The organism is Ancalomicrobiaceae bacterium S20, from assembly GCA_040269895.1.
In the GTDB taxonomy this organism is placed as follows: domain Bacteria; phylum Pseudomonadota; class Alphaproteobacteria; order Rhizobiales; family Ancalomicrobiaceae; genus Methyloraptor; species Methyloraptor flagellatus.
On the sequence record CP158568.1, the window covers coordinates 3,547,250 to 3,604,269 of the forward strand.

The 57,020-nt window shown below is 69.1% G+C and carries 51 protein-coding genes, 2 pseudogenes and 1 riboswitch (2 of these 54 running past the window's edge); of the genes and pseudogenes, 17 read left to right on the plus strand and 36 right to left on the minus strand.

Going from position 1 to position 57,020, the window contains the following annotated elements:
- On the minus strand, positions 1 to 1,388 hold the 5' portion of the coding sequence (gene betC / locus ABS361_16100; GenBank protein ID XBY43591.1) for a choline-sulfatase. Its footprint begins 121 nt before the window's first position; 1,388 of the gene's 1,509 nt are visible here — the first part of the coding sequence; the start codon lies at positions 1,386 to 1,388; the stop codon falls past the left edge of the window.
- Between the two features lie 120 nt (positions 1,389 to 1,508).
- On the opposite strand from betC, the gene ABS361_16105 reads away from it, so the two are divergent.
- Both ABS361_16105 and uxuA read left to right on the plus strand, forming a co-directional pair.
- Positions 1,509 to 2,387, plus strand: coding sequence for a GntR family transcriptional regulator (locus tag ABS361_16105; protein XBY43592.1), 879 nt, complete (start codon positions 1,509 to 1,511; stop codon positions 2,385 to 2,387).
- A 49-nt stretch (positions 2,388 to 2,436) separates the two neighbouring features.
- Positions 2,437 to 3,633 carry a mannonate dehydratase gene (gene uxuA, locus ABS361_16110; GenBank protein ID XBY43593.1) on the plus strand — a complete coding sequence of 399 codons (1,197 nt, stop codon included), beginning with the start codon at positions 2,437 to 2,439 and terminating at the stop codon, positions 3,631 to 3,633.
- A gap of 28 nt (positions 3,634 to 3,661) precedes the next feature.
- On the opposite strand, the gene ABS361_16115 is transcribed toward uxuA, so the two are convergent.
- The 8 genes from ABS361_16115 to ABS361_16150 all read right to left on the minus strand — a co-directional run bounded on the left by ABS361_16115 (position 3,662) and on the right by ABS361_16150 (position 9,863).
- Positions 3,662 to 4,582 carry a DMT family transporter gene (locus ABS361_16115; GenBank protein XBY43594.1) on the minus strand — a complete coding sequence of 307 codons (921 nt, stop codon included), beginning with the start codon at positions 4,580 to 4,582 and terminating at the stop codon, positions 3,662 to 3,664.
- A gap of 217 nt (positions 4,583 to 4,799) precedes the next feature.
- Complete coding sequence (locus ABS361_16120) at positions 4,800 to 5,894, minus strand: Gfo/Idh/MocA family oxidoreductase (protein ID XBY43595.1); 1,095 nt, start codon at positions 5,892 to 5,894, stop codon at positions 4,800 to 4,802.
- A gap of 22 nt (positions 5,895 to 5,916) precedes the next feature.
- A complete protein-coding gene (gene nagA / locus ABS361_16125; protein XBY43596.1) occupies positions 5,917 to 7,083 on the minus strand; it encodes an N-acetylglucosamine-6-phosphate deacetylase in 1,167 nt (388 codons plus the stop codon).
- Complete coding sequence (locus ABS361_16130; protein ID XBY46915.1) at positions 7,083 to 7,514, minus strand: SIS domain-containing protein; 432 nt, start codon at positions 7,512 to 7,514, stop codon at positions 7,083 to 7,085. The genes nagA and ABS361_16130 overlap by 1 nt, the downstream gene beginning before the upstream one ends.
- Positions 7,442 to 7,924, minus strand: a complete 483-nt coding sequence (locus ABS361_16135) for an SIS domain-containing protein (GenBank protein ID XBY46916.1) — start codon at positions 7,922 to 7,924, stop codon at positions 7,442 to 7,444. The genes ABS361_16130 and ABS361_16135 overlap by 73 nt, the downstream gene beginning before the upstream one ends.
- A 228-nt stretch (positions 7,925 to 8,152) precedes the next feature.
- The gene (locus tag ABS361_16140) at positions 8,153 to 8,965 is read right to left on the minus strand and encodes a GntR family transcriptional regulator (protein ID XBY43597.1); all 813 of its coding nucleotides are present in this window, start codon (positions 8,963 to 8,965) and stop codon (positions 8,153 to 8,155) included.
- The gene (locus ABS361_16145) at positions 8,962 to 9,573 is read right to left on the minus strand and encodes a BadF/BadG/BcrA/BcrD ATPase family protein (GenBank protein ID XBY43598.1); all 612 of its coding nucleotides are present in this window, start codon (positions 9,571 to 9,573) and stop codon (positions 8,962 to 8,964) included. Before ABS361_16145 ends, ABS361_16140 begins: the two co-directional genes overlap by 4 nt.
- Positions 9,474 to 9,863, minus strand: coding sequence for a BadF/BadG/BcrA/BcrD ATPase family protein (locus ABS361_16150; GenBank protein XBY43599.1), 390 nt, complete (start codon positions 9,861 to 9,863; stop codon positions 9,474 to 9,476). Before ABS361_16150 ends, ABS361_16145 begins: the two co-directional genes overlap by 100 nt.
- A gap of 129 nt (positions 9,864 to 9,992) precedes the next feature.
- Here ABS361_16150 and ABS361_16155 point away from each other — a divergent pair, with 129 nt between their 5' ends.
- From ABS361_16155 to ugpC, 5 genes are all read left to right on the plus strand, one after another.
- Positions 9,993 to 11,015: an N-acetylmuramic acid 6-phosphate etherase gene (locus ABS361_16155; protein ID XBY43600.1), complete on the plus strand. Its 1,023-nt coding sequence runs from the start codon at positions 9,993 to 9,995 to the stop codon at positions 11,013 to 11,015.
- Positions 11,016 to 11,085: 70 nt separating this feature from the next.
- Entirely contained in the window at positions 11,086 to 12,342 is a 1,257-nt protein-coding gene (locus ABS361_16160; protein XBY43601.1) for an ABC transporter substrate-binding protein, read from the plus strand.
- 94 nt (positions 12,343 to 12,436) lie between these two features.
- Entirely contained in the window at positions 12,437 to 13,393 is a 957-nt protein-coding gene (locus ABS361_16165; GenBank protein XBY43602.1) for a sugar ABC transporter permease, read from the plus strand.
- 11 nt (positions 13,394 to 13,404) lie between these two features.
- Entirely contained in the window at positions 13,405 to 14,247 is an 843-nt protein-coding gene (locus ABS361_16170; GenBank protein XBY43603.1) for a carbohydrate ABC transporter permease, read from the plus strand.
- Positions 14,248 to 14,270: 23 nt separating this feature from the next.
- A complete protein-coding gene (ugpC, locus tag ABS361_16175) occupies positions 14,271 to 15,377 on the plus strand; it encodes a sn-glycerol-3-phosphate ABC transporter ATP-binding protein UgpC (protein ID XBY43604.1) in 1,107 nt (368 codons plus the stop codon).
- A 20-nt stretch (positions 15,378 to 15,397) separates the two neighbouring features.
- On the opposite strand, the gene ABS361_16180 is transcribed toward ugpC, so the two are convergent.
- The 8 genes and pseudogenes from ABS361_16180 to ABS361_16215 form a co-directional block, all read right to left on the minus strand.
- Complete coding sequence (locus ABS361_16180; protein ID XBY43605.1) at positions 15,398 to 15,979, minus strand: NAD(P)H-dependent oxidoreductase; 582 nt, start codon at positions 15,977 to 15,979, stop codon at positions 15,398 to 15,400.
- Position 15,980: 1 nt separating this feature from the next.
- Positions 15,981 to 16,238, minus strand: a complete 258-nt coding sequence (locus ABS361_16185; protein ID XBY43606.1) for a hypothetical protein — start codon at positions 16,236 to 16,238, stop codon at positions 15,981 to 15,983.
- Positions 16,238 to 17,650, minus strand: coding sequence for an FAD-binding oxidoreductase (locus ABS361_16190; protein XBY43607.1), 1,413 nt, complete (start codon positions 17,648 to 17,650; stop codon positions 16,238 to 16,240). Before ABS361_16190 ends, ABS361_16185 begins: the two co-directional genes overlap by 1 nt.
- A gap of 43 nt (positions 17,651 to 17,693) precedes the next feature.
- Complete coding sequence (locus tag ABS361_16195; GenBank protein XBY43608.1) at positions 17,694 to 19,052, minus strand: cytosine deaminase; 1,359 nt, start codon at positions 19,050 to 19,052, stop codon at positions 17,694 to 17,696.
- 238 nt (positions 19,053 to 19,290) lie between these two features.
- Positions 19,291 to 20,643: an amidase gene (locus ABS361_16200; GenBank protein XBY43609.1), complete on the minus strand. Its 1,353-nt coding sequence runs from the start codon at positions 20,641 to 20,643 to the stop codon at positions 19,291 to 19,293.
- Between the two features lie 99 nt (positions 20,644 to 20,742).
- Positions 20,743 to 21,426, minus strand: coding sequence for a ferredoxin (locus tag ABS361_16205; protein XBY43610.1), 684 nt, complete (start codon positions 21,424 to 21,426; stop codon positions 20,743 to 20,745).
- A gap of 66 nt (positions 21,427 to 21,492) precedes the next feature.
- Complete coding sequence (locus tag ABS361_16210) at positions 21,493 to 23,961, minus strand: EAL domain-containing protein (protein ID XBY43611.1); 2,469 nt, start codon at positions 23,959 to 23,961, stop codon at positions 21,493 to 21,495.
- A gap of 284 nt (positions 23,962 to 24,245) precedes the next feature.
- Positions 24,246 to 25,133: pseudogene (locus tag ABS361_16215) on the minus strand (histidine kinase dimerization/phospho-acceptor domain-containing protein).
- Positions 25,134 to 25,372: 239 nt separating this feature from the next.
- Here ABS361_16215 and ABS361_16220 point away from each other — a divergent pair.
- The 7 genes and pseudogenes from ABS361_16220 to ABS361_16250 all read left to right on the plus strand — a co-directional run bounded on the left by ABS361_16220 (position 25,373) and on the right by ABS361_16250 (position 33,091).
- Positions 25,373 to 26,563, plus strand: coding sequence for a hybrid sensor histidine kinase/response regulator (locus ABS361_16220; GenBank protein ID XBY43612.1), 1,191 nt, complete (start codon positions 25,373 to 25,375; stop codon positions 26,561 to 26,563).
- 10 nt (positions 26,564 to 26,573) lie between these two features.
- The gene (locus tag ABS361_16225) at positions 26,574 to 27,815 is read left to right on the plus strand and encodes a TadE/TadG family type IV pilus assembly protein (GenBank protein XBY43613.1); all 1,242 of its coding nucleotides are present in this window, start codon (positions 26,574 to 26,576) and stop codon (positions 27,813 to 27,815) included.
- Positions 27,816 to 27,890: 75 nt separating this feature from the next.
- Positions 27,891 to 29,369, plus strand: coding sequence for an amidohydrolase family protein (locus ABS361_16230; GenBank protein XBY43614.1), 1,479 nt, complete (start codon positions 27,891 to 27,893; stop codon positions 29,367 to 29,369).
- A 94-nt stretch (positions 29,370 to 29,463) separates the two neighbouring features.
- Positions 29,464 to 29,567: riboswitch (TPP riboswitch) on the plus strand.
- Between the two features lie 71 nt (positions 29,568 to 29,638).
- Positions 29,639 to 30,453: pseudogene (gene thiM / locus ABS361_16235) on the plus strand (hydroxyethylthiazole kinase).
- Positions 30,454 to 30,456: 3 nt separating this feature from the next.
- Positions 30,457 to 31,116 carry a thiamine phosphate synthase gene (thiE, locus tag ABS361_16240; protein XBY43615.1) on the plus strand — a complete coding sequence of 220 codons (660 nt, stop codon included), beginning with the start codon at positions 30,457 to 30,459 and terminating at the stop codon, positions 31,114 to 31,116.
- Positions 31,117 to 31,437: 321 nt separating this feature from the next.
- Positions 31,438 to 32,616 (plus strand): aminotransferase, encoded by a 1,179-nt coding sequence (locus ABS361_16245; GenBank protein ID XBY43616.1) that lies wholly within the window; start codon positions 31,438 to 31,440, stop codon positions 32,614 to 32,616.
- Between the two features lie 169 nt (positions 32,617 to 32,785).
- Positions 32,786 to 33,091: a hypothetical protein gene (locus tag ABS361_16250; protein XBY43617.1), complete on the plus strand. Its 306-nt coding sequence runs from the start codon at positions 32,786 to 32,788 to the stop codon at positions 33,089 to 33,091.
- 94 nt (positions 33,092 to 33,185) lie between these two features.
- Here the strand turns inward: ABS361_16250 and ABS361_16255 are convergent, their stop codons facing one another.
- From ABS361_16255 to ABS361_16310, 12 genes are all read right to left on the minus strand, one after another.
- On the minus strand, positions 33,186 to 34,424 hold the full coding sequence (locus tag ABS361_16255; GenBank protein XBY43618.1) for a M20 family metallo-hydrolase: 1,239 nt from the start codon (positions 34,422 to 34,424) through the stop codon (positions 33,186 to 33,188).
- Positions 34,425 to 34,455: 31 nt separating this feature from the next.
- The gene (locus ABS361_16260) at positions 34,456 to 34,902 is read right to left on the minus strand and encodes a PIN domain-containing protein (protein XBY43619.1); all 447 of its coding nucleotides are present in this window, start codon (positions 34,900 to 34,902) and stop codon (positions 34,456 to 34,458) included.
- Positions 34,899 to 35,171, minus strand: coding sequence for a type II toxin-antitoxin system prevent-host-death family antitoxin (locus ABS361_16265; protein XBY43620.1), 273 nt, complete (start codon positions 35,169 to 35,171; stop codon positions 34,899 to 34,901). The genes ABS361_16260 and ABS361_16265 overlap by 4 nt, the downstream gene beginning before the upstream one ends.
- 89 nt (positions 35,172 to 35,260) lie before the next feature.
- The gene (gene hydA / locus ABS361_16270) at positions 35,261 to 36,715 is read right to left on the minus strand and encodes a dihydropyrimidinase (protein ID XBY43621.1); all 1,455 of its coding nucleotides are present in this window, start codon (positions 36,713 to 36,715) and stop codon (positions 35,261 to 35,263) included.
- Positions 36,716 to 36,923: 208 nt separating this feature from the next.
- Positions 36,924 to 37,919 (minus strand): ABC transporter substrate-binding protein, encoded by a 996-nt coding sequence (locus ABS361_16275; GenBank protein XBY43622.1) that lies wholly within the window; start codon positions 37,917 to 37,919, stop codon positions 36,924 to 36,926.
- Between the two features lie 42 nt (positions 37,920 to 37,961).
- The gene (locus ABS361_16280; protein XBY43623.1) at positions 37,962 to 38,954 is read right to left on the minus strand and encodes an ABC transporter permease; all 993 of its coding nucleotides are present in this window, start codon (positions 38,952 to 38,954) and stop codon (positions 37,962 to 37,964) included.
- Entirely contained in the window at positions 38,951 to 39,913 is a 963-nt protein-coding gene (locus ABS361_16285) for an ABC transporter permease (GenBank protein XBY43624.1), read from the minus strand. Before ABS361_16285 ends, ABS361_16280 begins: the two co-directional genes overlap by 4 nt.
- Entirely contained in the window at positions 39,903 to 40,691 is a 789-nt protein-coding gene (locus ABS361_16290; protein XBY46917.1) for an ABC transporter ATP-binding protein, read from the minus strand. Before ABS361_16290 ends, ABS361_16285 begins: the two co-directional genes overlap by 11 nt.
- 425 nt (positions 40,692 to 41,116) lie before the next feature.
- A complete protein-coding gene (locus tag ABS361_16295; GenBank protein ID XBY43625.1) occupies positions 41,117 to 42,613 on the minus strand; it encodes a CoA-acylating methylmalonate-semialdehyde dehydrogenase in 1,497 nt (498 codons plus the stop codon).
- Positions 42,614 to 42,766: 153 nt separating this feature from the next.
- Entirely contained in the window at positions 42,767 to 43,888 is a 1,122-nt protein-coding gene (locus ABS361_16300) for an acyltransferase (protein XBY43626.1), read from the minus strand.
- Between the two features lie 172 nt (positions 43,889 to 44,060).
- Positions 44,061 to 44,360, minus strand: a complete 300-nt coding sequence (locus tag ABS361_16305; protein ID XBY43627.1) for a cupin domain-containing protein — start codon at positions 44,358 to 44,360, stop codon at positions 44,061 to 44,063.
- A gap of 17 nt (positions 44,361 to 44,377) precedes the next feature.
- Positions 44,378 to 45,700 (minus strand): aspartate aminotransferase family protein, encoded by a 1,323-nt coding sequence (locus ABS361_16310; protein ID XBY43628.1) that lies wholly within the window; start codon positions 45,698 to 45,700, stop codon positions 44,378 to 44,380.
- 195 nt (positions 45,701 to 45,895) lie between these two features.
- On the opposite strand from ABS361_16310, the gene ABS361_16315 reads away from it, so the two are divergent.
- Positions 45,896 to 46,456, plus strand: coding sequence for a cupin domain-containing protein (locus ABS361_16315; GenBank protein ID XBY43629.1), 561 nt, complete (start codon positions 45,896 to 45,898; stop codon positions 46,454 to 46,456).
- 296 nt (positions 46,457 to 46,752) lie between these two features.
- A complete protein-coding gene (locus ABS361_16320) occupies positions 46,753 to 48,444 on the plus strand; it encodes a methyl-accepting chemotaxis protein (protein ID XBY43630.1) in 1,692 nt (563 codons plus the stop codon).
- A 107-nt stretch (positions 48,445 to 48,551) separates the two neighbouring features.
- On the opposite strand, the gene ABS361_16325 is transcribed toward ABS361_16320, so the two are convergent.
- The 7 genes from ABS361_16325 to ABS361_16355 all read right to left on the minus strand — a co-directional run bounded on the left by ABS361_16325 (position 48,552) and on the right by ABS361_16355 (position 55,896).
- Positions 48,552 to 49,418, minus strand: a complete 867-nt coding sequence (locus ABS361_16325; GenBank protein ID XBY43631.1) for a hypothetical protein — start codon at positions 49,416 to 49,418, stop codon at positions 48,552 to 48,554.
- A 120-nt stretch (positions 49,419 to 49,538) separates the two neighbouring features.
- The gene (gene ptsP / locus ABS361_16330) at positions 49,539 to 51,521 is read right to left on the minus strand and encodes a phosphoenolpyruvate--protein phosphotransferase (protein XBY43632.1); all 1,983 of its coding nucleotides are present in this window, start codon (positions 51,519 to 51,521) and stop codon (positions 49,539 to 49,541) included.
- 214 nt (positions 51,522 to 51,735) lie between these two features.
- Complete coding sequence (locus ABS361_16335; protein XBY43633.1) at positions 51,736 to 52,116, minus strand: PTS glucitol/sorbitol transporter subunit IIA; 381 nt, start codon at positions 52,114 to 52,116, stop codon at positions 51,736 to 51,738.
- A gap of 64 nt (positions 52,117 to 52,180) precedes the next feature.
- Entirely contained in the window at positions 52,181 to 53,185 is a 1,005-nt protein-coding gene (locus tag ABS361_16340; protein ID XBY43634.1) for a PTS glucitol/sorbitol transporter subunit IIB, read from the minus strand.
- Positions 53,186 to 53,207: 22 nt separating this feature from the next.
- Entirely contained in the window at positions 53,208 to 53,963 is a 756-nt protein-coding gene (locus tag ABS361_16345) for a PTS glucitol/sorbitol transporter subunit IIC (protein XBY43635.1), read from the minus strand.
- A gap of 118 nt (positions 53,964 to 54,081) precedes the next feature.
- Positions 54,082 to 54,513 (minus strand): transcriptional regulator GutM, encoded by a 432-nt coding sequence (locus ABS361_16350; GenBank protein XBY43636.1) that lies wholly within the window; start codon positions 54,511 to 54,513, stop codon positions 54,082 to 54,084.
- Between the two features lie 336 nt (positions 54,514 to 54,849).
- Positions 54,850 to 55,896, minus strand: coding sequence for a sugar-binding transcriptional regulator (locus ABS361_16355; protein ID XBY43637.1), 1,047 nt, complete (start codon positions 55,894 to 55,896; stop codon positions 54,850 to 54,852).
- 193 nt (positions 55,897 to 56,089) lie between these two features.
- Between ABS361_16355 and ABS361_16360 the strand changes: the two genes are divergently transcribed.
- Positions 56,090 to 57,020: the 5' portion of an adenosine kinase gene (locus ABS361_16360; protein ID XBY43638.1), read on the plus strand. Its footprint extends 74 nt past the window's final position; only the first 931 of its 1,005 coding nucleotides appear in the window; the start codon lies at positions 56,090 to 56,092; its stop codon lies off the right edge, out of view.

A 57,020-nucleotide genomic window follows, 5' to 3' on the forward strand; every position in this document is an offset into this window, starting at 1 on the left:
ATCGAAAGGGCCGAGACCACCGTATGGCGGCGGCGCTGGCTCTCGCGCACGGCCTTGTCGAGGGCCGTGAAGTCCCAGCGCGCGGCGGCCTCGGCCCGAAAGGCGGCGAGATCGGTCGCGAAGGTCGGGTCGTCCGCGAGGTTCACGCGCTCGTCGGGATCGACCGCCAGATCGTAGAGCTGATCGGGGTCGGCGGGGCTCGTGACGAATTTCTGCGTGCCGCGGCGGATCATCATCAGCGGCGCGACCGCGCCCTCGGCGAGGTATTCGCCGATCACCTCGTCGTGGCCGCCGGTGCCGGCGAGGTGTGGCAGCAGGCTGCGGCCCTCGATCTCGCTCGCGTACCGCCCCGGCCGGCCGTCCTGCGCCAGCTCGACCAGCGTCGGCAGCATGTCGACCAGCGAGACCGACTGCGCCACGCGACCGGCCTTGAACCGGCCCGGCGCCGAGACCAGCAGCGGCACGCGGCTCGCGCCCTCGAACCAGCTCATCTTGTACCAGAAGCCGCGCTCGCCGAGCATCTCGCCATGGTCCGAGGTCACGATCACGATCGTGTCGTCGCGGAGCGCCGTCTCGTCGAGCGCGGTCAGGAGCCGGCCGATGTTGTGGTCGACATAGGAGATCGCGCCGTAATAGGCGCGGCGGGCGTTGCGGATATGGTCCTCGGTGATTTCGGCGCCGGCCATATCACAGACATGGTAGAGGCGCCGCTCATGCGGAGTCATCGCCTCCCGATCGAGGCCGTGGCTCGGCAGGTCGATGTCGTCGTGACGGTAGAGGTTCCACCACTTCTCGGGGATCGCGAAAGGGTCGTGCGGGTGGGTCAGCGACACCACCATGCAGAACGGCCGGGCGCGATCGCCACGGGCGTGGTCGTAGATCTGCCGCTCGGCGGCGAAGATCACCTCGTCGTCGAAGTCGATCTGGTTGGTACGCACGCAGAGCCCGGCGTCGGTGACCGAGCTCATGTTGTGATACCAGCTCGGCCGGTCGTGCGGATGGTCCCAGTCGGGCGTCCAGCCGAAGTCGGCCGGATAGATGTCGGTGGTGAGCCGCTCCTCGAAGCCATGGAGTTGATCCGGGCCGCAGAAGTGCATCTTGCCGGAGAGCACCGTCCGATAGCCGGCGCGGCGCAGGTAATGCGCGAAGGTCGGGATGTCGGAGCGGAACTCGGCCGCATTGTCGTAGGCGCCGGTCTTCGACGGCAGCCGGCCCGACATGAACACCGCCCGCGACGGCGAGCAGAGCGGGCTGTTGCAATAGGCGCTGTCGAAGACGACGCCGCGATCCGCGAGCGCCATCATGTTCGGCGCCTGCGTCAGCCTGTGGCCGTGGAACGGCAGCGATGCCGGAGCCATCTGGTCGGCCATCACGAGCAGGATGTTCATCGATCGCCTCTTCGAAAACGGGGAGAACGCGGGTCGGCTGGGGGCATCGCGGGCGCCGAGAGTGCCGCGTCCGACACGCGCGGTCGAGCCCGCTCGGGATCGTGGCGCTCCCGAGACTAGGTGGCTCCCTGGCCGGCACTGTCCGCGTTGCGACGCTGGCTGCCGCGCCGGGCCCGATCGGCGCCGAGTGGTGGCCGCCTGCCATCCCTCCCGCTCGCATGCCACCATCCGCCATCCGCGCATTGCAGGCTCAACTTGTCGACTAGTCTGCATATGACTAAGCTCGCCGGCATGCATCGACCCGAGCACGATCATCCTCCGAGTGTCCGCACGATCCACGGCGACCTGCGCCGGCGGATCATCGTGCTCGACCTCATGCCGGGTTCGCGCCTGTCGGAAAACGAACTCGCCGACCATTACGGCACCAGCCGCGCGCCGGTGCGCGAGGCGCTGATCCGGCTCGGCGAGGAAGGGTTCATCGACGTCCGGCCGCAGCGCGGCAGCTTCGTCAGCCGCATCTCGCTCACGGCGGTGGCGCGCGCCCGGTTCGTGCGCGAGGCGATCGAGGCGGCAGCGGCGCGGAGGGCGGCGGAGATCGGGGCCTCGACGGCGCTGCTCAACCGGGCGCGAGCGCTGATCGTCGAGCAGCGGCGCCTCGCGGACGACGCGCGCGGCTTCATCGCCGCCGACGGATCGTTCCACCGCCTGCTCGCGGAGGCAAGCGGCATCGCGGGTCTGTGGGCGGCGATCGAGCGCGAGAAGGCGCAGCTCGATCGCGTGCGTTTCCTGTCGCTGCCCGAGGCGCCGCGCCATTCCCCGATCATCGAGCAGCACGAGGACATCCTCGACGCCATCGAGGCGCGCGATCCGGACGCGGCCGAGGCGGCCATGCGGCGGCACCTGTCCCAGGTGCTCGCCGTCCTGCCCTCGCTCGCGACCGCCCGCCCCGACCTGATCGTAACCGGCGACCCGACACGCCCGGCGCACGTCGGCTTCTGAGCCGAGCCCCCAACAAGACCCATTCAGAAAGCTCGAGGAGATCCCTTCCATGGAACAGAGCTGGCGCTGGTTCGGACCCGGCGACGTCGTGCCGCTCCACGCAATCCGTCAGGCCGGCGCGCGCGGCGTCGTCACCGCGCTGCATCACATTCCCTACGGTGTCATTTGGAGCGTCGAGGAGATCGAGAAGCGCAAGGCCGAGATCGCCGCCGATGCCTCGCTCGGGCTTCACTGGAACGTGGTCGAGAGCCTGCCGATCCACGAGCGGGTCAAGATCGGCGAGGGCGACCTGACCGAGATCTTCGACAACTACCGTCAGTCGATGCGCAACCTCGCGGCCTCCGGCATCAAGACGATCTGCTACAATTTCATGCCGGTACTCGACTGGACGCGCACCGAGCTGCGCCATCGCCTGCCCGGCGGCGGCAGCGCGCTGCGCTTCAACGCGCATGAGTTCGCGGCCTTCGACTGTTTCATGCTCGAACGGCCGGGGGCCGAGGCCGAGCACGGGCCGGCACTGGTCGCGCGCGCCAGGGCATGGTTCGACGGCGCGTCGGAGGCCGAGAAGGACGTGCTCCTGTCGAGCATCATGGCCGGCCTGCCCGGCGCCTTCGACCGCTACGACATTCCGGGCCTGCGCAAGATCCTCGCGCGCTACGACGACATCTCGGTCGACCGCCTGCGCGAGAATTTCGTCCGGTTCCTGAAGGAGATCATCCCGACGGCGGAAGAGCTCGGCATCCGCATGGCCGTGCATCCGGACGACCCGCCGCGGCCGCTCATGGGCCTGCCGCGCATCGTCTCGACCGCCGAGGACATCCGATTTCTGATGCGGGCGGTGCCGTCGGTCGCCAACGGCCTGACGCTGTGCTCGGGCTCGCTCGGCGCGGGCCCGGCGAACGACGTGCCGGCGATCGCGCGCGAATTCGCCGACCGCATTCACTTCGTGCACCTGCGCAATGTCGCCAAGGAGCCGGACGGCTCGTTCATGGAGGCCGATCACCTCGGCGGCGACACCGACATGGTGGCGCTGGTGCGCGTGCTGCTCGGCGAGCAGAAGCGCCGGAAGGACGCCGGCGATCCGCGCTGGCGGCTGCCGTTCCGCCCGGACCACGGCCACGAGCTGCTCGACGACGTCGGCAAGGGCTCGTTCCCCGGCTATTCGACCATCGGCCGGCTCAAGGGGCTCGCCGAGATCCGCGGCGTGATGACCGCGGTCGCGCAGATGGAGGGACTGCCGGTCTGAGGGCCGGCAGTTCGGTTGCCAGCGCCGCCTACTTCGGGCGGGCGATGACGAGCGCGGCCATGATCACGGCCGCGCCGATCGCCTGTTGCAGGCTCATGGTCTCGCCGAGCACGGCCCAGCCGATGAAGGTCGAGGCCGGCGCCCAGGCGAGCAGCACCAGCGCGACGATGCCGACCGGCACGCGGCCGACCGCGACCGAGGTCAGGCCCTGCCCCCCGGCATGCGACAACACGCCGAGCGCGATCACGGCGGCCCAACCCTTCACCGACTGCGGCACGAAGGTCTCACCGGCGGCGAGCGCCATGATCACCAGCGCCACGCCCGAGACGACGCCGGTCCAGAGCGTCGCCGACGGGCCATCGAAGGCGCCGCGCACGCGCTTCATGATCAGAAGGTAGCTCGCGTAGAAGATCGCGGCGCCGACCGCGAACAGGTCGCCGGCGCCGAGCCTGGTCGGCGCCAGGAGGCCGGCCATGATCCAGCTGCCGAACAGCGCGAGACCGAAGGCGCCCCAGATCTTGGCCGGCGGATGCTCGGCATAGAAGACCGCCCCGCCGATCACGACCAGGATCGGCGCGATGTTGGCGATGAACGAGGCATTGGCGACGTCGGTCGCCCTGAGCGCCAGATGAAACGCCGCGACATCGAGCGCGAAGGCGAGGCCGCCGAGCGCGATGAAGATCAGCATCGACGGCGTGAGCGGCACGCGCGGAGCAGGCGCGGCCGGGCCGGCCTCGTTGCGGCGCTTGGCGGCGAGATGGCCGGTCCAGACCCACAGGACCGGCAGCGCGAAGATCAATCGCCAGGCCGCGCTCGACATCGGCCCGACGTCGGCGAAGCGGACGAACACGACCGACCAGGCGATGATGCCCGTGCCGACCAGCAGCGCGGCGAGGCCCTTGCGATCGATCGCGGGGGCGACAGGGGTCTCGTCCGGAACGGCGGTCACGGCGGTCTTTCGGGTTCGCGAGCGGGAATGCGCCTCGCGAAAACCGACGATGCGCGCCATGATGACTGTCGCGGCGCGGGCGGAGCGCTGTCAATGGCGACGCCGGCCCACATCGGCTCGCGGCTGCCATGCGACAGGGACATGCGCGCCGGCCGGGACGTCGGCGGCATCGAAGGGGGGCGAAGAGGCGGGGCGAAAGGGGGCGCGGCTCCGTCGCTCAGAGCCGTACCACCTCGCCGGTCCGCACACTCTCGTCGGCGGCGAGCACGATGCGCAGGCTGTCGATCGCCTCGCGCACATGGCGGCTCGTGTCGGCGCCCAAGCCGATCGCATCGCGGAACAGCATCTGTTCGCGGTCGCAGAGCTCCTGATGGCCGGGCTCGTCGTCCATGCGCAGGATTTCGTCGGCCTTCAGGAACCGGCCGTCGGGACCGAGCGCGGCGTGATGGAGACGGATGGCGCTGGTCTTGGTATGGGCGTCGATATCGGCGGAGGCGGTCGCCGCCGCGCCCGCCTCGGTCGCTTCGCCCTGATCGAAGGCCACGATCGACACCGCGCCCTTCGGGCCGACCATGTCCTTCACGAAGAAGGCGACCTCGCTCATCATCGGGCCCCAGCCGGCCTCGTACCAGCCGACCGAGCCGTCGTCGAAAGCGACATGCAGGTGGCCGTAGTTGTACATGCCGTCGCGGATCTCGTCGGTCAGCCGGGCGCCGATCGCGTGGACGCGAACCGGCTTGGCGCCGGTCACCTGGCACATGACGTCGACATAGTGGACGCCGCAGTCGACGATCGGCGACAGCGAATTCATCAGCTGGCGATGCACCGCCCAGTTGGCGCCGGCCGACTGCTGGTTCAGGTTCATGCGCATGACCAGCGGCTTGCCGAGCGTGCGGCCGATCTCGACGAAACGCGTCCAGGACGGATGGACGCGCAGGATGTAGCCGACGACCAGCGCTCGGCCCGCCGCCTGCGCGAGCGCGGCAATCCGTTCGGCCTCCGCGACCGTCTCGGCGATCGGCTTCTCGACGAAGACATGGGCGCCGGCGGCAAAGGCCATTTCGGCATAGGCGGCGTGGGTGTCCGGCCAGGTCGCGATGCAGACCGCGTCGGGGCGCAGGCTGGCGAGTGCGGTGGCGTAGTCGCCGAAGGTCGGAACGCCGGGGAATTCGGCCGCGATTTCCGGCCGGCCGTCGATGCCGCGGCTGCAGAGGCCGACGAGCTCGAAGCCCTCGACCCGGACATAGGCGCGCGCATGGCTCAGGCCCATGTTGCCGGTGCCGACGACCAGGACACGAATGGGTCTCGTCATCGCAGCGCCCTCCCCTCGTCTGTCACGCTTCCGCCGCCGCGCGCCGCTCGCCCGCGACCCAGGTCGCGCGGACCCGCAGGTCCTCGCAGAGATGGACGAGGTCGGCGCGCAGGCCCGGCGCGATGCGGCCGATCTCCTCGCCGCGGCCGATCCAGGCGGCCGGGTTCGCCGTCGCCATGCCGAGCGCGGTCGCGCGGTCGACGCCGAGGCGCTCGACCAGGAAACGGACGGCGTCGGCCATGGTGATGTTGGAGCCGGCGAGCGTACCGTCGGCGAGTTCGAGCCGCTCGCCGACACGCCTGACCTCGCGGCCCTGCAAGGCGAAATGGTCCGGCCCGCCGGCAGCGGGCGGCATCGCGTCGCTGACCAGGACGACCCGACCGGCCGGCTTTGCGGCGATGGCAACCTTCAGCGCGAGCGGATCGACATGGAAGCCGTCAGCAATCAGGCCGCAGTAGGCGCCGGGCGTGGCGAGCGCGGCGCCGACCATGCCGGGGGCGCGGTGGCCGAGCTGGCTCATTGCATTGAAGAGATGGGTGAAGCCCGATGCGCCGGCGGCGAGCGCCGCGAGCGCCTGTTCGGCGCTCGCATCGGAATGGCCGAGGCTCACGACGACGCCCGCCGCGACCATCGTCGCGATGGTCTCGGGTGGCACGTGGGCCGGCGACAGCGTCACCAGCACCGTGCCGCAGCTCTCCGGGCCACGCGCGGCGGCGGCGAGACGCGCCATGTCGTCGGCGCCGATCGGCCTGATCCGATCGGCCGGATGCGCGCCGCGCCGTGCGGGGTCGAGGAACGGCCCTTCGACATGGATGCCCAGCACCTCGCGGGCGCCGGCGGCGCGGGCCCGGCGCACCGCCTCGACCGCGGCCCAGGTCACGTCGGGCCGATCGGTGATCACGGTCGGCAGCAGGCCGGTGGTGCCGTAACCGCGATGGGCGGCGGCGATGGCGGCGACGGCTTCCGGCGTCGGATCCTCGTTCAGGAGCACGCCGCCGCCGCCGTTGACCTGAAGATCGATGAAGCCGGGGACCAGGATGCCGCCGGCGAGCGGGACACGCTCGGTGTTCGCCGGTACATGCTCGACAGGGACGGCCGACGCGATCCGCTCGCCATCGACCACGACGGCCAGACCGTCGAGCAGAGCCCCGTCGACCAGCACGCGCGCACCGCTGAGGGCGAACACCATCAGATCGTCTCCGTCACCTTGCGCAGCCGCTGCGGCCGATCCGGATCGCGGCCGCGCAGGCGCGCGACCCGCTCGACGCAATGATAGAACGACTGGATCATCGTGATCGGCTCCAGGAACTTGTGACCCGGATCGGCGAACGGCAGCCGGCCCGGCGCACCCGGTCCCGCTTCGACCGCGAGCACGGGCGCCCCCGTGGTGCGCAGCCGCGCGAGCGTGTCGAGCATGCCCGGCCGCGATGCATCGCGGGGCGAAAAGCACAGCACCGGGAAGCCCTCGCCGACCAGCTCGAACGGCCCGTGCATGACCTCGGCCGCGGAAAAGGCCTCGGCGTGCAGCGCCGAGGTCTCCTTGAGCTTCAGCGCCGCCTCGGCCGCGATCGGCAGCGACGGGCCGCGCCCGAGGACATAGAGCGATCCGGCATTCGCCAGCGTCTCGACCGCCGCCGCCCAGGGGCCGGCGGTCGCATCCGGCGCCTTGGCGAGCGCACAGGAGAGGTTCTCGAGGCCGCGCAGCAGCGCCTCGTCCTCGGCCCATTCCGCGACCAGCCGCGCCGCGCGGCGAGGCTCGCGATGAAGGACTTCGTGGCGGCGACGCTCCGCTCCGGGCCGGCGCAGAGCGGCAGGCAGAGGTCGGCCTCGGCGGCCGCCGGTGAGGTCTCGTCGTTGACGAAGGCGACCGTGAAGGCGCCCGCCGCCTTCGCGGCCGCCTGAAGCGCCAGGATATCGGGACTGCGCCCGGACTGGCTGACGGTCACGAACAGCGCGCCGCGCAGTTTCAGAGGCGCGTCGTAGATCGACGCCACCGAAGCGCCCATCGAGCAGCACGGCACGCCGAGCACGATCTCGACGAGGTACTTCAGATACCAGGCCGCATGATCGGAGCTGCCGCGCGCAGGTGACGACCACCGGCGGCGGCGCCGCGCGCAAGCGCGCGCCGAGATCCCTCAGCGCGACGGCGTTGCGCTCGAACTGGCGCGCGACGGCGGCCGGCGCTTCGGCCGTCTCGCGTGCCATGGCGGTTTCGTGCGCCGTCCCCGGGTTCGATCCGGCGCCTTGCTCGACTGCTGTCATGGCGTTTCCTGTTCGGCCGGAGCGACCGTCAGTTCGGCGACGAAGTCATAGGCGTCGCCGCGATAGTGGGAGCGCACGAACTCGACCACCCGGCCGTCCGGCAGGTACGAGACGCGCTGGATGAACAGCGCCGGGCTGCCGGCGGCGAGCCCGAGGCGCTGGGCGTCTTCGGGCATCAGTGCGGTCGCCTGCAGCCGCTGCAGCGCACGCACGGGTCGGTGCCCGTGCCGGCCGAGCACCGCATAGAGCGAGGTCTCGACCTCGGTCGGGTCCGGCAAATAGCGCAGCGGCACGACGGCGAGTTCGATCGCCAGCGGCTCGCCGCCGGCGCGGCGCAAGCGATGGAACCGCGCGACCGCATCGCCCGGCGAAAGGCCGAGCACCATCGCCTCCTCGGGCGACGGCATGCCGACCGAGCGGTCGAGCCAGATCTGATCGGCAGCGAGGCCGCGCGAGGCCATGTCCTGCGTGAAGCTGGTCAGGTGCGACAGCGGCTGCTCGATGCGCGAGCGGCGCGGCGCGACATAGGTGCCGGAGCCGGCCCGCTGCACCAGCACCCCTTCCTTCACCAGTCCTTCGATGGCCTTGCGCACCGTGACGCGCGACACGCCGAGCCGCTCGGCGAGGTCGCGCTCGCTCGGCAGGGCCTCGGTCTCGCCGAGACGGCCGGCACGGACCGCATCGCGCACGATCTTGCGCAATCTCAGGTAAAGCGGCGTCGCGGTCTCGGCCTCGAATCGGGCCTTGTCGAAGACGTCGCCCGGCACACCGACAGCGGCCGCGACGGCCTGGGCAGACGCGACGGTCATGACGCGAGCCCTCCGATCGGGCCGGTCACGGCGAAACCTTCAACGGGACCGCCGGCCATGCGGATCGCACCATCGAGCGGATCGGAGATCGGCGCCGCGAGCGCCGCGCGGGTGGTCGGAGACAGGCGACCGGCGAGTTCCGCCGCGACGCTACCGATCAACGCGATACGATCGACGCCGAAGCCGAGCAGGTTCTCGGCCATCGCCGACAGCGCGGCGGCCGCCTCGTCGAGGATCCGGCCGGCGACCGCATCGCCCTCGCGCGCGGCCTCGAATACGGCCGGGGCGAAGGCGCCGTAGTCGCGGCTCAGCGCGGTGCGCGACCATTCGACGATCGCGGGCAGGTCGTCGAAACGGGCGAGCAGCCGTTCGGCGAGGGATGACGTCGGCGCGAGCCGATCGCCGACCAGCACGGCGTGATGCAGCGCGGCGCGGCCGATCACGGCGCCCGAGCCGTCGTCGCCGAGCGCGAAGCCGCGACCGCCGATCGCGTGCCGGCGCCCGTCCCTCAAGGCGAAGGCGGCCGATCCGGTGCCGGCGATGACGATGCCGCCGTCACGGCCGCCATGCGCGCCGATGCAGGCGATGGCGGCGTCGCTGTCGACCACGACGGAGGCGAAGGGCAGCCCGCCTCGACCACGGCCCGGGCCCGGAATGCATCGGTGACGCCCGCGAGGCCGAGGCCCGCGCGGCACCGGCCGATCGCCTCGGGCGGAAGACCCGCCGCCGCGATCGCCGCCGCGGCGGTCGTGGCGATGCTGTCAAGCGCCCGATCGAAGTCCTGATAGATATTGGCGAGCCCGCCCTCGGCCTCGCCGAGCCGGCGTCCGGCACGATCGCGCAGCCGCGCCCGGCAGCGTGTGCCGCCACCATCCACACCGAGGAAGAGATCGTCCATCACGCCTGGCTCACCCGTTTGACGGCATGATACCAAATTAATACCGAATGGGAAGCGATCCGAGCGGATTTACCGTTGTGCCGGCCGGCCGCTACGGCACGGGCTCAATCTGTTTGACATTTTAAGCTCTTGCCTTCGAACAAACCAAATGCCGCGGATTTCGGCATTTCAATCGTTAACAGCGGCGCTGGACAACTGGTTCTATTTCGGTATTGTGACGCTCACTTTCCTCCGATACGGGCGCGCCTCGTGAGCACGACTGCAGCGATCACTGAAGCGATTTCGGTTCGCTACGCCGATCTCGACGTCCAGGACGACGAGACCGTGCTCGCGGCCCTCGCGGAGGGGCAGGAGCGCGCGGTCGCGGCGGCCCGCGCGGCAATCCCCGCGATCGCGGCAGCGGCCGGGCTGATGACCGATCGCCTCGCCGGCGGCGGCCGGCTCATCTATGTCGGCGCCGGATCGTCGGCCGGGGTCGCGGTGCAGGACGGTTCGGAACTGCCCGGCACGTTCGGGATCGCGCGCGATCGGATTGTGTTCCTGATCGCCGGCGGCCTCGCCGCGCTGACCGACATCGACGGTGCCGCGGAGGACGATATCGCTTCGGCCCGGCAGGAAATCGCGACGCTCGGACCGCTCGACCGCGACGTGGTCGTGGCGGTTTCGGCCAGCGGCTCGACGCCCTTCACGCTCGCCGCCGCCGAAGCCACCAAGGCGGCCGGGGCGGCGCTGATCGGTATCGCCAACAATGCCGATACGCCCCTGCTCACGCTCGCCGACCGGCCGATCTTTCTCGACAGCGGCCCGGAGGTCGTCGCCGGCTCGACGCGCATGGCCGCCGGCACGGCGCAGAAATCGGCGCTCGGGCTGCTCTCGACCCTGGTGGCGGTCCGGCTCGGCCATGTGCACGGCGGCATGATGGTGGGCGTCCGGGCCGACAACGCCAAGCTCCGCGAGCGGGCGCGCCGGATCGTCGGCACGATCACCGGCGCACGCGAGGAGGCCGCCGCCCGCGCGATCGAGGCGAGCGGCGGCGACGTGAAGACGGCGGTGCTGATCTGCGCCGGCGCCGATGCGGAAACGGCCGCCCGCGTGCTCGCGGGCGCGGAGGGCAACCTGCGCCGGGCGCTGGCGACGATCGCCGATCGATAGGACGGGTCGCAAGGACGGGGTCATGCAAGGATCGAGGGTAACAGCCCCGGTTCCGGAGAGGAGAAACCACATGAAGACGCAGTCGCGGATCACCATTCTCCTGGCGGCGACCATGCTCGCCGGGTTTGCCGGCGCGGCGAACGCCGGTTCGCTCAAGATCGAGAGCTGGCGCAACGACGACGCCGATATCTGGAAGACCAAGATCATCCCGGCCTTCAACAAGAAGTATCCGGACATCAAGATCGAGTTCACCTCGACGCCGCCGAAGGAATACAACGCGACGCTGAACGCGCGGCTGCAGGGCGGCACCGCCGGCGACCTGATCACCTGCCGGCCGTTCGACGCCTCGCTCGAGCTGTTCAACAAGGGCCAGCTGATTTCGGTCAACGACGTCAAGGGCCTCGACGCCTTCTCCGACGTCGCCAAGTCCGCCTGGACCACCGACGACGGCAAGACCACCTTCTGCGTACCGATGGCCTCGGTCATCCACGGCTTCATGTACAACAAGGACGTGTTCAAGAAGCTCGGCCTTTCCGAGCCGAAGACCGAAGACGAGTTCTTCGCCGCGCTCGACAAGATCAAGGCCGACGGCTCGGTCACGCCGCTCGACATGGGCACGAACGACCAGTGGGAAGCCGCGACCATGGGCTTCCAGAACATCGGCCCGAACTACTGGAACGGCGAGGAAGGCCGCAAGGCGCTGATCGCCGGCACGCAGAAGTTCACCGATCCGCAGTATGTCGCGGTGTTCAAGACGCTGGCGCGCTGGGCGCCCTACATGGGCGCCGGCTACAAGGCGCAGCCCTATCCGGACAGCCAGAACCTGTTCTCGCTCGGCAAGGCGGCGATCTACCCGGCCGGCTCCTGGGACATCGCGACCTTCCGCGCGCAGGCGAACTTCGACATCGGCGCCTTCAAGCCGCCGCTGCCGAAGGGCCAGTCGACCTGCTACATCTCCGACCATACCGACATCGGCATGGGCATCAATGCCGCGTCGAAGAACAAGGACGAGGCCAAGACGTTCCTGGCCTGGACCACGACCGACGAATTCGCCCAGATCTTCGCCAACGAGATCCCGGGCTTTTATCCGCTGTCCAACGCCAAGGTCACGCTGAAGGACGATCTCGCCCAGACCTTCGTGTCGTGGCGGTCGGAGTGCAAGTCGACGATCCGGAACTCCTACCAGATCCTGTCGCGCGGCACGCCGAACCTCGAGAACGACCTCTGGAACCTGTCGGCACAGGTCATCAACGGCACGATCACGCCGGAGGATGCCGCCAAGAAGGCCCAGGACGGTCTCGACAAGTGGTACAAGCCGGCGAAGTGACGTCACCATGATGGGACGGGCGGCCCGACGGCCGCCCGTTCGCCAACAAGCACAACTGCCGCAACCACGGCGGCAGGCAATAAACGGGGGCGGCATGGCAGAGGACAGACAGGCGGGGGCGGCGGACGTGGTCGGCACGTCCCGGCTCGGCTTTTTCGCGCTGCTCACCTTCTTCCTCGGCCCGGCGGTCGTGATCTACACGGCCTTCTCGGTCTGGCCGCTGATCTCGACTATTCTCTATTCGTTCTACCATGCCGGTCCGAACGGGACGGCCTTCGTCGGCCTCGCCAACTTCGCGACGCTGCTCGGCGATCCCGGCTGGTCCAGGCCGTTCTGGAACGCGCTCGGCAACAACATCATCTTCTTCGCCATCCACATGGCGGTGCAGAACCCGATCGGCATCGCGCTCGCCGCGCTGCTCAGCCTGCCGAAGCTGACCGGCCGCGCCGCCTACCGGACGCTGATCTTCATGCCGACCATGCTGTCGGTCGTGATCATCGGCTTCGTCTGGCAGCTGATCCTGTCGCCGCTCTGGGGCATCGGCGAGGGGTTCCTCGCCTTCTTCGGGCTGAAGAGCTGGTTCCAGCCCTGGCTCGGCCAGGAGGGCACGGCGCTCGTCACGCTGTCGCTGATCTCGGTCTGGCAGTTCGTCGGCATCCCGATGATCCTGGTCTATGCCGCGCTGCTGGCGATCCCGCAGGATCTGACCGACGCTGCGACCGCCGACGGGCTGAACCAGTTCCAGATCTTCCTCTGGGTGAAGCTGCCCTTGGTCGCGCCAACGATCGGGCTCGTCTCGGTCCTGACGTTCGTCAACAACTTCAACGCGTTCGACCTGATCTACGCGGTCAAGGGCGCGCTCGCCGGGCCGAACTTCTCGACCGACATCATGGGCACGCTGTTCTACCGGACCTTCTTCGGCAACCAGCTCCAGGTCGGCGATCCCGCCATGGGCGCGACCGTCGCGACCATGACGTTCCTGGTCATCCTCGCCGGCCTGATGGTCTATCTCTTCGTCGTGCAGCGCCGGCTGCAGCGGCACAGCTTCTAAAGGGGCGCGAGATGGTGCCGAACGCGCTCCGCAAGCCGCTCTCCGCAACCGCCGTCCACGCGGTGCTGATCGCCTACACGGCGCTGGCGCTGTTTCCGATCGTGCTGGTCATCGTGAACTCGTTCAAGGCGCGGCGCGCGATCTTCGGATCGCCGCTCGCGCTGCCGGACGCCAAGAGCTTCTCGCTGATCGGCTACGACAAGGTGCTCGCCGACGGTGCGGTGCCGCTCTACTTCCTGAACAGCGTCACGGTCACCGTCGTCACGATCGGCCTCGTGCTGCTGCTCGGCGCCATGGCCGGCTGGGCCCTGACCGAATACCGGTTCCGAGGCTCGACGGCGCTCAAGCTCTACCTCTCGATCGGCATCATGCTGCCGATCCGGCTCGGCAGCGTCGCGATCCTGCAGATCATGGTCGCGTCGGGGCTGATCAACACGCGCACCGCGCTCGTGCTGGTCTACACGGCGCAGGGGCTGCCGCTGTCGATCTTCATCCTGTCGGAGTTCATCGCCCAGATCCCGCGCGACCTGCGCGAGGCGGCGCGCTGCGACGGGCTCGGCGAGATCCGGATCTTCTTCCACATCGTGCTGCCGCTGATCCGGCCGGCGCTCGCCACCGTCGCCGTGTTCACGATGATTCCGATCTGGAACGACCTGTGGTTCCCGCTGCTGCTCGCGCCGAGCGACGGCACGCAGACGATCACGCTCGGCATCCAGCAGTTCATCGGGCAATACGTCACCGACTGGAATGCGGTTCTCGCCGCGCTGTCGGTGGCGATCCTGCCCGTGCTCACGCTCTACATCCTCTTCTCCCGCCAGCTCATCCGCGGCCTCACAGCCGGCGCGGTGAAGTGACGGCGACCGACGGAACGCGATCCATGGCCGGCCTCGACATCGCCAAGCTCAACAAGTCCTACGGATCGGCCGAGATCCTGAAGGACATCGACCTATCGATCGCCGACGGCGAGTTCGTCGTGCTGGTCGGCCCCTCGGGGTGCGGGAAGTCGACGCTGCTCAGGATGATCGCCGGGCTGGAGACGATCTCGTCCGGCGCGCTGACCATCGGCGGACGGCGGGTCAACGACCTGCCGCCGGCCAAGCGCGGCATCGCCATGGTGTTCCAATCCTACGCGCTCTATCCGCATATGGACGTCTACGGCAACATGGCCTTCGGCCTGAAGTTCGCCGGCACGCCCAAGGCCGAGATCGAGGCCCGTGTCGCCGAGGCCGCGCGCATCCTGCAGCTCAAGCCGCTCCTGAAGCGCCGGCCGCGCGACCTCTCCGGCGGCCAGCGCCAGCGCGTCGCGATCGGCAGGGCGATCGTGCGCCATCCGGAGGTGTTCCTGTTCGACGAGCCGCTGTCGAACCTCGACGCCGCACTCCGGGTCGCGACCCGCATCGAGATCGCCAAGCTGCACAAGCTCCTCAAGGCGACCATCGTCTACGTCACCCACGACCAGGTCGAGGCGATGACGCTCGCCGACAAGATCGTGGTCATGAACAAGGGCCGCATCGAGCAGGTCGGCAAGCCGCTCGATCTCTATTATAAGCCGGCAAACTTGTTCGTCGCCGGGTTCATCGGTTCCCCCGCCATGAACATCCTGCCCGGGACCGTCGCAGGGATCGATGCGGGCGGGGTGATGATCGATATCGGCAGAGGAGCGGGTGCGGGCGCGTCGCTGCGGCTCGCGGCGGCGCCGGGTGTGGCCGTGGGCGACGCCGTTTCGGTCGGAATCCGGCCGGAGCACCTGAAGCTCGGTTCAGCCCCTCAAACCGAAAGCGCGATCCGGCTCGACGGCACGCTCGATCTGATCGAACGTCTCGGCGAGACCGGCTATGCCTATGTGCGGCTCGCGAGCGGCGCGACGGCTGTCGCCGAGATCAAGGGCGATATCGGCGTCGAGGCCGGCGCGCAGGTGGTGCTCACCGCCTCGGCGAGCGATGCGCACCTGTTCGATGCGCAGGGCCGGGCGCTCCGGGCCTGATCCGACGTCTCGGGCCGACGTCAGAACCGCAGCATCTCGGCCTCGACCTTGGCCAGGAAAGCTTTGCGATCGGCGTCGGTCGCGCGGTTCAGGTCGTAGAGCGCGGTGTGACGGACGGGCGCCAGCGGCGCGATGACGGCGCGCAGCACGCGGGTGACCACCTTGCGCGGCGGATCGCCGACCAGAAGCGCACGCAGGCGGCTGCCGCCATAGGTCATGACCGCGGTCAGCTTCTTGATGTTGGCGAGCTTCGGCGCGACCTTGCCGTCGACCATCTCGAACGAAACGCCCGGCAGGAACACGCGGTCGAAGAAGCCCTTCAGCATGGCCGGGAAGCCGAAGTTCCAGACCGGCGAGCAGATCACCAGCGCGTCGGCACGGAGCACCCGCTCGACGTAAGCCGCGACCGGCGCCCGGTTCTCGGGCACGTCGTGATAGCCGATGCGCTCCTCGCGGGTCAGCACGGGCGAGAAGCCTTCCGCATAGAGATCGCAATCGTCGACCTCGTGGCCGGCACGCTTCAGCGCCGAGACCACAGTGGCGTGCACCGCGGCATTGAAGCTCGTTTCGACCGGATGGCAGTAGAGCACCAGCACCCGCATGCTACGCCTCCTCGTCGGGATCTTCGGGCGCGACGACCGGGGCCGCGGCCGGGCGGATCACGATCGCCTTGATCATCATCAGCGCCGCGCTGCGGGCGAGCGCCCGGTCGCGCGGATCGGCGAGATCGGCATCGAAACGGCGCGCCTGCGCCGCATAGGCCGCGGCATAGGCGGCGGCCGGGCCGCCGGGGGCGATCAGCGAGGCTTCCATCCGCGCGACGGTCGCCTCGATCTCGGCGAGATCATGGGAATGCGTCATCACGCCTCCAAAGCCTGAAGGCCACGGAATAGATAGACCTTGTCGGCGCCGAAATCGTAGTCCGGCTCCTCCCAGGCGATCATCTTGCCGGGGTTGAGCAACCCCTTCGGATCGGCCTCGCGCTTGAAGGCGAGCTGGACCGGGTCCGACTGCTTCATGCCGCCCTCCTCGAGCGTATAGCGGTGTGGATTGAACACCGGACAGCCGTTGTCCTCGTGGATCCTGATGATCTCCTCCAGCCGCTCTTCGGTGGTGTAGCGCACGATCGGCAGGCCGAAGCAGGTTACGTTCCCGTCGAAACGCACGAATTCGAGGTGACCCGGCACTTCGTCGCCGAGGATGGCGGTGACCTTCTCCAGCCGTTCGAGCTGATGCGGATAGGGATAGAGCGTCTGCAGATAGGTGATGCTCGGATCGACGCGAAGCCCGCGCAACGTGGTGTGGTTCCAGGCCAGTTCGTAGGCCGGCGGCAGGCCGCGCCGCTCGTCCTCGCCGGCACGATCGGATCGGAACAGCACGCTCGCCCGGCTGTCGCGCCCGACGAGCGTCATCAGCGCCGACAGCGCCTGCCGGGCGACCATGATCACGACCATCGACTGGTCGCGGCGGACGTAGCGCTGATGGCGCAGGAAATAGTCGTGCGGCACCGGCGCGGCGATCACGCCGAGCTCCTTGAGCAGGATGCCGTCCTCGGCGCCGAGCGCGTTGGCGAAACGCGCGGCGTCCATGAACCGGTCGAAGCCGAGTAGGACGTCGACCCAGTCGTAGGCCGGCGCGAGCGGCACCTCGACGCGGGTGATGACGCCGTTGGTGCCGTAGGCATGAGCGACCTTGGCGAGGTCGTCGCCGGTCAGATCGAGCACGCGCGGGGTACTCTCCAGCGTGACGACCCGCGCGGAGACGATGTTTCCGAGGTCGCGCAGGCCGCCCCAGCGGATCGAGCCGACGCCACCCGAGCCGCCGGCGATGAAGCCGCCGATCGTGGCGCTGCGATAGGTCGAGGGATGCAGCCTGAGTTCCTGCCGGCTGTCGGCGATGGTGACCTGATCGATCTCCGACATGATCGCGCCGGCATCGGCCGTCACGGTGCCGTTGCCGATCGCGCCGACGCCGCGCAGTTCGGCGAGGCTCAGGATCAGACCGCCGGAGAGCGGCATTGCCTGGCCGTAATTGCCGGTGCCGGCGCCGCGCACCGTCACCGGCACCTCGTGGGCATAGGCTTCGGCGAGCACCCGGACCACCTCGTCCTCGGAGGTCGGGCTGACGACCAGATCGCCGGTGACATGTTCGAGCTGCCGCTTCAGAACCGGCGAATACCAGAAGAAATCCCGGCTCTTCTGCTTCACGATGGCGGGATTGTCTTCGATCCTGATCCCGGCGAGCGACCGCTTCAGACCTTCGACGTCGGGCATTGCACAGGCTCTCCCTTGAACCGGCCCCGTTCGGGCGCGGCATTCACATGAGGTCGTCGAGTTCCCGGTAGTCGGGCAGGGTCCGGTCGATCGCGGCACCGGCGCGCAGGACGACGCGGTCGGCCTGCGGCCGCGACAGGAATTCCGAATAGGTGCGCGCGCGGAACAGCACGAGGTCGGCGGGGCCGCCGACGCGGATGCGGCCGCACGCGTGCAAATGCATCATCGCGGCCGGCGTCGCCGTCACCGCCTCCGGCCAGTCGCCGAACGGGTGATCCAGATGGGCGATGCGCACCGCCTCGCGGAACACTTCGACCATGTCGAGGTCGCCATAGGCGTAGAACGGGTCGCGGGTGTTGTCGGAGGCGACCGAGACCGGAATGCCGCGGGCGCGCATCTCGTGCAGCAGCGTCACGCCGCGCCAGCGCGGGGTGCGGCCGGCGAGGCGATCCTGCAGGTACATGTTGCACATCGGCAGCGAGACGACGCCGATCCCGGCCTCGGCCACCAGATCGAGCGTCCGGTCGGCCTCTTCCTCCGGCTGCCGCGCCAGCGAACAGCAGTGGCCGACCACGATCCGACCTTCGAAGCCGTGCCGGATCGCGGCCTCGGCGATGGCGTGGAGCGAACGCGCGGTCGGATCGGCGGTCTCGTCGACATGGAAATCGAGATCGAGCCCATGCTCGATCGCGTGGCCGAACATGCGATCGAGGCCGGCTTCGAGTTCGGGCACCATGTAGGTGACGGCGCCGAGCACCGAACCGGTGCGGCGGACCTCGCCGGCTACGTCCTCGAAGGCGATCGCGTCGGCCGCCATGTCGATCGGGATCAGCGAGGAGGCCTGCAGCTCGATGCGCCCGGCCCAGGCCTCGCGCAGATCCTCGAACACCGGGAAGGTGATCCGGTGCTGCGGCGGCAGCGCGTCGATATGGGTGCGCAACGCCTTGGTGCCGTGGGCGAAGGCCGAGCGCAGGGCGAAGTCCATGCGGCGGCGGATGTCCGTCGCCGACCAGTTCGCCTCGCGATCGGCGCGGACCGCCAGCAGCGCGCCCATGAAGGTGCCGTCCGGGTTCGGCCTGCGCGGCCAGATATGGCCCTTGTCGATATGCGTGTGCAGGTCGACGAAGCAGGGCCAGACCATGCCGCCGTCGAGGTCGACCGTCGGCAAGCCGTCCTCCACGGCCGCGCCCGCCGGCGTGATGCGCCGGATCACGCCGGCTTCGACCAGGATGTCGAGCCGGACGAGCCCGTTCGGATCGGGCGCCAGTGGCCCCGCGATGCCGCCGGCTTCGACCAGGGCCGCCGCGACCGTGACCCCACGGAGCCAATAGGCACCGCCGGCCGCCGCGAGCTGCGCCGGGATCGAGGGCGGGATCTGCGCCGGTACCTCGGGATGCGCCATGTCTTCCTCTCGCTTTCGGCTCGGGACTAACGCAAACGGCATGCCATGCGCGGACGGCGGCAGCGCGCAGCGAAACGGCCCCCGGCTGATCGGACCGCTTCGCCCCACCGCAGCCGCGCCGCGGTGCGACAGGACATCCGATTCGGGCCGCACAGCCTAACGTACGGTCATGCGCCATGTCGCGGACACGCCTGACGCACAGAATAAGTGCACCGCGCCGCGCTCTCGCACCAGAGGTTCAGACCACCTTCGTGCGCGGCGCCGGCGCCAGAAGCGGCTCGAGCGCCGCGAGGACGCGGAACAGGTCGGCGTCGCGGCCGCGCCGGCCGACGACCATGAGCCCGACCGGCAACGGCTGGCCGAGCTCGATCGGCAACGACGCCGCGGGCAGATCGAGGAAGTTGAAGGTCGAGGGATTGCGCAGCGCCAGCAGATTGACGCGATTGAACAGGTCGACGTCGGCCTCGAGCGGCGCGATCGGCGGCGCCACCATCGGCACCGTCGGGGCGACGACCGCATCGAAATCCGCCACCGCGGCGTCGGCGAGGCGCTTGGCCTCCTCGCGGCGGCGCTGCATGCCGACGTAGACCGAGGCCGGGATTTCGGTGCCGCGCCGGATGCGGGCGAGCACGCGGGCATCGAAGTCGGACGCGCGCGTGTCAAGCGTGTCGCGGTGGATATAGGCCGCCTCGGCGGCGGCGATCGTGCCGTTCGACTGGATCTGCCCCGGCAGCGTCGTCACCGCCTCGAGATCAACATCGACGACACGCGCTCCCGCCGCCGCGAGACGCGCGAGGCCGGCTTCGATCGCGGGACCGACGACGTCGTCGAGCTCGGCGAACAGGAAGCCGCGCATCACGCCGATCCGGAGCCCGGCCACGGGCAGCGCCTCGAGCCGGCTCGGCGCGAGGCCGGCGAGCACCGCATCGGTCGCGTGCGCCAGCGCCACCGAACGGGTCAGCGGACCGATGGTGTCGAGCGAGAAGGAGAGCGGAAACGCGCCCTCGGTCGGCACGCGACCCTGGCTCGGCTTGTAGCCGACCAGGCCGTTGAAGGCCGAGGGAATGCGGATCGAGCCGCCAGTATCGGAGCCGATCGCGACATCGACCCAGCCATGCCCGGCCGAGACGCCGGCGCCCGACGAGGAGCCGCCCGGGGCGCGGGTGGGGTCGGCGACGCAGCCGGGCGTGCCGGTGTGCGGATTGAGGCCGAGGCCGGAATAGGCGTATTCCGACATGGTCGTGCGCCCGATGATCACCGCGCCGGCGGCGCGCAGCCGCTGCACGACCGGCGCGTCCTCGGCGGCCGGCGGAGCGGCACGGCTGATGATGGAGCCGGCGGCGGTCGGCTCGCCGCGCACGTCGAGCAGATCCTTGATCGAGACGATGACGCCGTCGAGCGGTCCGAGCGTATGGCCGAAGGCACGGCGCTGATCGGCGGCCGCAGCGGCGGCACGGGCTTCGTCCGGGTAGAGCTTGGTGAAAGTGCGCTGGGCCTCGGGACCGGCGGCTTCGATCGCGGCCAGCGCCGCCTCGACCCGATCCGTCACGCTCGTCCGTCCGCCCATCGACCGCTTCCCTTCTGCTGGCATCTCGCGAGGCGCCGAAGGTAGAGGCCCAGGCGGCCGTACGGAAGCCTCGACCTTGCACGAAATGCCGTCATTCGGATGCGCGCGCTGCATGCGAGCTGGTCAGGCGGGATGAACGGCCCGGAACGCCTGCATGTGGAAGCGGATCTGTTCGGGGCTCTGCTCTTGTGCGGGGCGGACCGGGCAGGCCCGGCGCGCGCGGCATCCCGCCTCCATGCAATCCCGGCCGGCCGGGACGGCGAGGTGGCGGGCGCAGGCGGCGACATCGAAGCCGCCGGGCTGGTAGGCCCCGACCGGGCAGGCGTGGAGACAGGGTCGATCGATGCAGCCCGAGCAGGGCGAGGGACGATCGGCGCGCACCGGCACATCGATCGTCTCGGCGAAGGCGAGCGCGCCGCGCCAGCTGTGCCAAAGGCCATGATCCGGGTGGATCAGAAGCCCGAGCGGCGACGGCGCGACCGGCTCGGCTCGCGCGGCCCAGCGCTGGAACGGCCACCAGGGCGGGCCGCCGAACGGATAGAGCGCCCGCGCGCCGAGGTCCGCCGCGAGCGCGTCGATCACGCGGGCCGACCAGCGATCGAGCGGATCGGGCTTGCCGTCCGAGGCTTCCGGCGCGACCAGGAACCGATCGAAGCCGCGACCGCCGACCGTGCCGAGCAGGATCAGCGTCGCGGCCGGACGGCCATCGGCGAGCATCGGCAGACCGTCGGCCTCGGAAACGGAGAAGCCGCCGCGGGCGACGAGGCCGACGGCCTCCGCCCCGGCGGCGATGCTGGCATAGTCCATAGGTCTTCGCCGCTCCCGCGCGCCGCCGACGGCGGCGCTCCCTGGTCTTGCGAAGATAGGGCGTCCTCAGCCGGCTGTCGCGCTGCGGCGCTGCTGTGCCAGCAGCATGGCGTCGATCTCGTGGGCCGGGACGGCGGTCGAGAACAGGAAGCCCTGAAGGGAGTGCACGCCGGCGGCGGCGAGGAAGCGGCGGTGCTCCTCGGTCTCCACGCCCTCGGCGACCACTTTCATGCCGAGCGCACGGCCGATCGACACGATCGCGTGCACGATGGTCGCCGCATCGACGGCCGAGTCGACCGAGGCGACGAAGCTGCGATCGATCTTGATCTCATCGACGGGGAAGTTGCGCAGATAGGCGAGGCTCGAATAGCCGGTGCCGAAATCGTCGAGGCCGATGCGGACCCCGGCGGCGCGCAGGTCGTGGATCGCCTTCAGCGTGTTCTCGTCGTGGCGCAGGATCGCGGTCTCAGTGATCTCGACCTCGAACTTGCGCGGATCGCACTCGGCCTCGGCGAGCATTGCCAAGGTCCGATCGGCGAAGCCGGGCACCGCGAGCTGCAACGTCGAGGCATTGACGGCGAGCTTCAGCGGCCAGCGCTTGCCTTCGTGCATCGTGGTCTTGAAGATCCAGTCGCTGAGCGGATGGATGAGGCCGGTGCGCTCGGCGAGCGGGATGAACACCGCCGGCGAGATCGGCGCCATGCCCGGCCGCGGCCAGCGGATCAGCGCCTCGACGCCGATCATGGTCTGACCGGTCCGGTCATACTGCGGCTGGTAGTACATCTTGAATTCGTTGGCCGCGAGGCCGGCGGCGATCGCGCGGGCGAGGGTCAGCGCGCCTTCGTCCAGGCCTTCGAACGACACGTCGGGACGCGCGGTCAGCAGCGGCGGCGCCTTGGCGACCGTGAGCTGGCGAGCGCGCGTGCCAGCGGGGCGACCGGGCTGGGGCGGCTCGGCGGCGGCGGCGGGAGCGCTCGTCTGAACGGGCGCGGGGGCGGGAGCAGGGACGGGCGCGGCAACCGGCATCGGAACGCCGGTCACGCGGGCCTGGGCGGCGCCGAGCGTCAGCGACAGGGCATGACCGAGGGCGGCGATCTCGTCCGGCGACGGGAAGCGCCCCTCGCGGGCCGCGCCCTCGATGCCCGAGGCGCCGGCCGCCACACGCTTGGCGCCGATATTGTAGCTCATCGATTTCAGCGCATGCGCGGCGCGGCTCACGCGCTCGGCATCGCCGGCCTCGACCGCGAGCTGCAGCTCGTGGCGGGCCTTCGGTGCGTGTTCGACATAGAGCGTGAAGACGCGGCTGACGAAGTCGGCGCGACCGCTCGCGGCCATGCGATCGAGCTCGGCCAACGTGACCGGATCGAGAACCGGCAGTTCGCCGTCGTCGGAGGCGGCCGCCGCCGCGGGCGCCTGGGCCGCCTCGGCCGCCGGTGCTTCGGCTTCCGCTTCGGATCGGGAGGACGCATCGGCGGTCGCTTCCGTCATGAAGTCGGCCAGATGCGTCTGCAGGCAGGCGGCGAGATCGCGGATCGTGAAGGGCTTGGCGAGGAAGCCGTCCATGCCGGCGCCTCTCCAGGCGTTCGCCGCCTCGCCGACCACATGGGCGGTCAGGGCGACGATCGCGGTGCGCTTGCGGCCGGTCTCGGCCTCGTCGGCGCGGATCCGGCGCGCGGCGTCGAAACCGTCCATGACCGGCATGCTGCCGTCCATGAGGATCAGGTCGTAGTCGCCGTGCGCGGCGGCCTCGACCGCCTCCTGGCCGTTCTCGACCATGTCGGCGACCAGGCCGAACTGCGACAGCGCCTCCTTGAGCACCTCGAGATTGACCGGACTGTCGTCGGCCGCGAGCACCTTGACCTCGGCGAAACGGGGCAGCGCCTCGTCCTCGGAGCGCGCATGGTTGCGGTCGCGGGAGAAGGCGGCCGGATCGCCGCTGGCGACCGCCGCCAGCATCGCCTCGACCTCCACGCGCGCGGTCGGCCGGGCGATCACGCCCGTCACCGTGCCGGCGCCGACCAGCGCATCAGCCGAGCTGTCGCCGAAGGGCGCGAGCGCGAACAGGGCCGCCTTGGCGCTGTCGCCGAGCCGCTTGCGCACCACCTCGGCCACCGCGGCATCGACCACGACCAGCGTATCGGCCGGGATCGGCGCGTCGCCCGCCGCCTCGGCGATCACGACCGAGAAGCCTGCCCGTGCCAGGTAGAGCCCCAGCGTGAAGCGGGTCGCCTCGCCCTCGACCACCAGCGCGGCGCGCGGCTTGGCGCCGGCGCGGGCGGGCAGTGCCGGCCAATGCGTCGCGGCTTCGGGCGGCGTGTGCAGGGGCAGCGTGAAATGGAAGGTCGAGCCTTCGCCGACCGTGCTCTCGACCTCGAGCGATCCGCCCATCGCGGCCACGAGGCGGCGACAGATCGCCAGACCGAGGCCGGTGCCGCCGAACCGGCGCACCGTCGACTGCTCGGCCTGCGAGAAGGCCTCGAAGATCGTCCCGAGTTTGTCGGCCGCGATGCCGATACCGGTGTCGCGCACCGACATGCGGATCGACTGCGCAACCACCTCACCGGGGGCGAGAACCGTTCGAGACGGACCAGGACATGGCCCGTCTCGGTGAACTTCAGCGCGTTGCCGACCAGGTTCGACAGCACCTGGCCGAGGCGGGTCGGATCGGCGAGAATCTGCGCCGGCAAGGCCGGATCGACCACCGCCGCGAGATCGACCCCGGCCTGCCGCGCCCGTTCGGCGAAGAGGCCCACGACGTCGTCGGCCAGCGGTGCGAGATCGACGACGACTTCCTCGAGTTCGAGCTTGCCGGACTCGATCTTCGAGAAGTCGAGAATATCGTTGATGATCGCGACGAGGCTGCGGCCCGACTTGGCGATCACCTGCGCGTAGCGGCGCTGCCGGTCCGGCAGCTCGCCGCTGGCGAGCAGGTCCGCCATGACCATGATGCCGTTCATCGGCGTGCGGATTTCATGGCTCATGGTGGCGAGGAAGCTCGACTTGGCCTGGTTAGCCTGCTCGGCGACCTCCTTGGCCACGGCGAGATCGGCCGTGCGCTCGGCGACCTGACGTTCGAGGTTCCGTCTGGCGGCTTCGAGCCGTTCCTCGCGCTCGCGGATCTCGGAGAGCATTCGGTTGAAGCCCTCGACGAGACTGCCGATCTCGTCGTTGCTCTCCACCTGCACCACGGCGTCGTAACGGTGTTCGCGACCGGCGCGTTCGACCGCGGCAGTCAGGCTCTTGATCGGCCCGGTGATGTGGCGCTGCAGGCCCGACGCGATGACGAAGCCGATACCGGCGGCGACCGCGGCACCCAGCGCGATACCGCGCAAGACGCGGACGATGCTGTCGGCCAGTTCCGAGACGTCGCCGACCACCACGAAGCGACCGATCTCGGCCCCGGAGGCGATCACCGGGACGGCGACCTCCATCGTGTGGCTGCGGACGATCCGCATGAGGTCGGAAAGCAGCGAACCGCCCGTCTGCGCGTCGCCGTCGAGCGTCGCCACCGTGCCGAGCGCGGCCAGCGTGCGGCCGTCCTTCTCCAGCCGGGCATGCACGATATTGGGAATGCGGCCGATCGAGCGGAGTGCCAGGAACGCCTCGGATGCATTGCCCGCTTCGGCGGCACCGGCAGTGGCGGACGCGAAGATCTGCGCGGTGGCGTGCAGCGAGCGCACCTCCGCGTCAATGTATCGCTCCGCCATCAGCGTCGAGGTCAGCGCCGTCAGCGTGACCACCGCGGCGGAGACCGAGCCGAAGACGAGGCCCGCCAGTTTACGGGCAATGGATCGGCGTTTCGCTTTGACCGTCACGTTCCGGACCACGAACTACTTCGGATAGAGCCCCATTTTGGGGGGTGTTCCTGTCCAATTCATTAAGGATGGCCCGAAACGGAATTTTATCTCGTGGCCTCGATAGTGAGCGAACAAACGACGAGGATCAGATGGTTTCCCAGAACGCACGCTCCGGCTGGTCCTACATCCTGGACGACGACACGAAGATCCTGTTCGTCGACGACGACCCGATCTTACGCGAATTCGCGATCGTTCATCTGTCGACGCCGACCGCCCTGGTGGAACTGGCCGCCGACGGACAGGAAGCCTGGGCGAAGCTCACCACGGGCGATTACGACATCGCGCTGATCGACATCGAGATGCCCGGCATCGACGGCTACACGCTGGTCGAGCGCATCCGCTCCGACGCGCGTCTGTCGCATCTGCCCGTGATCATGGTGACGGGCCGCGAGGACATCATCTCGATCGACCGGGCCTTCGCATCGGGCGCGACCTCCTTCGCCGCCAAGCCGGTGAACTGGCGCCAGCTCAGCTACGAGATCCGCTACGTGCTGCGCAACATGCAGGTGGCGAACGAGGCGCGGAAGGAACGCGACCGCGCCGAGATCCTGTCCTCAACCAAGAGCTCCGTGCTGTCCGCCCTCCGGCACGAACTGAAGACGCCGCTCAACGCGGTGCTCGGCTTCGCGAGCCTGGTGCGCATGCGCGCCGGCGGCCGCGATCCGGAACTCGACGCCTATGTCTCGGAGATCGAGAAGGCCGGCCGCAACCTGTCGCGCACCGTCTCGGACCTCCTGCTCTACTCCGACCTGATTGCCGCGACCGCGCCGCAGCGCGAGGACGAGTGCGACCTCGGCGAGATGATCGAGGGCGCGATCGCCGAAGCCCGCGACGGCGCCTCCGATCCGGTCCCCGTGCTGCTGCCGCAATGGCCGGTCTCGGTCTCCTGCGACCGCGCCGTCATGGTCACCGCGCTCTGCCATCTCGTCTCCAACGCGCTGCGCCATGGCGGCGGCGTCGGCCTCGGCGTCTCCGCGACGCTGTCGGCCTCGGGCGACCTGTCGATCACGGTCGCCGATCGCGGCCCGGGCATGGACCCGAGCCGGCTCGCCGCCTGCCTGGAGCCGTTCGAACAGGCCGACATGTCGATCACCCGCAACATCGGCGGCCTCGGCCTCGGCCTGTCGATCGCCCGCACCGCCGCCGCGCTCCATGGCGGGCGCCTCGACGTCAACAGCCGCCCTGGGTTCGGCACCACGGTCACGTTCAACGTGCCCGCGTCCCGGGTCCATCCCTTCTCGGATCAGCCCAAGCTGCAGGCGAACGCCCGCCCGCTCTGACAGAGCCATGATGCCATTGGTCAAACTCCGGTCCTTCTTTGCGGCACGCGCGGGCTCGACGGCCGTCTGGTTCGCGCTCGCCGTGCCGTTGCTGGCCGGAGCGACCGGGGTCGCGGTCAATTATGCCTGGCTGACGGCCCAACGCGGTTCGCTGCAGAGCATCGCCGACAATGCCTCGACCAATGCCGCGCGCGAGCTGACCTTCGCCCGGCCGGACCCCAACCGCGTCGCGGCACTCGCGGTCGACTATGCCAGGAAGCTCCTGCAGGACAAGGCGCCGACCGCGGTGCCGACCGCGCAGGTGATCGACAACAACACCGCGGTCACGGTGCAGATCAGCTACCAGGCGCCCCTGCCGGTGCCGATCAACGGCCAGACCGCGGACATCGGCGCCACCGCCACCGCGCGTGTCACCGGCAGTGCCCCGATCTGCGTGGTCGTGCTGGAAGACAAGGCCGGCAATGCGCTCTACATGCAGAAGTATGCGCGCATGACCGGCGAGGGCTGTGCGATCTATTCGGACAGCCGCAGCCCGACCGGCATCAAGGGTCAGGATGCCTCCAAGCTCACCGCGGCGCTGATCTGCTCGGCCGGCGGATATTCCGGCTCGGGCAACTTCAACCCGACCCCGGTGACCGACTGCCCGCCGATCAACGACCCGCTCGCCGCGCGGCAGGCCCCGGCCGACGCGCCCTGCACCTTCAACACCAAGACACTCGACACCGGCGGCGTCCTGCCGTTGTCGCCCGGCGTCTACTGCGGCGGGCTCACGATCACCAAGAACACCACGGCGTCCTTGTCGCCCGGCGTTTATGTGATCAAGGACGGGCCCCTAAAGGTTTCGGGCGGCGGCACGCTGCAGGGCAACAACGTCGGCTTCTATCTGAAGGGCAATGCGTCGGTCATCGATTTCTCGACCGACTCGACCATTTCCCTGACCGCCCCCAAGGACGGTCTACTCTCCGGCATCCTGTTCTTCGAGGACCGCGCCGCCCAGGCCCAGCGCGAGCACAAGATCCTCAGCGACAATGCCCGGACCCTGCTCGGCACCATCTACCTGCCCCAAGGCACGCTGCTCGTCGATGCGAACAAGCCGGTCTCCGACAAGTCGGCCTACACGATCATCGTCGCGCGGCGCATGAAGCTCGACGACGGGCCGAACCTCTATCTGAACACCGGCTACGACAAGACCGACATCCCGGTGCCGCAAGGCGTCGGTCCCTATGGCTCGTCGATCTACCTGACCCGCTGACGGCGCATCTTGCGCTCTAGCCCCCGCGCTCGCTTAAGGTGGCCGGCAACGCCCAAGCGCAGGAGAGCCGCAGCCATGACATCAGGCGCCATGACATCAGGGACCGTGACCTCGATCGCTGTCTCGGACGCCCTCGTCGGCAACGAGCTCGGCCGTGCCGGTCCGGTGCGGCTCGGCTTCGCCGAGGGGCGGATCGCGTCGATCGCGTCGGCGCCCGAAGCCGCGGCGGCCGACCGGCTGGCGATCCCCGCCCCGATCAACGCCCATGACCATGGCCGGCCGCTGCCGACCACCGCCTTCGGCGCCTGGGGCGATCCGCTCGAGGCGTGGCTGCTCAGGCTCGCGGTGATCCCCGGCATCGATCCCTATCTCGCGGCGGCGATGAACCTCGGCCGGCTCGCGCTCGGCGGCGTCGCCGGCGCGATGATGCACTACACCAAGCCGCAGGGCTTCACGACGCTGCCGCAGGAGGCGGCCGAGATCGCGCGAGCGGCCGGCGACGTCGGCCTGCGCGTCGGCTTCGCCATCGCGATGCGCGACCGCAACCCGATCGTCTACGGCGATGCCGCCCCGGTGCTCGACGGCCTCGACGCACCGGCACGGCAGATCGTGGAGGGCCTGTTCGGCAAGCCGTTCGCGCCGATCGCGGCGCAGCTCGATCTCGTCGACGCCGTCGCCGAGGCAGTGGCGGCGACCGGCGTGCCGCACTTCGACGTCCAGTACGGCCCGAACGGCGTGCAATGGTGCAGCGACGCCTTTCTCGAAGCGATCGCCGAGCGCTCGGCCGCGACCGGCCGGCGCGTGCACATGCATCTGCTCGAGACCAGGTACCAGCGCACCTTCGCCGACCGGACCTATCCGGAGGGCGTCGTGCGGCGCCTGAAGGCGATCGGGCTCCTGTCGCCGCGGCTGACGCTCGCGCACGGGGTCCATCTGCGCGACGACGAGATGGACCTGCTCGCCGAGGCCGGCGTGACCGTGTCGATCAACACCAGCTCGAACCTGCACCTGAAATCCGGCATCGCGCGGGTCGCCGCGCTGATCCAGCGCGGCGTCAAGGTCGCGGTCGGGCTCGACGGCGCCGCCTTCGACGAGGACGACGACATGCTGCGCGAGATGCGGCTCCTGCGCGCGCTGCAGGGCGGCTGGGGCTTCGACACCGAGGTCTCGCCGCGCGAGGTGCTTGCCGCGGCGGCCGTCAACGGCCGTGCCGCCATCGGTGCACCGGCCGGCGGGACGCTCGCGGTCGACGCACCGGCCGACGTGCTCGTGCTCGACACGCGCCGGCTCGATCCCGACGCGATCATGGACGTCGCGCCGCTCGATCTGCTGTTCGCGCGCGGCGCCAAGGCGCATGTCGCCGATCTCCATGTCGCCGGGCGACAGGTGGTCGCCGACGGGCGACTGACCGGCATCGACCTCGCCGCCATCGAGACGCAAGTCCGAGCCGCCTATCGCGCGGCGATCGGCGGACGGGCGGACTACGACCGGATCTGGCCGGCGTTCCAGACCGAGATCGCCCGGCACTACCGCGATCGCCTCGGCTGCTGCTGAGAGCCCCTTATGGCGCGACGCCACATGGCGGGGCCGCATGGCCGGATCCTCCCGAACGCGGCTTGATGCGATCGACCGGACGGTCCACACTCGGCGCATCTCAAGGGGGTGCCCGACGCGATCGGGCTGAGAGGCGACAGCCAACTCCTCGAACCTGATCCGGATCATGCCGGCGGAGGGATTGAGATTGCCGGTGCGCCCCTCGGGGCTCGGATCTCCTGATCCGATCCGGCGCTCGCGTCCCGTCGCCGGCCGACGCGAGAGTTCCGATGACCGCTTCCGAATTCGTGCCTTCGATCGATGCAGCTCACGCCGCGCTAGAGCGTCTGCGCGCGCGCCGGCCGCTCGTCCAGAACATCACCAACCACGTCGCGATGACGCTCTCGGCCAACGTCCTGCTCGCCCTCGGCGCCTCGCCGGCGATGGTGCATGCCGAGGAGGAGCTGGAGGACTTCGCGGCGATCGCCGACAGTCTCGTGGTCAATATCGGCACGCTCGATGCCGCCTGGATCCGTTCGATGCTGGCGGCCCCGGCCGTCTACAAGCGGCTCGCCAAGCCCTTCGTGCTCGATCCGGTCGGCGCCGGCGCGACGCGGCTCAGGATCGAGACGGCGGCGCGCATTCTCGACCTCGGCCCGGCGATCCTGCGCGGCAACGCCAGCGAGATCCTGAGCCTCGCGGGCGCGGCCGGCGGCACCAAGGGGTCGACTCGACCGCCGCGGCCGACGACGCCGTCGCGGCCGGACAGCGGCTCGCGATGCGGTTCGGCTGCGTGGTCGCGATCACCGGGGCGACGGACTACGCCACCGATGGCCGGCGCACCATCGCGATCGAGGGCGGACACGCGCTGATGCCCCGCTCGACCGCGCTCGGCTGCGCGCTCTCGGCCACGACCGCCGCCTTCGCCGCCGTCGCCGCGCCGCTCGAGGCCGCCATCGCGGCCCTCGCCGTCTATGGCGCGGCGGGCGCCGTCGCGGGCGCGCGGGCCGAGGGGCCCGGCGACCTGCCGGCCCGGCTGATCAACGCGCTCGCGAGCCTCGATCGCGCTAGTCTCGGCGCCCATGCCGCGATTCGGGAGCTCTGAGCCATGCCCCACCAGGAAAAGCCGCGCTTCGACCTCTCGGTCTATCTGGTCACCGACCGCCGCCTCGCCGGCCATCGCGGCGTGGTCGAGACCGTCCGCCGCGCGATCGACGGCGGCGTCACGCTCGTCCAGCTCCGCGATCCGGACGCCGAGGGCCGCGCACTGGTCGAGGAGGCGCGCGCGCTCGTGGCGCTGCTCAGGCCGCGCGGCATTCCGCTGATCGTCAACGACCGCGTCGACGTCGCGCTCGCCGCCGAGGCCGATGGCGTGCACGTCGGGCAGAAGGACATGCATCCGGCCGACGTGCGCCGGCTGATCGGGCCGGACCGGATCCTCGGCCTCAGCGTCGGCTCGCTCGCCGAGCTCGACGCCTCGGCCGCGGCGCTCGACCTGATCGACTATCTAGGCACCGGCCCGGTTCGCCGGACCGCGACCAAGACCGATGCGGGTGCCGCGATCGGCATCGCGGGGCTCGCGACCGTGATCGAGGCGACCACCCTCCCGGTGGTCGCGATCGGCGGCGTCGACCGGACCAACACCGCCGCCGCCGTCGAGGCCGGTGCAAGCGGCGTCGCGGTCGTTTCGGCAGTCATGGCAGCCGACGATCCGGCCGCGGCGGCGCGCCTGCTCGCCGAGGAAGTGGCACGCGCCCGGCGGCTTTGAACGGGCACCCTCCCATCGGCCCGTCCGGAGCGATCGGCCTTGCCGGTCTTTTCGCGCGCAAGCCTTTTCCCATCGGCGTGTTCACGCCGACGGGGCCTTGCTGGTCTTCTCGCGCGCAAGCCTTTTCCCATCGGCGTGTTCACGCCGATGGGGCCTTGCCGGTCTTCTCGCGCGCAAGCCTTTTCCCATCGGCGTGTTCACGCCGATGGGCCTTGCCGGTCTTCCCGCGCGCAAGCCTTTTCCCATCGGCGTGTTCACGCCGATGGGGCCTTGCTCTAAGGTGCCGCTCCCGCCCAACCGACACCGGATGCCTCCTTCGACATGAATCCCCTGCTCGCCGCCGTTCTGAGCCCGCCGATCCCGGAAGCCCGCGCCTGGCTCGGGGCCTATGACGGCAGCCATGGTCCGATCATCGATCTGGCGCAGGCCGTGCCGGGCCATGCGCCGCCGGCGAGCCTCGCCGCCCGTCTCGGCATCGCGGCGACCACCGCCGAGGCGGCGCGCTATGGCGCGATCCTCGGCGACGACGGCCTGCGCGCGGCCTATGCGGCGCATGTGAGCGGCCTCTACGGCGCGCCGATCACGGCCGCCGACGTCGCGGTCACCGCCGGCTGCAATCAGGCCTTCTTCGTCGCCATGATCGCGCTCGCGCGCGCCGGCGACGCGGTGCTCGTGCCGACCCCCTGGTACTTCAACCACGCGATGACGCTCGACATGCTGGGTATCGAGGCCCGGCCGCTGCCGACCGGGTCGGATACCGGCTTCGTGCCCGATCCGGACGCCGCCGAACGGCTGATTGATGCCAAGGTGCGGGCGATCGTGCTGGTGACGCCGAACAATCCGACCGGTGCCGTGATCCCGGCCGAGACGATCGGCCGCTTCGCCGATCTCGCCACCCGCCACGGCATCGCGCTTGTCATCGACGAGACCTATCGCGACTATCTCGCGCCCGAGGCGCTGCCGCCGCATCGGCTGTTCGACCGCGCGGACTGGCGCGAGCGCGTGATCCAGCTCTACAGCTTCTCCAAGGCCTATGCGATCCCGGGTCACCGGCTCGGCGCCATGATCGCGGGTCCGGCCTTCCTGACCGAAGCCGAGAAGGTGCTCGACTGCATGCAGATCTGCGCGAGCCGCGCCGGGCAGATCGCCCTTGCCCCAGCGCTCGAGGACACGATCGCCTGGCGGGCCGAGAACCAGGCCGAGATCGGCCGGCGCGCCGCCGCCTTCACGGAGACCTTTGCCGGCTTATCTCACTGGACCATCCAGTCGATCGGCGCCTATTTCGCCTATCTGCGCCACCCGTTCCGCGGCGTTTCCGGCCGGACCGTCGCCGAGCGGCTGGCGCGAGAGCGCGGCGTGCTCGCGCTGCCCGGCGCATTCTTCGGACCCGGGCAGGACGACTACCTGCGCATCGCCTTCGCCAATGTCGGCGTCGAGCCGATCCGCTCGCTCGCCGCCCGGCTCGGCGGCTGGACGCCGGAGTTCCAGACAAGGCTCTGACCGGCGTCGATGATCGGTCACGCGGGCCTGACGACCCGCCGACGCCTTGAAGCTGTCGCGATCGATGTCGATCTTCTCCTTACGGGAGCGATGCGGCCGCCGCGGGTTCGACGATCGACCGAACCACGGCCGCCGCAAGGACAGTCGCGCCCGGTCGCGAGGGATGGCCATGCGCGGGGTGATCTGGTTCGTCGGATGGGGGCTGATCGGCCTGTGGTCGCTGATCGCCTGGGGCTCCTACGCCGCTTTCAGCGCGGTCACCGGGCTGCTGAACACCGTCGGCACCGGCAGCGTCGACGGGTTCCAGAACGAGCCGCTGTCGTTCCCTGCGCTGGTCGAACTGCTGCACGGGCTCGGCTTCGCGATGATCGGCATCGTCTGGGCCGGCATCAGCCTGCTGATCATCGGCCTGATGCTCTTGTTCGCGCGCCTCATCGGCGGGTCATCGCCCGAACCGCGCTCGCAGCGGCCGTAACTGCCGGCCGGCCGGCGCGCGCCCTGACGATGCACACGTCGTTGGCGACGGAGGGCGGCACCCTCCCTCGCCTGTCGCGCGTATCGCGGCAACCTCAACCGAGGCGCCGATCGTATTCGAGCACCGCGTTGAGCAGCACCTGCGCGCCGGCGGCGCATTCCTCGAGGCTGGTCGATTCCGCCTCGTTGTGGCTGATGCCGCCGGCGCAGGGCACGAAGATCATCGTCGTCGGCGCGACCCGCGCGATATAGGCCGCGTCGTGGCCGGCGCCGGAGACCATGTCGCGGTTGGCGAAGCCGGCCTTGCTCGTCCCGACGCGGACGCAATCGATCAGATCGGGCGCGAACTTCACCGCCGGCGAGATCCAGATCCGCTTCTCCTCGTAGGTGAGCTTCAGCGGCGTCATGATCCGCTCCAGTGCGTCGCGGAACTTCTTTTCCATGACGTCGAGCACGTCCTCGTCCGGATGACGCAGGTCGACGGTGAAGAACACCTCGCCCGGAATGACGTTGCGGCTGTTCGGCTTGTTCTCGATCAGTCCGACCGTGCCGACCGCATTCGGCGCGTGCTCATGCGCAATCGCATCGATGGCGTCGATCGCGCGCGCCGCGCCGAGCAGCGCGTTCTTGCGCAGATACATCGGCGTCGCGCCGGTATGGGCGTCCTGGCCGACAACCGACACCTCGTACCAGCGCATGCCCTGCACGCCCTGCACGACGCCGATCATCTTGCCCTCGTCCTCGAGGATCGGGCCCTGCTCGATATGCAGTTCGAACATGGCGCCGAACTTGTGGGCGCCGGCCTTCTCGGTGCCGCGATAGCCGATGCGCTCCAGTTCCTCGCCGTATTTCAGGCCCTGCCGATCCTCGCGGGAATAGGCGTATTCGGGCGTGAACACGCCGGCGTAGACGCCGGAGGCGAGCATGGCGGGGGCGAAGCGGGAGCCCTCTTCGTTGGCCCAGTTGACGATCTCGACCGGCGCGTTGGTCTCATAGCCGGAGGCGTGCAGCGTGCGCATCGCCTCGAGTGCGCCGAGCACGCCGAGCACGCCGTCGAACTTGCCCCCGGTCGGCTGGGTGTCGAGGTGGCTGCCCATGGCGATCGGCAGCAGGTCGGAGCGCTTGCCCGGACGCACCGCAAACATGTTGCCGACCTCGTCGACCGTCACCGTGCAGCCGAGCTTCTCGGTCTCGCGCTTGAACCAGTCGCGGACCAGCTTGTCCTCGTCGGTCAGGGTCAGCCGCTTGATGCCGCCCTTCGGCGTGCCGCCGAACTTGGCGGTTTCCATGAGGCTGTCCCAGAGGCGCTGGGGGTCGATGGTGAGGTTCTGCATGGGGGACTCCTGCTGGCGTGTCCGCTCGGCTTCAGGGACCGGCGGCGCGGACGAGAAGAGGATGATCGGCATGGGCGAGCGGATCGACGACGGTGATCCGCCGCCATGTAAAGCCGTGCTGCATGTCCTCGCTCAGCAGCACCGTGCAATCGGCCTGTTCGGCGGCGGCAACGACGACGGCGTCCCAGATCTGCAGCCGATGGGCCGTGGCCAGCCCGACCGCTCCGTCGAGAACGGCCGCCGTCGTGTCGACGAGGTGCGTGCCGGCTGTGAGAAGGTCGATCCGCGTTTGCACGTCGCGCGGCGTCATGCCGACCTTCCTGACCAGCACATTGAAGAACTCCCCGATCACCTGAACCGGAACCACCGCCCGCGTCCCGACGCGGGCCAGCAGGCTCGCCGCCGCTTCGCACTTGGCCGCGTCGCCGACTCCGGCGGCATAGACGAGGATGTTGGTATCGAAGGCAACGGCCGTCATTTGAACGTGTCCGGATACGGCTCGTCTTCGTAGAGCTCCTCGCGCGTCCATTTCGGGATCGGTCCGATCCGATTGCGGCGACCGAGCTCCATGAACTCGCGCAGCGCCGCCTCGCGCCGCCGCTCGCGCTCCACGTCGTCGTCGCCCGCAGGGACGAGCTTGGCGACGGTCCTGCCGTGAGAGGTCACCAGCACGGTCTCGCCGCCGGCTACCTCGCGGAGCAGCTTCGAAAAGTGCCGGTTGGCCTCGGCCGCAGATACGGTCTTCATCGATCAATGTCCGTAGTGAATTTCACTACTTTATCATGCCACACGCGGACGGGCGAGCGTCGGCGGTCTGCCGCCGCCCGCCCTCGCCGTCACGGCGTGACTTCGATGCGCTCGACGCCACGCGGACGCGTCAGGTCCTTCCAGGTCGCGTTCGCCACATGCGCGGCGGGGAAGGGATCGCGCGCGACGTACTGGCCGTCGCCCTTCTCGGCGCGCATCTCGCCGGCCTTGAAGGCGATCTTCCCGCCGGAGATGGTGACCGCCGGCAAGCCCTTGCAGGCGTAGCCCTCGAAGACGTTGTAGTCGATCGCCGAGAACTGCTTGGCGGCGCTGACGGTCTTCTCGGCCGAGGGATCCCAGACGATGACATCGGCATCCGAGCCCGGCGCGATGCGGCCCTTGCGCGGATAGACGTTCAGGATCCGCGCGATGTTGGTCGAGGTGACCGCGACGAACTCCTCGCGGGTCAGCCGGCCGGTGTTGACGCCGGCCGCCCACAGGACCGGCAGGCGATCCTCGAGACCGCCCGTGCCGTTCGGGATCTTGCGGAAGTCGCCGAGACCGTAGCGCTTCTGCTCGGTGGTAAAGGCGCAGTGGTCGGTCGCGACCACCTGCAGCGAGCCGGACTGCAGGCCGGCCCACAGGCTCGCCTGGTGCGACTTGTCGCGGAACGGCGGGCTCATGACGCGGCGGGCGGCATAGTCCCAGTCCTTCGACTGGTATTCGCTGTCGTCGAGCACGAGGTGCTGGATCAGCGGCTCGCCATAGACGCGTTTCCCCGCCGCGCGGGCGCGGGCGATTGCCTCGTGGCTCTCCTTGCAGGACGTGTGCACGACATAGAGCGGGCTGCCCGCCATGTCGGCGATCATGATCGCGCGATTGGTCGCCTCGCCCTCGACCTCCGGCGGCCGCGAATAGGAATGGCCTTCCGGCCCGGTCACGCCGAGGTCGATGTAATGCTGCTGCAGGCGGAAGACGATGTCGCCGTTCTCGGCATGCACCAGCGGCAGCGCGCCGAGGCCGGCGCAGCGCTGGAACGAGTGGAACAGCTCGTCGTCATTGACCATCAGCGCTCCCTTGTAGGCCAGGAAGTGCTTGAAGGTATTGATGCCGTAGGTCTTCACCACGGCTTCCATCTCGTCGAAGACCTGCTTGTCCCACCAGGTGATCGCCATGTGCAGGCCGTAGTCACAAGCCGCCTTCTCGCCCTTGTGGCGCCATTCCTGATAGGCGGCGAGCAGCGACTGGCCGGGGCCGGGCAGGCAGAAGTCGACCACCATGGTCGTGCCGCCGGCGAGCGCGGCGCGCGTGCCGGTCTCGAAGTCGTCCGATGACGACGTGCCCATGAACGGCATGTCGAGGTGGGTGTGCGGATCGATGCCGCCCGGCATGACATAGGCGCCGCCCGCGTCGATGATCTCGGCGCCGGCCGGCGCCTCGAGCTTCGGACCGACCGCGACGATCTTGCCGCCGTCGATTAGCACGTCGGCGCGGGTCTCGAAGTCGTGGTTCACCACGGTTCCACCGCGGATCAGGATGGTCATGGGGATCTCTCCACTGGGGTCGTGCCGCTGGCGGCCGCACAATTGGGGTCTCGGGGTCGCGTCGCCCTGTGCCGGTCGGAGGGACCGGGCGTATCGAGGGCGCCCGACCGCACCCGTGTCGTATCCGAGAATGGTCTCGGTCACGGCAGAGGCGCGGTCCGTTCGCCCGCCGATGCACGAAGTGCGCCGGCGGGCGAAGGATCTGCGATTACTTGATGCCGGCCGCGTCGGTCACGGCCTTGGTCGTGGCGCCGACCGGTTCCTTGGTGATCACCGGGGCCTCGCCGCCGGCGGTCAGCAGGGTCTTGACGGTCTGCTGGTAGTCGGCGTCGGCGAGCGCGCCGGTCGAACCTTCGGTCAGCTTGTTGATCTCGCCCATCATGCGGACCTGATGCTTCTCGGTCTGGGCACCGGTCGCGTCGTTGTCGAGCACGATCTTGGCGGCTTCGGTCGGGTTGGCGCGCGCCCACTCCCAGCCCTTCATCGACGCCTTCACGAACTTGGCGAGCTTCTCGACCATCTTCGGGTCCTTGAGCTTCTCGTCGGTCGTGTAGAGGCCGTCCTCCATCGTCGCGACGCCCTGGTCGGCGTACTTGAAAGTGACGAGATCCTCGGCCTTGATGCCGGCGTCGATGACCTGCCAATACTCGTTGTAGGTCATGGTCGAGATGCAGTCGGCCTGCTTCTGGATCAGCGGGTCGACGTTGAAGCCCTGCTTGATCACCTTGACGCCGCCGGCCGAACCGTCGGTCTTGATGCCGAGGCGGCTCATCCAGGCCATGAACGGATATTCGTTGCCGAAGAACCAGACGCCGAGGGTCTTGCCCTTGAAGTCGTCCGGCTTGGAAATGCCGGTCTCCTTGCGGCAGGTCAGCATCATGCCCGAGCGCTTGAACGGCTGGGCGATGTTGACCAGGGCCACGCCCTTCTCACGCGCGGCGAGCGCGGCCGGCATCCATTCGACGATCACGTCGGCGCCGCCGCCGGCGATCACCTGCGGCGGCGCGATGTCCGGACCGCCCGGCTTGATCGTCACGTCGAGGCCGGCTTCCTTGTAGAAGCCCTTGTCCTTGGCGACGTAGTAGCCGGCGAACTGGGATTGCGTGACCCACTTCAGCTGCAGCGTCAGCTTGTCCTGCGCTTGCGCCGCCTGGCCGCCGAGGCCGAGGGCGAGCGCCGCGATGGCGAGACCGAACCGTTTCATGCGTTTCTCCTCTCAGAATGGACGCGACCGGTTCCCCCCGGGTCAGCGTTTGCGGAACGACGGATGCCAGAAGGTCGCCCGGCGCTCGGCGAGCGCGAGCAGACCGTAGGAGAGCGAGCCGGCGATGGCCGCGACCGCGATCACCGCCCAGACCATGTCCAGGCTCATGCGGCCGACCTCGGTCGAGATCCGGAAGCCCATGCCGACGATCGGCGTGCCGAAGAACTCGGCCACGATCGCGCCGATCAGCGCCAGCGTCGAGTTGATCTTCAGCGCATTGAAGATGAACGGCAGCGCCGCCGGCAGGCGCAGCTTCAGAAGCGTCTGCCCATGGGTGGCGCCGTAGGAGCGCATCAGGTCGAGCTCGAGCCGACCGGCAGCTTCCAGGCCGGCGACCGTATTCACCAGCATCGGGAAGAAAGTCATCACGACCACCACCGCCGCCTTCGACTGCCAGTCGAAGCCGAACCACATGACCATGATCGGCGCGATGCCGATGATCGGCAGGGCCGAGACGAAGTTGCCGATCGGCAGGAGCCCACGCTTGAGGAACGGCACGCGATCACAGATGAGCGCGGTCGCGAAACCGAGGCCACAGCCCATTGCCCAGCCCGGAATCACCGCGCGGACGTAGGTCTGGACAAAATCCTGAGCCAGCAGCGGAACCGAGGTCGCGAGCCTGGCGAAGATCGCCGAGGGCGAGGGCATCAGCACCATCGGCACGCCGGCGCCGACCGTGATCGCCTCCCACAGGAACAGCAGGCAGGCGCCGAACACGAGCGGCACCGTGAGCCCGGCGACCCGGGCGGCGGCGCCGCGGCCGGAAATGCGCGACAGGCGATCGACGATGCCCCAGGCGGCGAGCCAGATCATGACCACGCCGAGCCAGAACACCGCCGGTGCCGCACCCGCGACGCCCGCGGCGTGAACATAGCGCAGCGCCGCGAGCGCTACCGCGACGAGCACGACGAGCGCACCGAGCCAGAGCGCAAGCCGGCTGCGATTGGCGTCGGGGGCGGGTGCGAAGGCGCTCATCGCCGCGCCCCCATCAGCCGGAGCGTGACGCGCTCGACGAGACCGACCACGACGACCATGACGGCGGCAAGCGCGGCGGCGGCGAAGAGCGCGGCCCAGATCTGCACGGTCTGACCGTAGTAGGAGCCGGACAGCATGCGCGCGCCGAGGCCGGCCTGCGCGCCGGTCGGCAGCTCGCCGACGATCGCGCCGACCAGGCTGATCGCGATCGCGACCTTCAGGCTCGCGAACAGGAACGGCACCGAGGCCGGCCAACGCAGCTTCAGGAGCGTCTGCATTTGCGAGGCATGATAGGTGCGCATCAGGTCGAGCTGCAGCACGTCGGGGGAATTCAGCCCTTTCACCATGCCGATCGTGACGGGAAAGAAGCACAGATAGGCCGAGATGATCGCCTTCGGGATCAGGCCGGTGATGCCCTGGCTGCCGAGCACGACGATGATGATCGGCGCGACCGCCAGGATCGGGATCGTCTGCGAGGAGATGATCCACGGCATCAGGCTCTTCTCGAGCGAGCGGACGTGCACGATCGCGACCGCGAGCAGGATGCCGAGCGCGGCGCCGAAGCCGAAGCCGACCAGCGTCGAGGAGAGCGTCACCCAGCCGTGGAACAAGAGGTTGCGCGGGCTCCAGCGGATCTCGCAGGAGAAGAACGCCGTGAGCCACCCCTCGCCTTCCGGCAGACGGCCGCAGGTGGAGACGCGAAGCTCCATCAGGATCTGGTGCGGCGACGGCAACACCGGGCGCTCCAGCGACCAGGCCGCGGCATAGCGCTCGGCGAGCGTGCCGCCGGCCGGCATCGACGGCAGTCCGCCGTTCATCGGCAGGCAGGCGGCGTACCAGAGCGCGACGATCGCCAGCACGATCACGACGACCGGACCGGTCTGACCGGCAAACACCAGCCCGGCGAGGCTGCGGCCGGGCTTCGGCAAGGTTCCGAGCGCGGCGGCGTCAGTCGTCATAGGAGTGCCCCGCGCGCAGGCCCTCGCGGACGCGATGGGCCACTTTCAGGAACTCCGGGGTCTCGCGGATGTCGAGCGTGCGATCGGCGGGCATGTCGCAGTCGATGATGTCGATGATCCGGCCGGGGCGCGGGCTCATCACGACGATCTTGGTCGACAGGAACACCGCCTCCGGGATCGAGTGCGTGACGAAGACCACCGTCTTGCGCGTCTCGGCCCAGAGCTTCAGGAGCTGCTCGTTGAGCTTGTCGCGGACGATCTCGTCGAGCGCGCCGAACGGCTCGTCCATCAGCAACAACTTTGGATCGAACGACAGCGCGCGGGCGATCGAGGCGCGCTGCTGCATGCCGCCCGAGAGCTGCCAGGGGAACTTCTTCTCGAAGCCCTTCAGGTTGACCAGTTCGAGATTGCGGCGGGCGCGCGTGACGCGCTCGGCCTTCGACAGACCGAAGATCTCGAGCGGCAGCGCGACGTTCTTCTCGACCGTGCGCCAGGGCAGCAGCGCCGGCGCCTGGAACACATAGCCATACTGCCGTTTCATGCGCGCGGTCTCGGGATCGAGGCCGTTGACCGTGATTGAGCCGGCGGTCGCCTGTTCGAGATCGGCAATGACGCGCAGCAGCGTGGTCTTGCCGCAGCCGGACGGACCGATGAGGGAGACGAACTCGCCCTCGGCGACCGTCAGATCGACATTGGACAGCGCATAGACCGGGCCGTCGGCGGTCTGGAAGGTCAGCGACAGGCCCTTGGCCTCGATGACCGGCTGGCCGGCCGCCATGGCGCCTCCGGCGACCTGGCCCGCCTCGGATCGACCCTGAACCGTCGCCACGCCCATTCCTCCGCTCCGCCCCGCCGGTGGACGCCTCGGATCTGGCCGGGCGCTCGATCACCGTTCCGATCCCTTGGGCCCCGTTGGTGTCCGTCCCCGCAGACGGCGCACTTCGGTGCTCGGGATTTTCATCCAATCATCTCGCGAGGATTTGATCAAATGGACAAATTTTGCGCAAGCCGGTTCGTGGAGAAAATTGAGGCATCGTGTGCCTAGACGTCATTCAGCATGGGAGTGCGTGGCTCGCCTGCCCGGTCCCGGACCCAAGCCATGCGATCGATGACGGCACGCCGGCGCCGGCACGCGAAAAAGGGTGGCGAGCGCCGCTGCTCGCCACCCTTCGTGATGACCGTCCGATCAAGCGCTAAGCCGGCTTACTTCAGGCTCGGGAAGTTGAACTCCGCGCCCGCGCGGATGCCGGTCGGCCAGCGCGAGGTCACGGTCTTCAGGCGGGTATAGAAGCGCACGCCTTCCGGTCCGTAGATCGAGTGATCGCCGAACAGCGACCGCTTCCAGCCGCCGAAGGAGTGGTAGGCGACCGGCACCGGGATCGGCACGTTGATGCCGACCATGCCGACCTCGATCTTGTCGGCGAAGGCGCGCGCCGCGTCGCCGTCGCGGGTGAAGATCGCGGTGCCGTTGCCGTATTCGTGGTCGTTGATCAGCTTGACCGCCTCGTCATACGAGCCAGCGCGCAGCACCGACAGGACCGGGCCGAAGATCTCGGTCTTGTAGATGGTCATGTCCTTGGTGACGCGGTCGAACAGCGTGCCGCCGAGGAAGTAGCCGTTCTCGTAGCCCTGCAGCGCGAAGCCGCGGCCGTCGACGACCAGTTCGGCGCCTTCCTTGACGCCCTGATCGATCAGGCCGGAGATCTTGCGCTTGGCGTCGGCAGTGATGACCGGGCCCATCTCGGCGTCCGGATCGGTCGCCGGGCCGATCTTCAGCGCGCGCACCTTCGGGGCGAGCGCCTCGACCAGCGCGTCGGCGGTCTTCTCGCCGATCGGCACCGCGACCGAGATCGCCATGCAGCGCTCGCCGGCCGAGCCGTAGCCCGCGCCCATCAGCGCATCGACGGCCTTGTCCATGTCGGCGTCGGGCATGACGATCATGTGGTTCTTGGCGCCGCCGAGCGCCTGGACGCGCTTACCCTTGGCGGTGCCGCGCGCGTAGACATATTCGGCGATCGGCGTCGACCCGACGAAGCTCACAGCCTTGACGTCCGGATGGTCGAGCAGCGCGTCGACGGCGGTCTTGTCGCCGTGCACGACGTTCAGCACACCGTCCGGGAAGCCGGCTTCCTGGAACAGCTCCCAGGCCAGCATCGGCGCGGACGGATCGCGCTCGGACGGCTTCAGCACGAAGGTGTTGCCGCAGGCGATCGCAACCGGATACATCCACATCGGCACCATGGCCGGGAAGTTGAACGGCGTGATGCCGGCCACGACGCCGAGCGGCTGGCGATCCGACCAGCTGTCGATCTCCGGGCCGACATTGCGGCTGTAATCGCCCTTGAGCAGATGCGGGATGCCGCAGGCGAAGTCGACGACCTCGATGCCGCGGGCGACCTCGCCGAGCGCGTCCGCATGCGTCTTGCCATGCTCCTTGGAAATCGCGCGGGCGAGATCGGCCGCGTGGCGGTCGAGCAGCTCCTTGAACTTGAACATGTGCTTCATGCGCTTCAGCGGCGGCGTGGCGCCCCACTCGACGCTCGCCGCCTTGGCGGCGGCGACGGCGGCGTCGATCTCCTCGAGCGTCGACAGCGGCAGCGTCGCGATCGGCTCGCCGGTCGCGGGATTGTAGACGGGCTGCGTGCGCGTGGAGACGGATGTCACCTTGCGGCCGCCGTAAGCGTTCTGGATCGTTTCCATGGGGTCCCCTCTGGAGCCGGCCCCGCGCCGGTCTCACCTCGTTGAACACAGGTCCGAAACGGAGCCGCCGGTCCGGCGACGCCCCGCTCGGGACGGATTTCGACGCCCGTCACCCGAGGCGACAGGCGAAAACACATGCACCGGCACGGCGCGTCACGCCTGCGCCGGCTGTCCCGCGATCGGCGCAGCCTCGCTCGCCGCGCCGGTATCCGGCGCTTGCGCCCCGGCCCGTCGCGCCAGAAGCCGCTTCAACTTCAGCGTCGGCTTCTCGATGCAGTGCCACGAGAAGGCGGCAAAACAGCCGACCACGACCATCGAGACCGCGAAATTGACGTACCAGACCCGGCCATCGGGCAGCATCTGCACCACGGCCTGCTGGATCGGATAGGCATAGAGATAGATGCCGTAGGAATAGTCGCCGGTGAAGAGCAGCGGCAGTTTCCTCGGCTGCTGCAGGCCGAGCCAGGCCGTCACATAGGCGACCGGCAGCGGCAGCAGGTAGACCCAGACGTGCGAGGCGACCAGCGCGAGCGACAGTCCGGCGGCGGCGAGCGCCAGCCATCCGGACGACGGCACGCGATCGCGCCCGAGATGCAGCAGCACGCCGGCGAGGAAGAACAGGATCAGCTGCCGACCGGTCAAGGTGCCGCGGCTCGGATCCGGGTCGCCATGGGCGGCGCTCCAAACGATCAGGGCCAGGCAGGCGAGCGCGAGCAGGCCGAGGAACAGTGCCGGCCGCCGAACCAGGCCGAGCAGCGCGATCAGCGCCAGCACGATGTAGCATTCGGCCTCGTAGGGCACCGTCCAGAGCGACCCATTGACGATGCGCGGCACCGGATTGTCCACGAAGACGCCGGGCAGGTGGTAGTGGATCCAGCCGAGCATGTTCAGGAAATACCTGAAGAAGTCCGGATCGGTGAAATAGTCCCGCCAGGCCACGGTGGTCAGCAGCGGCCCGAGGATCAGCGCGGAGAGCGCGATCTCGACCATCAGCGCCGGCAGGATGCGCAGGGCGCGGAGCCCCATGAACACGCCGAGGTTCGGCGTGCGCAGGAGGCTCGCGGTGACCAGGAAGCCGCTCAGCGCGAAGAACATCGGCAGGATCGCATGGCCGAAGATGCGGTGGAACTCGAAGGGCAGACCGAGGTCCGCCATCGAGCCGCCGCCCATGCCGAAGCTGTGGTTGAACACGACCATGGTCGCCAGAACGAGCCGCATGTAGTCGAAGCCGGACGTGAAACCACCCGCCCGTCGCATCTGTTCGCCGATCGTCATCGTCCTGCCCTCGTCAAGGAGACGCCCGTTGCCGGGGCAGGATGCATCGAGGATCGAGAAGAAGCGGTTACGGGCAAGGCCGGCACTTCCGGGGTCCGATCAAGGATTCGACAACTTTCCGTTACGATCGAGACCTCGGCGATCACCACCTGACCCCGGATCGTGGGGAGCCTCAACGCTTGATCTCGATCTCGACGAAGCTCATCGGCTTGTCGCCACCGTTGATCACGTTGTGCTCCACCCCCGCCTCGCGCCGGTAGGCCGCGCCGAGCGGCGTATCAATCCGCCGCTCGCCGTTGGCGTCGACCACCACCATGGTGAGGTCGGTGATCGGCACCACGACATAGGCCATGCCGTGCGTGTGCCAGCCGGTTTCGGCGCCGGGTTCGAAATCCCAGCGCATCACCCGGACCCGGTCGTCGTCGACGAGCGTCGTCGCGACGGCCGGGGCATGCGCCGAAAAGCGCGTCATGGGCGTTCGCCTCCGGCTCAGGCCGCGCGCGTCAGCACGCCGCGCAGGATCTCGAACAGCTGATCGATCTCGGACTTGGAGATGATCAGCGGCGGCGACAGCGCGATGATGTCGCCGGTGGTGCGGATCAGGAGGTTGTGCTCGAAGGCGTCGAGGAAGCAGGAGAAGGCGCGCTTGGTCGGTTCGCCGGCGATCGGCTCCAGCTCGATGGCGCCGATCAGGCCCATGTTGCGGATGTCGATGACGTGCGGCAGGCCCTTCAGCGAATGGAGCTGCTCCTCCCAATAGGGCGCGAGCTCGGCGCCGCGGGTCAGGAGCCCCTCTTCCTTGTAGGTCTCCAGCGTGCCGATGCCGGCGGCGCAGGCGATCGGGTTGCCCGAATAGGTGTAGCCGTGGAAGAACTCGATCAGGTGTTCCGGACCGGTCATGAAGACGTCGTGGATCTTCGACTTCGCGAACACCGCGCCCATCGGGATCACGCCGTTGGTGACGCCCTTGGCGGTGACGATGATATCCGGCGAGACGCCGAAGTAGTCGGTCGCGAAGGGCGCGCCGAGGCGGCCGTAGCCGGTGATGACCTCGTCGAAGATCAAGAGAATATCGTGCTTGTCGCAGATGGCGCGGATCTTCTCGAGATAGCCCTTCGGCGGCATCAGCACGCCGGTCGAGCCGGCCATCGGCTCGATGATCACGGCGGCGATGGTCGAGGCGTCATGCAGCGCGACGATGCGCTCCAGATCGTCGGCGAACTCCGCCCCGTATTCGGGCTGGCCCTTGGTGAAGGCGTTGCGCGCCGGATCATGGGTGTGGCGCATGTGATCGACGCCGGTCAGCAGCGTGCCGAACATCTTGCGGTTCGACACGATGCCGCCGACCGAGATGCCGCCGAAGTTCACGCCGTGGTAGCCGCGCTCGCGGCCGATCAGGCGGAACTTCGAGCCGTTGCCCTTCACGCGGTGATAGGCGAGCGCCATCTTCAGCGCGGTCTCGACCGACTCGGAGCCCGAGTTGGTGAAGAACACGTGGTTGAAGCCGGGCGGGGCGACATTGACGAGCTTCGAGGCGAACTCGAACACCTTGGGGTGACCCATCTGGAACGCCGGCGCGTAGTCGAGCTCGCCGGCCTGCTGGCGGATCGCCTCGACGATCTTCGGCCGGTTATGGCCGGCGTTGCAGCACCACAGGCCGGCCGTGCCGTCGAGCACCTTGCGGCCGTCGTCGGTCGTGTAATGCATGCGGTCGGCCGCGACGAACATGCGCGGCGCCTTCTTGAACTGGCGGTTGGCCGAGAACGGCATCCAGAAGGCTTCGAGATCGTTGGTCTTGACCGGCACGTTCATGGGGCTTCTCCCGAATTCGGATCGCGCATCCGAGGGCGGACGGCGCAGGTCTTGAAAGCGCGGCACGGGGCGGCGCGGCGGTTCGGCCGCGCGCTCCCCCGACGCTCGATATTCTGAACGATATCGGAGCCGTTCGAGCCGGTCGACCACGAAACGGACCTCGACGCCGTTAAGTCCGTTCTTTATTCTGAACACATGAACGAGAAACACGATATCGACGTCGGCGCGCGGCTGCGCGACTTGCGCATCCGCCACGGGCTCTCCCAGCGCGAACTGGCGCGCCGTGCCGGAGTCTCCAACGCGACCGTCTCAATGATCGAGGCGAACCGGGTCAGCCCTTCGGTCTCGGCGCTGAAGCAGATCCTGTCGGGCATCCCGGTCGGCATCGCCGACTTCTTCGCGGCGGAGGAAGGCGAGCCGGAGAAGGTGGTGTTCCGCGCCGGCGAACTGACCGAGATCGCCGGTGGCGCGGTCTCCTACCGGCAGGTCGGCTCCAACCTGCGCGGCCGCGCGCTGCAGGTCATGCACGAGCGCTACCAGCCCGGCGCCGATTCCGGCAAGCATCTGATCTCGCACCAGGGCGAAGAGGCCGGCATCGTCATCAAGGGCCGCATGGCGCTCGAGGTCGACGGTCGGCGTTACGAACTCGGGCCCGGCGATGCCTACGCCTTCGAGAGCCGCCGGCCGCATTCATTCCGCAACATCGGCGAGACGGAACTGATTCTGGTTTCGGCCTGTACGCCGCCGACGTTCTGACGAGAGAGCGCGGATACGATGGAAGCTCGTTCTTGGATCACCAATCGCGCGGACAATATAGCAAGCCACCTTCGAAACAAAAGATTATTACGCTGCGTAATTTTGTAAAATCATGAAATTCAGATGATGATTTTTCCATTACTTGAGTGAAATTATAGGCCGAAATGCTTAGCTTAACGTTTTGTTAGCGACAATATTCCAGCCTTCCCCTGAAGAACGCTCCGCCATTCGTCGCGCAGGTCTACGCTGTCGAATGATGCGAGCCGAGACAACAGGGCCATCGGGAGCAGGCACGAATGTCGTTCAAACATTGGTCGATGACATGGAAAGTGGTCAGCCTTCTGCTGCTGCTGGGCGTGACCAGCCTTGCGGGTGTGTTCTACGCCACGCAGAAGCTGATCTCGATCGACGATCGCTATTCGCGGCTTCTCGAGGAAGACGCCAAGGCGCTGGTCCGCATGGTCCGCTCCTCGCGCTTCATCACCCAGTATCAGCTGGGAATGGCCAATGCGCTCTTGGCCAAGAGCGAGGAGGCCAATGCGGCCGCCGCCGGGATTCGCGAGGCGGCGCTGAAGGGCTTCGAGAGCAACTTCGCCGAAGCCTACAAGCGGCTGCCGGCCGAGCGGGCGACGCTCGATGGGTTCCGCGACGCGTTCAAGGCAGCCATCGACGGTCCCTGCGCGTCGGTGCTGCGGCTCGCCGCGAAAAATACCGACGAGGCGATGGCGCAGGGCTTCGCGCAGATGGAACAGAGCTGCATGCCGCAGCTCAAGCGCGGCTCGGACGCCGTGACGGCGTTCAATCAACGGCTCGTCGAAATGCTCGACAGCAAGAGCGACGATGCCACGACCGATTCGCTCACCACGGCCCGCAACACGCTGATCGGTCTTGCGGCATCCATCCTGGCCGTGGTCGGGCTCGCTGTGCTGGTCGTGCGTAGAGGCGTGGTCGCGCCGATCCGCGCATCGATGGGCACCATGACCGGGCTCGGCCGTGGCGAGCTCGCGGTCGCGGTCGCCGGCACCGAGCGCCGCGACGAGATCGGCGCCATGGCGAAGACGCTGGAGCTCCTGCGCGACCAGCTCCGCGACGCCGAGCAGGCGCGCGCCGAACGGGCCGCACGCGAGGAGGCCGACCGGCAGGCGCTGGCCCGGCGCGAGCGGCTCGCCTCCGACTTCATCAGCCGCATGCAGAGCCTCGCCACCGGCTTCGCGCAGTCCTCGGGCGAGGTCGCGGATTCGGCCAAGAACCTGTCGGCGACGGCGGAGGAGACCTCCCGACAGGCGCAGGCCGTCGCCGCGGCGGCGGAAGAGGCGGCGACCAACGTGCAGACCGTCGCCAGTTCGTCGGAAGAGATGGCGGCCTCGGTCCGCGAGATCACCTCGCAGGTCGGACATTCCTCGAAGGTCGCCGACACCGCCTTCGCCGAGGCCGAGGCGTCCAACATCCGCATCTCGACGCTCGCCACCGCGGCGGCCGCGATTGGCGACGTGATCAACCTGATCAAGGGCATCGCCGACCAGACCAACCTGCTCGCGCTCAATGCCACGATCGAGGCGGCGCGTGCCGGCGAGGCCGGCAAGGGCTTCGCCGTGGTCGCAGCCGAAGTGAAGCAGCTCGCCTCGCAGACGAGCCGCGCCACCGAGGAAATCGGCGCCAAGGTCGGCGAAATCCAGCAGGCGACCGAGGATTCGGTCCGGTCGATGGGCGCCATCGTACAGGTGATCGGCAACATCAAGGAGATCGCCGCCTCGATCGCCAGCGCGGTCGAGGAACAGGGCGCGGCGACCGGCGAGATCGCGCGCAACTGCCAACAGGCGGCGACGGGCACCAACCAGGTGACGCAGAACATCTCGGGGGTCGGCCAGGCGGCCGAGATGACCGGCGCGGCCTCGACCCAGCTGATGAACCTGTCGAAGGGGCTGTCCGACCAGGCGGTCGACCTGCGCAAGACGGTCGAGACGTTCGTGCGCGACTTCGCGGCCTGACGGTCTGCGGCGACCCTTTGCGCGATACGGTGCCGCCGGCCCTCGGGCCGGCGGTGCTGTTTCTGTTTGCGGGCGACGCCGTTCGAGGGTCGCCCCGTCCGGAGAGCTCAGCCGCGCGCGATCGCGCGCAGGGTCGCGGCCAGCGCCTGGGCCGGCTGCTCGCTCGCTGTGGCCAGCTGGATCGCCTCGAAGCGCGTGCCGACGAGGCGCATGGCGGTCTCGATCGCATCCGGCCGGCGCTCGGCCTGACCGAGCGCCGTCGCAAGCGCAACGGCACAGGTCGCGGCCAGTTCGCCATCGGCCTCGACTGCGGCGACGAAGGCCGACGGCGCGCTCGGCCGGAACGGCCCGTCGCCGAGATCGCGGATCGGATGTTCGGCGCCGAGCGCGACGATCATCTCGGCGGCGAGATCGAAGACGTCCCAATGATAATCGATGCCGAGCGCGACGCTCATGCGGCCGCCGCTCTCCTCGACGGCACGCGACCACAGATGACCGTAGCTGTCGAAGATGCGCGTGTAGGCGCGGTCGATCGCGTGTTCGAACACCAGCGCATCGGCGTAGCCGGCAGCGCCGAGCAGCCGGCGCGCATGGCGATAGACGAAATTCGAGAACAGCGCCCGCGCCTCCGCCGCGCCCTGCCGGCGCGTGTCGAAGAAGCGGCCGTAGAGCGCCGGCGTGGTCGGCGACGGCGCACCGTCGTCCTCGCCGAGCAGGCCGCGCTTGGCGATTTCCTCGATGTCGGTCAGCACCATGTCGGCGAGGCGGCCGACCCGCGAGACGGTGCGGCCGCCGAAGCGCGAGACCGGTCCGGGCAAGGGCAGCGGCAGCCGCCCCTCGCCGCGACCGACCCGACCGCCGATCTCGGAGCCCGCGCGGATCAGATGCCGGACCGAGCGCACGCCATCACGCAGGAAGGTGACGAGATCCGGGGCCGCGGCGCGGCTGCCCGCTTCGTGCTCGGTATCGGCCATGATCCTCTCCCTTTGCCTGCCCGCGCGGCCGTTCGGCCGACGGTCCCGCCCGGTCGCGCCGGGCGGTGGTTCCGTCGACTATAGCGCAATCAACGCCGATCGCGCAGGGCGGTGCCGGCGTCAGGCTTGCGAAAGATCGAGTTCGCTGACGATCCGCTTGGCGCGGGCGACGCGCGACGGGCTCATCGACAGTTCGGTGACGCCCGCCTTGACCAGTTCGGGGATCAGCGCCGGATCGCCGGCGGCCTCGCCGCAGACGCCGACCCAGATGCCACGCGCATGCGCCGCATCGGCGATCATCTTGACCGCGCGCAGCACCGCGGTGTTGTCGGCCCGGCAGAGCCGCGCCAGTCGCGGATGCGGGTTCATCCGATCGGCCGCCATCGTGTACTGGGTCAGATCGTTGGTGCCGATCGAGAAGAAGTCCACTTCGGCCGCCAGGAGATCGGCGGTGAAGGCCGCCGCCGGCGTCTCGACCATGACGCCGATCGCCGGCATCTTGCACGGCACGCCCTCGGCCTCGAGTTCGACGCGGCAGGCCTCCATCATCGCCCGGGCCTCGCGCAGTTCCTCGACCACGGCGATCATCGGGAACATGACCTGGATGTTGCCGTGGACGGCGGCGCGCAGCAACGCGCGGAGCTGCGGTTTGAACACCGCGGGCAAGTCCAGGCACATCCGGATGCCGCGCCAGCCGAGGAACGGGTTCTCCTCGTGCGGCGCCGCGATGCCCGGCAGCGGCTTGTCGCCGCCGACGTCGAGGGTGCGGATCACCACCGGTCGGTCGCCGAACGCGGCGGCGACCTTGGCATAGGCGGCGTACTGCTCGTCCTCGGTCGGCAGCGAGCGGCGCTCCATGAACAGGAACTCGGTGCGGAACAGGCCGACGCCCATGGCGCCGCTGGCGATCGCCTTGTCGAGCTCGGCCGGCGAACCGATGTTGGCGGCGATCTCGATCGCTCGCCCATCCCGCGTCTTCGGTGCCACGTCGCGCCATTCGGCGTCGAGCCGGCGCTGCTCTTCCGCGGCGGCGATCTTGGTCTCGAACGAGGCTCTGGTCTCGCCGTCCGGATCGGCATGGACGCGGCCTTCGGTGCCGGAGACCGCGAGGGCCGCGGCGGCCTTCAGCGTCTCGAAGCCATCGCGGACGCCGAGCACGGCCGGGATGCCGAGCGCGCGGGCGACGATCGCGATGTGCGAGGTCGCCGTGCCTTCCTGGGTGACGAGCGCCATGACCTTGTCGAGCGGCAGGCGCGAAAGGTCGAAGGCGTCAATGGCGGCGGCGACCACCACGCAAGGCGCGGCGATCTGCGAGGGATCGGTGTCCGGCACGCCGAGCAGGCGCGCCGCGACGTGCCGGCCGAGATGGCGGACGTCCTCGGCGCGCGCGGCGAAGTAGGGATCTGGCATGCGCGCGAATTCGTGGCCGAGCGCGGTCGTGGCGTCGAGCACGGCGGCGGCGGCGGTCGAGCCACCGGCGATGCGGCCTTCGACAGCTTCGACGACGCTGTCGTCGCGGGCGAGATCGGCGAGCGCGAGCAGGATCTCGCCGGTGCCCTCGGCCTTGGCCGCGTCGGCGGCGAAACGTGCGGCGAGGTCGGCGAGCGCGGCGCGGAACGCCGCCTTCTCGTCGTCGATCTCGCGCGGCGACAGGCGCCGGCGATCCGGCACCAGCGGCGCCTTCTCGATCACGAACACCGGGCCGATCACATGGCCATCGGAGGCCGGCACGCCGACGATGCCGTCGCCGGGCGCCGCAACGGGCGCGGGCGTCTCCACCAGCGCAGGGGCGACCACCGGGGCGGTGGCGCCGCCATGGGCGCCGGCATTGAGCCCCTTGGACGCTTCCGACTCACCGGCGACCAGCGCGGCGAGTTCGTCGACCGCGCGGGTCGCGTCGTCGCCGTTGCCGCGGATGACGATCTCGGTGCCTTCTTTGACGCCGAGCAGCATCAGCTTCACGGCGCTCTTGCCGTTCACGGCCTTCTCGCCCGACACCACCTCGATGTCGGCGGCATAGGCCTTGGCGATCTGGACGAACTTCGCCGCCGGGCGGGCATGCAGCCCTTCCTCGATGCGGACGACGGCCCTGCGCTCGTACATGGATGCCTCTCACTCGGGACGCGGTGTGTCGCGCTTGACGCGCGACCGGACACGGGACGTCGCGCGTCAAGCGCGACGGCAGATCCCGCTTGTCGCACGGTTGCGACGAAATTCGGGTCGCCGGGGGCCGGACCCCGCTTGCGCTTCAAGTGGGGCGTCCGGCTCACCGGTCTCAGTCACCGCCCGCTCTCGGGCGGCGAATTCGCGCAAGGCCTCAGGCGGCGGCGAAGGTGATGCGCGCGCCGGGAGCGAGCTTGGCCAGCACGGTCTCGGCCGGCACGACCTCGACGCTGATCTCACCGGGGCGATCGGCGGAGGCCGCGCCCGTGAAGCTCAGCGACACGTGGCCGATCTCGACCATCTTGTTCCACGCGCTGGCGCCAACCGCGGTGATGGTGATCGCGAGATCGCCAATGGTGACCTTGTCGCCGGGCTTGGGCGCTTCGGGAGACACGGCCTGCGGCTCATGGGTGACGGCGATCTCGGCGAGCTCCGGCGGGGCGCCGGCACCGAACAGGATCAGGACGCCGCCTTCCAAGAGGTCGCCGACTTCCGGACCGATGGCGCTGACGATGGTCGAATAATTGAGGCTCACGCGAGAACTCCGATCAGATGCGGGAGTCCGGGCGGCGGGGAGTGATCCCGCCGCCCGGACGAGATCACAGGAAGAAGCTCGCCACCCAGGCGATGAGCACGGAGACCGGACCCATGATCTGGCGACTGATCAGCACGGCGGGCACGCCGATGCGGATCGTCTCGGGCTTGGCTTCACCGAGCGCGAGGCCGACGGGCACGAAGTCGCAGCCGACCTGCGTGTTGTAGGCGAACAGCGCCGGCAGGGCCATGGCAGGCGCGATCGTGCCGTTGGCGATCTGCGGACCGATGATCGCCACGCCGATGACCTGGGCGATGACCGCGCCCGGGCCGAGGATCGGCGACAGGAACGGCAGGCCGCAGATCGCGGAGATCACGATCAGGCCGACGATGTTGTTGGCGAGCGGGCCCATCGGCGCGGCGAGCATGTTGCCGATGCCGGTGTAGAGGATCAGGCCGATCAGCATGGTCACGAAGGCCATGAACGGCAGGACGTTGCGGACCACCTGATCGATCGTGCGGCGACCGGCATTGAAGAAGATGCCGACGGCCCGGCCCATGACTCGGCCGACCGAGGAGATGATGCCGATCAGACCGCCTTCGGAGCCCTGAGCGACCGGCGCCGCGGAGGCGCTCGACGACGACGATGCCATGCTGGACGCTCCCGCGCCGGCCTGCGTCGCGGCTTCCGAGCCGTCCGCATAGGCCATGTTTTCCGGCTTGACGCCCGAGACGTAGATGTCCTCGGTGATGAACTGGGCGAGCGGGCCCGACTGACCGACCGGGGTCAGGTTGATGGTCGGGATGCGCTTGCGCGGATAGACGCCGCAGCGGGCGGTGCCGCCGCAATCGACCACCACGGCGGCGATCTCGCCCTCGACCGGCGGCGCACGGAAGCCGTCGACCACGGTCGCGCCGGTCATCTCGGCGAGGCGCGCCGCGACCGGGGGAATGCCGCCGCCGGTGATCGCGACGATCTTGTCGCGCTGGGCGGTCGGGGCGATCACCAGCGGTCCACCCCAGCCACCGGGGCCCTTGGACACGCGAACGGACTTGTAGCTCTTCGACATGAATGGATCCTCCCGTCTCGGCTCAGAGCTTCACGCCTTCGCGGCGCGCCATGATGCCGGTGATCCATTCCGTGACGATGCCCTTGAGCAGGATCACGATGACGCCGACGATGAAGTAGTAGATCGCGACCTTGACGTGGTAGCCGGCCGGGACGGTGCCCGCCTTCTCCAGCTCGAGCAGCGCGACGAGCACGCCGCCCCACACGAAGTACTCGCCCGGGTTCGCATGCGGGAACAGGCCGAGCACCGGGTGCACGAAGGAGACGGCCGAGTCGTAGAACGCCGGCTTGTGCTTCTCTTCGAGGAAGGTGCCGAAGGTGTAGGCCATCGGATTGGTGAGGAAGAACACCGACAGCACCGGCAGGACGGTGTAGCGGGTCAGCGCGTAGCGGCCGGCGGCGCGAGCGACACCGTGGACGCGCGCTTCGCCGACCATCTCGGTAACGGCGTAGAAGGCGGTCATCAGCACGACTAGCGTCGGAATGATGCCGGTGACGAAGCCGGTGAACACCTCACCGCCCTTCTGGAACACGCCGATGAAGTGCTTGCCGGCGGTGGTGAGCCAGCCGAGCTGTTCTTCCTGGTTCTTGGCGACGTCCTTGACCTTCGCCGCGTAGTCCGCGGCCGTATCGGCGACGAGCACGACGTGGTTGTTGCCCGAGGCATGGTCGCCGACCGCGGCCGCGCCGTTCAGCACGGCGTCCAGGGCCGCATGGCCATGGCTCAAGCCGTGCAGAACGACGTCCGCGTTCTGCGTGATGAGACTTGTGATCGACATGGAATTCCTCCCTTCCCCCTTTTTCCGGGTCGACGCCTCTCGGGGCGCCGGTCCGGTCCCCACGCGCGGCCGTCGAGGCGGCGCGTGGTATGCGTGCAAGGCTCGGCCGACCGCGCCGTCAGGCGCCGGCGACCGCGAGCCCCTCCAGTCCCTTCGCGCGGCGGTCCGCGCGCATCGTCTCGATCTGCTGGGCCGCCTTGGCGGTCGCCTCGTTGCGGCCCTTGGCATCGGCGCCGAAAGGCGCGCCTTCGACCAGTTCCGCGACCGGGCGACCGACCAGCTCGGCGCAATCCTCGAAGCGCGCGAAGACGCTGCGCCCCTCCATCATCATCGCCTTGCGCACGATGCCGTCGGGCGAGGCAACCAGCAGCATGATGACGCCCTTGCGGAGCCGGCCCTGCGCGTTGCCGGCACCGACGAACCCGTCCGCATAGGTCTTGGTGATCTCGCCCAGCATGGCGCGGTAGTGCTGCACCTGCCGGAACGTGCCGATGCTCTGAAGCCCCCAGAGGGCCGCGAAGGCCGCGATCAGCCACACCCAGTTTTCCAAGGAAGCCTCCCTCCCGCGGGATCTCTCCCGATGCCGGCCGCAAGGTCCCTTGCCGGGATCGCGATGTGCGGACGCGGGCGCGACGGCACTCCGTCGCTGTTCCGGGGAGTGTGTACTTTTGTCTTTTTGCTTGTCAATATGTATAACGTGCTGCGCTGCGGCATACCCAAGGTCGATTTGGGGCGAGGTCTCGACGTCCGCTGCGCGACCTCAGTGTTCGACCGGACAGAGACCGGTCCGACACGGCACCGTCATCGACTGTCGCCGCGATCCGGGCCAGGCTCGCCGCAGCAGAGCCCGGACCGTGCCTCGAAGGCGATCCTCGCGGGCCGCCGCTCAGGCGGCGGTCTCGTTCGGCGCGCGCAGGTCGCGGCGCACCAGCAGTTCGGCGGCGGTCGCCTCGTTGGTGATCAGCACATTGCAGTCGATCAGTTTCATGCCGGCGAGCAGGGCATCGACCTTGTCCATGCCGCCGGAGGCGAGCACGCGGCGGGGCAGCCGCTTGATCGCCGCCATCGGGATCGACATGACCCGGTGGTTGATCGGATGGTCGACCAGATTGCCTTCCGCGTCGAAGAAATTGTAGCAGATGTCGCCGATCGCGCCGGCGCGGATCAGCGAGGCACGGTCCTCCGGGCTGACGAAGCCGAAACGCATGGAGGTCGAGTCCGGCATCATCACGCCGACCGACAACAGCGCCATATCGAGGCGCTCGGCACGGCGGAACGTGTCGTCGAGCCCGCAGCGCTCGATCAGCGCGCGCTTGGTCTCGACGCTGTCGACCAGCGCGGGCGCCGCCATCAGATAGCAGTCGGCGTCATAGGCCGAGGCGAACAGCCAGGCGAATTCCGAGGGATTGTAGCGCTTGGCCTTGGTGATGCCGCCGAGCAGCGAGACGATCTGGACATTGGAGAGCTCGCGCCGGGACAGGGTCGCGAGCGATTCCATCAGCGTCGCGCCCCAGCCGACGCCGATCGACATGTCGTCGTGGATGATCTCGGAGATGTATTCGCCTGTTGCCGCGCCGATCGACACCGCGATCTTGTCCGGCGACGACGGCTCCGGCACGACGATCGCCTCGTCGAGCCCGAACACCTGCTCGAGCTGGCGCTCGAGCGCGACGCATTCGGAGACCGAGCCCTCGATCCAGATCTTGACCTCGCGCTGGCGCTTGGCGTCGGCGATGTAGCGCACCACGGTGACGCGCCCGATGCCGAGCTTCTCGGCGATCTCGTTCTGGGTCAGGCCCTCGACATAATACATCCAGGCGACGCGCAGCCGCACACGCGCGGTGCGCCGGGTCGAGGCGTCCTTGCCCGCCGCGCCACGTCCGCCGGCCGTCTCCGACCGCCCGCCACCATCCCGTTCGCTCGCCAACGACATCCCCCCGTTCAGCCCGTCCCACATCAGCATTGCAGCCGCGGCGCGTGTCGTCGAGAGGGCGATCGCCGCACGTCCCGCATGGCTCGGCGCAGTCGGGGGCCCCGGCAATGCGCTTGGCGATTGCGCCGCGCCCGGAATTCCGCTACCCGCAACGGAAATCCGTCACTCTCTTCCCTCGCCTTTGAGAGGCCGCATGTCCGCACCCCGCTTCGATGTTCTCGGCATCGGCAATGCGATCGTCGATATCATCGCCCGCACCGAAGACGACTTCATCCTGCGGGAAGGGTTGGCCAAGGGCTCGATGCGGCTGATCGATTCGGAGGAGGCGGAGCGTCTCTACGGGCACATGCCGCAGGCGATCGAGATGTCGGGCGGTTGCGCCGGCAACACCGCCGCCGGTGTCGCATCGTTCGGCGGCCGCGCCGCCTTCATCGGCAAGGTCGCCGACGATCACCTGGGCGGGGTCTACGCCCACGACATCCGCGCCATGGGCATCCACTTCGCGACCGCGCCGCTCGGTGCCGGCGTCGCTCCGACCGCCCGTTCGATGATCCTCGTGACGCCGGACGGCGAGCGCACGATGAACACCTATCTCGGCGCCTGCCAGCACCTGACCGAGGCCGACATCGATGCCACGGTGGTCGCGGCGACCGCGATCACCTATCTCGAGGGCTATCTGTGGGATCCGCCGGAGGCCAAGAAGGCGTTCCGCCGCGCCGCCGAGATCGCCCATGCCAACGGCCGCGAGGTCGCGATCACGCTCTCCGACAGTTTCTGCGTCGATCGCTATCGCGCCGAATTCCTCGAGCTGATCCGCTCGAAGACCGTCGACATCGTGTTCGCCAACGTCGCCGAGGTGAAGGCGCTCTACGAGACCGCCGACTTCGACACGGCGATCGCGGCGCTGCGGCAGGACGCCAAGCTCGCCGCCGTCACCATGAGCGAGAAGGGCTCGATGGTCGTCACCGCCGACCAGGCGGTCGCGGTGCCGGCGCAGCCGGTCGAGACCGTGTTCGACACCACCGGCGCCGGCGACCTCTATGCGGCCGGCTTCCTTTTCGGCTATTCGCAGGGCTTCGAACTCGCCATGGCGGCGCAGTTCGGCGGACTGGCGGCGGCCGAAA

Excerpts from the sequence above, each read along its gene's own strand:
- uxuA (XBY43593.1), top strand. The coding sequence starts at position 2,437 with ATGGAACAGAGCTGGCGCTGGTTCGGACCCGGCGACGTCGTGCCGCTC.
- ABS361_16120 (XBY43595.1), bottom strand. The coding sequence starts at position 5,894 with ATGACGAGACCCATTCGTGTCCTGGTCGTCGGCACCGGCAACATGGGC.
- nagA (XBY43596.1), bottom strand. The coding sequence starts at position 7,083 with ATGGTGTTCGCCCTCAGCGGTGCGCGCGTGCTGGTCGACGGGGCTCTG.
- ABS361_16140 (XBY43597.1), bottom strand. The coding sequence starts at position 8,965 with ATGACCGTCGCGTCTGCCCAGGCCGTCGCGGCCGCTGTCGGTGTGCCG.
- ABS361_16150 (XBY43599.1), bottom strand. The coding sequence starts at position 9,863 with ATGGACGATCTCTTCCTCGGTGTGGATGGTGGCGGCACACGCTGCCGG.
- ABS361_16160 (XBY43601.1), top strand. The coding sequence starts at position 11,086 with ATGAAGACGCAGTCGCGGATCACCATTCTCCTGGCGGCGACCATGCTC.
- ABS361_16165 (XBY43602.1), top strand. The coding sequence starts at position 12,437 with ATGGCAGAGGACAGACAGGCGGGGGCGGCGGACGTGGTCGGCACGTCC.
- ABS361_16170 (XBY43603.1), top strand. The coding sequence starts at position 13,405 with ATGGTGCCGAACGCGCTCCGCAAGCCGCTCTCCGCAACCGCCGTCCAC.
- ugpC (XBY43604.1), top strand. The coding sequence starts at position 14,271 with ATGGCCGGCCTCGACATCGCCAAGCTCAACAAGTCCTACGGATCGGCC.
- ABS361_16180 (XBY43605.1), bottom strand. The coding sequence starts at position 15,979 with ATGCGGGTGCTGGTGCTCTACTGCCATCCGGTCGAAACGAGCTTCAAT.
- ABS361_16185 (XBY43606.1), bottom strand. The coding sequence starts at position 16,238 with ATGACGCATTCCCATGATCTCGCCGAGATCGAGGCGACCGTCGCGCGG.
- ABS361_16190 (XBY43607.1), bottom strand. The coding sequence starts at position 17,650 with ATGCCCGACGTCGAAGGTCTGAAGCGGTCGCTCGCCGGGATCAGGATC.
- ABS361_16195 (XBY43608.1), bottom strand. The coding sequence starts at position 19,052 with ATGGCGCATCCCGAGGTACCGGCGCAGATCCCGCCCTCGATCCCGGCG.
- ABS361_16200 (XBY43609.1), bottom strand. The coding sequence starts at position 20,643 with ATGCCAGCAGAAGGGAAGCGGTCGATGGGCGGACGGACGAGCGTGACG.
- ABS361_16205 (XBY43610.1), bottom strand. The coding sequence starts at position 21,426 with ATGGACTATGCCAGCATCGCCGCCGGGGCGGAGGCCGTCGGCCTCGTC.
- ABS361_16210 (XBY43611.1), bottom strand. The coding sequence starts at position 23,961 with ATGTCGGTGCGCGACACCGGTATCGGCATCGCGGCCGACAAACTCGGG.
- ABS361_16220 (XBY43612.1), top strand. The coding sequence starts at position 25,373 with ATGGTTTCCCAGAACGCACGCTCCGGCTGGTCCTACATCCTGGACGAC.
- ABS361_16225 (XBY43613.1), top strand. The coding sequence starts at position 26,574 with ATGCCATTGGTCAAACTCCGGTCCTTCTTTGCGGCACGCGCGGGCTCG.
- ABS361_16230 (XBY43614.1), top strand. The coding sequence starts at position 27,891 with ATGACATCAGGCGCCATGACATCAGGGACCGTGACCTCGATCGCTGTC.
- thiE (XBY43615.1), top strand. The coding sequence starts at position 30,457 with ATGCCCCACCAGGAAAAGCCGCGCTTCGACCTCTCGGTCTATCTGGTC.
- ABS361_16245 (XBY43616.1), top strand. The coding sequence starts at position 31,438 with ATGAATCCCCTGCTCGCCGCCGTTCTGAGCCCGCCGATCCCGGAAGCC.
- ABS361_16250 (XBY43617.1), top strand. The coding sequence starts at position 32,786 with ATGCGCGGGGTGATCTGGTTCGTCGGATGGGGGCTGATCGGCCTGTGG.
- ABS361_16255 (XBY43618.1), bottom strand. The coding sequence starts at position 34,424 with ATGCAGAACCTCACCATCGACCCCCAGCGCCTCTGGGACAGCCTCATG.
- ABS361_16260 (XBY43619.1), bottom strand. The coding sequence starts at position 34,902 with ATGACGGCCGTTGCCTTCGATACCAACATCCTCGTCTATGCCGCCGGA.
- ABS361_16265 (XBY43620.1), bottom strand. The coding sequence starts at position 35,171 with ATGAAGACCGTATCTGCGGCCGAGGCCAACCGGCACTTTTCGAAGCTG.
- hydA (XBY43621.1), bottom strand. The coding sequence starts at position 36,715 with ATGACCATCCTGATCCGCGGTGGAACCGTGGTGAACCACGACTTCGAG.
- ABS361_16275 (XBY43622.1), bottom strand. The coding sequence starts at position 37,919 with ATGAAACGGTTCGGTCTCGCCATCGCGGCGCTCGCCCTCGGCCTCGGC.
- ABS361_16280 (XBY43623.1), bottom strand. The coding sequence starts at position 38,954 with ATGAGCGCCTTCGCACCCGCCCCCGACGCCAATCGCAGCCGGCTTGCG.
- ABS361_16285 (XBY43624.1), bottom strand. The coding sequence starts at position 39,913 with ATGACGACTGACGCCGCCGCGCTCGGAACCTTGCCGAAGCCCGGCCGC.
- ABS361_16290 (XBY46917.1), bottom strand. The coding sequence starts at position 40,691 with ATGGCGGCCGGCCAGCCGGTCATCGAGGCCAAGGGCCTGTCGCTGACC.
- ABS361_16295 (XBY43625.1), bottom strand. The coding sequence starts at position 42,613 with ATGGAAACGATCCAGAACGCTTACGGCGGCCGCAAGGTGACATCCGTC.
- ABS361_16300 (XBY43626.1), bottom strand. The coding sequence starts at position 43,888 with ATGACGATCGGCGAACAGATGCGACGGGCGGGTGGTTTCACGTCCGGC.
- ABS361_16305 (XBY43627.1), bottom strand. The coding sequence starts at position 44,360 with ATGACGCGCTTTTCGGCGCATGCCCCGGCCGTCGCGACGACGCTCGTC.
- ABS361_16310 (XBY43628.1), bottom strand. The coding sequence starts at position 45,700 with ATGAACGTGCCGGTCAAGACCAACGATCTCGAAGCCTTCTGGATGCCG.
- ABS361_16315 (XBY43629.1), top strand. The coding sequence starts at position 45,896 with ATGAACGAGAAACACGATATCGACGTCGGCGCGCGGCTGCGCGACTTG.
- ABS361_16320 (XBY43630.1), top strand. The coding sequence starts at position 46,753 with ATGTCGTTCAAACATTGGTCGATGACATGGAAAGTGGTCAGCCTTCTG.
- ABS361_16325 (XBY43631.1), bottom strand. The coding sequence starts at position 49,418 with ATGGCCGATACCGAGCACGAAGCGGGCAGCCGCGCCGCGGCCCCGGAT.
- ptsP (XBY43632.1), bottom strand. The coding sequence starts at position 51,521 with ATGTACGAGCGCAGGGCCGTCGTCCGCATCGAGGAAGGGCTGCATGCC.
- ABS361_16340 (XBY43634.1), bottom strand. The coding sequence starts at position 53,185 with ATGTCGAAGAGCTACAAGTCCGTTCGCGTGTCCAAGGGCCCCGGTGGC.
- ABS361_16345 (XBY43635.1), bottom strand. The coding sequence starts at position 53,963 with ATGTCGATCACAAGTCTCATCACGCAGAACGCGGACGTCGTTCTGCAC.
- ABS361_16355 (XBY43637.1), bottom strand. The coding sequence starts at position 55,896 with ATGTCGTTGGCGAGCGAACGGGATGGTGGCGGGCGGTCGGAGACGGCC.